At 71.1% G+C, this 57671-nt stretch carries 52 protein-coding genes (2 of these 52 running past the window's edge); 25 read left to right on the top strand and 27 right to left on the bottom strand.

The annotated features are described in order from the left end of the window. From EDF40_RS16915 to EDF40_RS16905, 3 genes are all read right to left on the bottom strand, one after another. A protein-coding gene (locus EDF40_RS16915; RefSeq protein WP_185042163.1) for a WXG100 family type VII secretion target crosses the window boundary here: on the bottom strand, positions 1-949 show its 5' portion. It extends 890 nt beyond the left edge of the window; the window shows 949 of its 1839 coding nt (coding positions 1-949); it begins with the start codon at positions 947-949; its stop codon lies beyond the left edge, outside the window. Positions 950-951: 2 nt separating this feature from the next. Beyond that, positions 952-1281: a DUF6507 family protein gene (locus tag EDF40_RS16910; RefSeq protein ID WP_123936922.1), complete on the bottom strand. Its 330-nt coding sequence runs from the start codon at positions 1279-1281 to the stop codon at positions 952-954. 100 nt (positions 1282-1381) lie between these two features. Next, the gene (locus EDF40_RS16905) at positions 1382-1678 is read right to left on the bottom strand and encodes a WXG100 family type VII secretion target (RefSeq protein ID WP_071404660.1); all 297 of its coding nucleotides are present in this window, start codon (positions 1676-1678) and stop codon (positions 1382-1384) included. Between the two features lie 107 nt (positions 1679-1785). On the opposite strand from EDF40_RS16905, the gene EDF40_RS16900 reads away from it, so the two are divergent. Further along, positions 1786-6207 (top strand): FtsK/SpoIIIE domain-containing protein, encoded by a 4422-nt coding sequence (locus EDF40_RS16900; protein WP_123340964.1) that lies wholly within the window; start codon positions 1786-1788, stop codon positions 6205-6207. A gap of 71 nt (positions 6208-6278) precedes the next feature. Here EDF40_RS16900 and EDF40_RS16895 read toward each other — a convergent pair whose 3' ends face one another. From EDF40_RS16895 to EDF40_RS16870, 6 genes are all read right to left on the bottom strand, one after another. Further along, a complete protein-coding gene (locus EDF40_RS16895) occupies positions 6279-6887 on the bottom strand; it encodes an FHA domain-containing protein (protein WP_123293218.1) in 609 nt (202 codons plus the stop codon). Further along, positions 6887-7495 carry a hypothetical protein gene (locus EDF40_RS16890; RefSeq protein WP_111085350.1) on the bottom strand — a complete coding sequence of 203 codons (609 nt, stop codon included), beginning with the start codon at positions 7493-7495 and terminating at the stop codon, positions 6887-6889. Before EDF40_RS16890 ends, EDF40_RS16895 begins: the two co-directional genes overlap by 1 nt. Before the next feature lie 5 nt (positions 7496-7500). Then, on the bottom strand, positions 7501-8304 hold the full coding sequence (locus EDF40_RS16885) for an oxygenase MpaB family protein (protein ID WP_185003165.1): 804 nt from the start codon (positions 8302-8304) through the stop codon (positions 7501-7503). Positions 8305-8396: 92 nt separating this feature from the next. Continuing rightward, a complete protein-coding gene (locus EDF40_RS16880) occupies positions 8397-8762 on the bottom strand; it encodes a hypothetical protein (RefSeq protein ID WP_123340962.1) in 366 nt (121 codons plus the stop codon). Positions 8763-8825: 63 nt separating this feature from the next. After that, a complete protein-coding gene (locus EDF40_RS16875) occupies positions 8826-9119 on the bottom strand; it encodes a hypothetical protein (protein ID WP_123340961.1) in 294 nt (97 codons plus the stop codon). 43 nt (positions 9120-9162) lie between these two features. Beyond that, positions 9163-9597, bottom strand: coding sequence for an ester cyclase (locus tag EDF40_RS16870; RefSeq protein WP_123340960.1), 435 nt, complete (start codon positions 9595-9597; stop codon positions 9163-9165). 357 nt (positions 9598-9954) lie between these two features. Between EDF40_RS16870 and sucC the strand changes: the two genes are divergently transcribed. The 8 genes from sucC to EDF40_RS16830 all read left to right on the top strand — a co-directional run bounded on the left by sucC (position 9955) and on the right by EDF40_RS16830 (position 21164). Beyond that, positions 9955-11124: an ADP-forming succinate--CoA ligase subunit beta gene (gene sucC / locus EDF40_RS16865; RefSeq protein ID WP_123340959.1), complete on the top strand. Its 1170-nt coding sequence runs from the start codon at positions 9955-9957 to the stop codon at positions 11122-11124. An 11-nt stretch (positions 11125-11135) separates the two neighbouring features. Then, the gene (gene sucD, locus EDF40_RS16860) at positions 11136-12023 is read left to right on the top strand and encodes a succinate--CoA ligase subunit alpha (protein ID WP_123340958.1); all 888 of its coding nucleotides are present in this window, start codon (positions 11136-11138) and stop codon (positions 12021-12023) included. Positions 12024-12127: 104 nt separating this feature from the next. Further along, a complete protein-coding gene (locus tag EDF40_RS16855) occupies positions 12128-14125 on the top strand; it encodes a DUF6350 family protein (protein WP_123340957.1) in 1998 nt (665 codons plus the stop codon). Positions 14126-14166: 41 nt separating this feature from the next. Beyond that, on the top strand, positions 14167-14760 hold the full coding sequence (purN, locus tag EDF40_RS16850; protein WP_111085342.1) for a phosphoribosylglycinamide formyltransferase: 594 nt from the start codon (positions 14167-14169) through the stop codon (positions 14758-14760). Beyond that, positions 14757-16391 (top strand): bifunctional phosphoribosylaminoimidazolecarboxamide formyltransferase/IMP cyclohydrolase, encoded by a 1635-nt coding sequence (purH, locus tag EDF40_RS16845; RefSeq protein WP_123340956.1) that lies wholly within the window; start codon positions 14757-14759, stop codon positions 16389-16391. Before purN ends, purH begins: the two co-directional genes overlap by 4 nt. Before the next feature lie 582 nt (positions 16392-16973). After that, the gene (locus EDF40_RS16840) at positions 16974-18782 is read left to right on the top strand and encodes an ABC transporter ATP-binding protein (protein WP_123340955.1); all 1809 of its coding nucleotides are present in this window, start codon (positions 16974-16976) and stop codon (positions 18780-18782) included. A 110-nt stretch (positions 18783-18892) separates the two neighbouring features. Then, positions 18893-20701, top strand: a complete 1809-nt coding sequence (locus tag EDF40_RS16835; protein ID WP_123341009.1) for an ABC transporter ATP-binding protein — start codon at positions 18893-18895, stop codon at positions 20699-20701. A 37-nt stretch (positions 20702-20738) separates the two neighbouring features. Beyond that, complete coding sequence (locus tag EDF40_RS16830; protein WP_123293233.1) at positions 20739-21164, top strand: DUF805 domain-containing protein; 426 nt, start codon at positions 20739-20741, stop codon at positions 21162-21164. A 39-nt stretch (positions 21165-21203) separates the two neighbouring features. On the opposite strand, the gene EDF40_RS16825 is transcribed toward EDF40_RS16830, so the two are convergent. Both EDF40_RS16825 and EDF40_RS16820 read right to left on the bottom strand, forming a co-directional pair. Continuing rightward, entirely contained in the window at positions 21204-21551 is a 348-nt protein-coding gene (locus tag EDF40_RS16825; protein ID WP_235035781.1) for an MGMT family protein, read from the bottom strand. 14 nt (positions 21552-21565) lie between these two features. Then, complete coding sequence (locus EDF40_RS16820) at positions 21566-22021, bottom strand: GNAT family N-acetyltransferase (RefSeq protein WP_111085338.1); 456 nt, start codon at positions 22019-22021, stop codon at positions 21566-21568. Between the two features lie 85 nt (positions 22022-22106). On the opposite strand from EDF40_RS16820, the gene EDF40_RS16815 reads away from it, so the two are divergent. The 8 genes from EDF40_RS16815 (at position 22107) to EDF40_RS16780 (ending at position 35862) form a co-directional block, all read left to right on the top strand. Then, the gene (locus EDF40_RS16815; RefSeq protein ID WP_123340954.1) at positions 22107-23438 is read left to right on the top strand and encodes an ROK family transcriptional regulator; all 1332 of its coding nucleotides are present in this window, start codon (positions 22107-22109) and stop codon (positions 23436-23438) included. A 116-nt stretch (positions 23439-23554) separates the two neighbouring features. Next, complete coding sequence (locus EDF40_RS19325) at positions 23555-25960, top strand: lamin tail domain-containing protein (protein ID WP_123340953.1); 2406 nt, start codon at positions 23555-23557, stop codon at positions 25958-25960. 119 nt (positions 25961-26079) lie between these two features. After that, on the top strand, positions 26080-26922 hold the full coding sequence (locus EDF40_RS16805) for a PhzF family phenazine biosynthesis protein (protein ID WP_123340952.1): 843 nt from the start codon (positions 26080-26082) through the stop codon (positions 26920-26922). 236 nt (positions 26923-27158) lie between these two features. Continuing rightward, complete coding sequence (locus EDF40_RS16800) at positions 27159-28517, top strand: extracellular solute-binding protein (protein WP_123340951.1); 1359 nt, start codon at positions 27159-27161, stop codon at positions 28515-28517. 107 nt (positions 28518-28624) lie between these two features. Next, entirely contained in the window at positions 28625-29575 is a 951-nt protein-coding gene (locus EDF40_RS16795; protein ID WP_111085332.1) for a carbohydrate ABC transporter permease, read from the top strand. Further along, positions 29575-30474: a carbohydrate ABC transporter permease gene (locus tag EDF40_RS16790; RefSeq protein ID WP_333925055.1), complete on the top strand. Its 900-nt coding sequence runs from the start codon at positions 29575-29577 to the stop codon at positions 30472-30474. Before EDF40_RS16795 ends, EDF40_RS16790 begins: the two co-directional genes overlap by 1 nt. Before the next feature lie 37 nt (positions 30475-30511). Continuing rightward, complete coding sequence (locus tag EDF40_RS16785) at positions 30512-33625, top strand: glycoside hydrolase family 38 C-terminal domain-containing protein (RefSeq protein ID WP_123340950.1); 3114 nt, start codon at positions 30512-30514, stop codon at positions 33623-33625. 131 nt (positions 33626-33756) lie between these two features. Next, complete coding sequence (locus EDF40_RS16780; RefSeq protein WP_123340949.1) at positions 33757-35862, top strand: acyltransferase family protein; 2106 nt, start codon at positions 33757-33759, stop codon at positions 35860-35862. 37 nt (positions 35863-35899) lie between these two features. Here the strand turns inward: EDF40_RS16780 and EDF40_RS16775 are convergent, their stop codons facing one another. Beyond that, positions 35900-36337, bottom strand: coding sequence for a YdeI/OmpD-associated family protein (locus EDF40_RS16775; RefSeq protein ID WP_123340948.1), 438 nt, complete (start codon positions 36335-36337; stop codon positions 35900-35902). Positions 36338-36548: 211 nt separating this feature from the next. Here EDF40_RS16775 and EDF40_RS16770 point away from each other — a divergent pair, with 211 nt between their 5' ends. The 4 genes from EDF40_RS16770 to EDF40_RS16755 are packed head-to-tail and all read left to right on the top strand — an operon-like array spanning position 36549 to position 40649. After that, on the top strand, positions 36549-37691 hold the full coding sequence (locus tag EDF40_RS16770) for an ABC transporter substrate-binding protein (protein ID WP_123340947.1): 1143 nt from the start codon (positions 36549-36551) through the stop codon (positions 37689-37691). Positions 37692-37696: 5 nt separating this feature from the next. After that, positions 37697-38671 (top strand): ABC transporter permease subunit, encoded by a 975-nt coding sequence (locus EDF40_RS16765; RefSeq protein ID WP_123341008.1) that lies wholly within the window; start codon positions 37697-37699, stop codon positions 38669-38671. After that, positions 38668-39582, top strand: coding sequence for an ABC transporter permease (locus tag EDF40_RS16760; RefSeq protein WP_123340946.1), 915 nt, complete (start codon positions 38668-38670; stop codon positions 39580-39582). Before EDF40_RS16765 ends, EDF40_RS16760 begins: the two co-directional genes overlap by 4 nt. Beyond that, positions 39579-40649, top strand: coding sequence for an ABC transporter ATP-binding protein (locus EDF40_RS16755; protein ID WP_123340945.1), 1071 nt, complete (start codon positions 39579-39581; stop codon positions 40647-40649). Before EDF40_RS16760 ends, EDF40_RS16755 begins: the two co-directional genes overlap by 4 nt. A gap of 164 nt (positions 40650-40813) precedes the next feature. Here the strand turns inward: EDF40_RS16755 and EDF40_RS16750 are convergent, their stop codons facing one another. Further along, positions 40814-41293 (bottom strand): NUDIX domain-containing protein, encoded by a 480-nt coding sequence (locus tag EDF40_RS16750; RefSeq protein ID WP_123340944.1) that lies wholly within the window; start codon positions 41291-41293, stop codon positions 40814-40816. A gap of 59 nt (positions 41294-41352) precedes the next feature. Here EDF40_RS16750 and nagB point away from each other — a divergent pair, with 59 nt between their 5' ends. Continuing rightward, positions 41353-42138: a glucosamine-6-phosphate deaminase gene (nagB, locus tag EDF40_RS16745; RefSeq protein ID WP_111085323.1), complete on the top strand. Its 786-nt coding sequence runs from the start codon at positions 41353-41355 to the stop codon at positions 42136-42138. A 9-nt stretch (positions 42139-42147) separates the two neighbouring features. On the opposite strand, the gene EDF40_RS16740 is transcribed toward nagB, so the two are convergent. Continuing rightward, a complete protein-coding gene (locus EDF40_RS16740) occupies positions 42148-43335 on the bottom strand; it encodes a MalY/PatB family protein (RefSeq protein WP_123340943.1) in 1188 nt (395 codons plus the stop codon). A 45-nt stretch (positions 43336-43380) separates the two neighbouring features. Here EDF40_RS16740 and EDF40_RS18980 point away from each other — a divergent pair, with 45 nt between their 5' ends. Then, a complete protein-coding gene (locus EDF40_RS18980; protein WP_148053894.1) occupies positions 43381-43641 on the top strand; it encodes a hypothetical protein in 261 nt (86 codons plus the stop codon). On the opposite strand, the gene EDF40_RS16735 is transcribed toward EDF40_RS18980, so the two are convergent. Then, a complete protein-coding gene (locus tag EDF40_RS16735) occupies positions 43571-44158 on the bottom strand; it encodes a TetR/AcrR family transcriptional regulator (RefSeq protein ID WP_123340942.1) in 588 nt (195 codons plus the stop codon). The two genes, EDF40_RS18980 and EDF40_RS16735, sit on opposite strands and share 71 nt — an antisense overlap. A 77-nt stretch (positions 44159-44235) precedes the next feature. Between EDF40_RS16735 and EDF40_RS16730 the strand changes: the two genes are divergently transcribed. After that, positions 44236-45132 (top strand): SDR family NAD(P)-dependent oxidoreductase, encoded by an 897-nt coding sequence (locus tag EDF40_RS16730; protein WP_123340941.1) that lies wholly within the window; start codon positions 44236-44238, stop codon positions 45130-45132. Positions 45133-45174: 42 nt separating this feature from the next. Next, entirely contained in the window at positions 45175-47631 is a 2457-nt protein-coding gene (locus EDF40_RS16725) for a GH92 family glycosyl hydrolase (RefSeq protein WP_260213521.1), read from the top strand. A gap of 49 nt (positions 47632-47680) precedes the next feature. Here the strand turns inward: EDF40_RS16725 and EDF40_RS18975 are convergent, their stop codons facing one another. The 12 genes from EDF40_RS18975 to EDF40_RS16670 form a co-directional block, all read right to left on the bottom strand. Beyond that, a complete protein-coding gene (locus tag EDF40_RS18975; protein ID WP_148053893.1) occupies positions 47681-48784 on the bottom strand; it encodes a hypothetical protein in 1104 nt (367 codons plus the stop codon). Continuing rightward, positions 48781-49416, bottom strand: coding sequence for an ABC transporter ATP-binding protein (locus tag EDF40_RS16720; protein ID WP_123340939.1), 636 nt, complete (start codon positions 49414-49416; stop codon positions 48781-48783). The genes EDF40_RS18975 and EDF40_RS16720 overlap by 4 nt, the downstream gene beginning before the upstream one ends. Continuing rightward, on the bottom strand, positions 49413-50504 hold the full coding sequence (locus EDF40_RS16715) for a peptidoglycan-binding domain-containing protein (protein ID WP_123340938.1): 1092 nt from the start codon (positions 50502-50504) through the stop codon (positions 49413-49415). The genes EDF40_RS16720 and EDF40_RS16715 overlap by 4 nt, the downstream gene beginning before the upstream one ends. Further along, positions 50477-50890, bottom strand: a complete 414-nt coding sequence (locus EDF40_RS16710; RefSeq protein WP_123340937.1) for a hypothetical protein — start codon at positions 50888-50890, stop codon at positions 50477-50479. Before EDF40_RS16710 ends, EDF40_RS16715 begins: the two co-directional genes overlap by 28 nt. A 116-nt stretch (positions 50891-51006) precedes the next feature. Beyond that, positions 51007-51351 carry a hypothetical protein gene (locus EDF40_RS16705; RefSeq protein WP_123340936.1) on the bottom strand — a complete coding sequence of 115 codons (345 nt, stop codon included), beginning with the start codon at positions 51349-51351 and terminating at the stop codon, positions 51007-51009. A gap of 479 nt (positions 51352-51830) precedes the next feature. Beyond that, positions 51831-52997 (bottom strand): N-acetylglucosamine-6-phosphate deacetylase, encoded by a 1167-nt coding sequence (gene nagA, locus EDF40_RS16700; RefSeq protein ID WP_123340935.1) that lies wholly within the window; start codon positions 52995-52997, stop codon positions 51831-51833. Further along, positions 52994-53401, bottom strand: a complete 408-nt coding sequence (locus EDF40_RS16695) for a YrdB family protein (protein WP_123340934.1) — start codon at positions 53399-53401, stop codon at positions 52994-52996. The genes nagA and EDF40_RS16695 overlap by 4 nt, the downstream gene beginning before the upstream one ends. Before the next feature lie 8 nt (positions 53402-53409). Further along, positions 53410-54315: a formyltetrahydrofolate deformylase gene (gene purU, locus EDF40_RS16690; protein ID WP_395862966.1), complete on the bottom strand. Its 906-nt coding sequence runs from the start codon at positions 54313-54315 to the stop codon at positions 53410-53412. 39 nt (positions 54316-54354) lie between these two features. Continuing rightward, positions 54355-55698: an MFS transporter gene (locus tag EDF40_RS16685; protein WP_221180497.1), complete on the bottom strand. Its 1344-nt coding sequence runs from the start codon at positions 55696-55698 to the stop codon at positions 54355-54357. A gap of 100 nt (positions 55699-55798) precedes the next feature. Then, on the bottom strand, positions 55799-56224 hold the full coding sequence (locus EDF40_RS16680) for a MarR family winged helix-turn-helix transcriptional regulator (protein WP_123340932.1): 426 nt from the start codon (positions 56222-56224) through the stop codon (positions 55799-55801). 76 nt (positions 56225-56300) lie between these two features. Further along, entirely contained in the window at positions 56301-57227 is a 927-nt protein-coding gene (locus tag EDF40_RS16675; protein ID WP_123340931.1) for a GNAT family N-acetyltransferase, read from the bottom strand. Beyond that, positions 57224-57671, bottom strand: partial view of a DUF2017 family protein gene (locus tag EDF40_RS16670; RefSeq protein WP_123340930.1) — the 3' portion only. 29 nt of this gene lie beyond the right edge of the window; 448 of the gene's 477 nt are visible here — the last part of the coding sequence; its start codon lies beyond the right edge, outside the window — the gene reads right to left on this strand; its stop codon occupies positions 57224-57226. The genes EDF40_RS16675 and EDF40_RS16670 overlap by 4 nt, the downstream gene beginning before the upstream one ends.

Here is a 57671-nt window from a genome sequence, read left to right as displayed (position 1 = left end):
GCCGTCCGGCGGTGGTGATCCCCTTCATCCCCGGGATGCAGTCGAGCAACGCGAAGGCGAGGTCCCACCCGTCGGCGGTGCCCTTCGACATCTTGTACAGGGTGTCGGCGAGTACGAGCAGGGCTGCGCCGAGCACGATCCAGGCGAGTGGCCCGCCGATGATCATGACGATGATGCCGCCCACAGCGACGACGACCTTCGCGATGGAGACGATGGTCTCCCACGCCTCGGACCCGAAGATCTTGTCCCACGTGGACTGCTTCCCCAGCCCCGCGTCGGCGGCTTCACCGATCTTCGTCGCGGTCCGCTGCTCCGCGTCCTGCCAGTCACCCTTCGCATCCGCGACGAGCCGCTTCGCTGCGTCGATCCGGGACTGCGCCGCCGCGATGTCGCCCTGCGCGGACGACACGGACCCCTGCGCGACGGCGGCGTTGTCGGACGCGGCCCGCAGCTGCGCCGGCGACGGCACGTCCACCCCGTCCGGCACCTCGGACCCGGCCGGGTACTCGTCCGCGACCTTCGACAGGTCCTTCGACGCCGACTGGTAGTGCGACAGGTTCGACTGCGCATCGGAGAGCCGGTCCTGCGCCGCGGCGAGGTCCCCGGAGGCGTCCTTCGCGTCCGCGAGCGCACCGTCGGCCCGGTACTGGGTGTCATCGACCGTGTCCGCCCACCCCGACAACGCCGTCGCGGCGAGTTCGTACGAGTCGACGAGCTTGGTCAGGTCCGAGGGGGTGTCCTCGATCGCGTCGACGAACACGTCGGCGGCTTCACCCTCCCAGTCGGTCAGCCACCCGGACCCCTTGACCGACTGCAGCCGGGTCGAGGCGTCATCCGCTGCGTCGGAGATGCGCTGGTACTCCCGCGACATCATCCGCAACGTCGACGGATCACCCTTGACCGGATCATCACCCTGATCGACGACATCCCACCCCGACGGCCGCCCCATGACTACTCCGCCCTCGAGGCAGCGGGTCCGCCGCCGCCGTTCTCGTCGTTGACCTGCAGCGCCTGTGCGAGCTGCTCGTCAGTCTCGGTGTAGGTCTCGACGGACGCGCTGAGCATGTCCGCCAGCGCCTTCGTCGAGTCGCTGATCTTGTCGCGCTTGTCGCCCCAGCGGTGGTCGAAGTCGTGCAGGGCGTCCTGCACGGTGCCCGAGCCGATCTCGTCGTCGGACGCATCGACGCGCTTGTGCGCCTGTTCGAGCGTGCTGTGCACGGTCGACAGGTCGGTCTGGAGCTCCCCGAGCCCCATCAGGTCAACGAGCAGTCTCGAAGCCACGGAACAATCCCTCCCCGATCACGAACCGGAAGCCACCGCCACCGGGACCGCGTCGACCCCGTGCCCCACGCGATCGCGGGACACGGGGTCGTCAGCGGTGTCAGCCCTTGAGGCCGGAAGCGAGCGACTCGTCCGTCTCGGACAGGGTCTGCGACGCCTTCGACAGGAACGTCGACAGGCCCTCGAGCCCCTGGACGGTCTGGGTCACGCCACGGTTGAACTCGTCGTAGGACTCGCCGAACGCGACGGACGACTTGTCGGTGACGTAGCCGTCGGAGATGAGCTGCTGGATCTTGCGCTGCAGGGCGGAGAGACGGTCTTCGATGTCCGCCTGACCCGCCTTGAGGTCGGAGGCTGCTGCCTCGAGGTCTGCGTACGAGACGTTGATGTTCGCCACGGTGTGACTCCCTTTCCCCGGAGTTTCGTCATGTCCCCCCAACGGGGCGTGTTGCAGGGGACACTACCATCGTCCTGCGACATGTAGTCAATGCTACGGGGGATGCCATGACCTTCACGTTCACGATGGTCGACCGCGAGAGTGGTCAGACCGCCAACGTCTACGTCGACGGGGACGACACCCGCGCGGTCGGCGAGCTCGTCGCCGAGGCCGAACGCCTCATCGCGACGGACGTCGTGGCCTCCGGACGGACCCCGGCGTACTTCGTCGGCGAGCAGCCGCTCGACCTGGCTGCGACGGTCGCGGAGTCCGGTGTGCGCGAGGGCGTGGTCGTGGCCCGCAGCCTCGAGCAGGTGCCGCCGCAGCCGCTCCGTCCGCTGACCGACGCCGAGATCCGGATCGTCTCGGGCCTGCACGCCGGCACCATCGTGCGGGTGGGCACCGGCACGGTGACGATCGGCACGGCGACGAACGCCACGGTGCGCATCCCGGTGAGCAACACCGCCGAGGTCGAGGCCGAGGCCACCGGGGCCGACACCGTCCCGGAGGTCGCCCTGCTCGTGTCGGTCACGGCCGACGGCGCGAAGGTCCGTCCCGCGAACGGCTTCGCCGGGGCAGTGCTCGACGGTACTGCCGTCACCGAGGAGACCGACTGGCCGGAGACCGCGCAGCTGGCGATCGGCGGGGTCCTGCTCGGCTTCGGTCGGGCGCCGGACCGTGGGGCGCACCTGTCCCTGGCCGACGACGGCATGTCGCTCGAGTACAACCGCCCGCCGCGCATCCTGCCGCCCGACGAGCACACCCGCTACCAGCTGCCGGCCCCGCCGACCGAACCCCCGGCGCGGGCGCTGCCCATCCTGATGGCGCTGGCGCCGATGGGCATGGCCGTGATGTTCGTGTCGACCACCGGTCGCTGGATCTACCTGCTCATCGCCCTTCTGTCGCCGATCCTGATGATCATCACGGGCCTCCAGGGCCGCCGCCAGGGCAAGAAGACGTACCGCCAGCGGATCGTGGAGTACGAGGACACCAAGGCGCGCATCGAGGCGGACGCGACCGAGAGCCTCCAGTCCGAACGGGCACGCTGGATCGCGAGCGCGCCCGACCCGGCTGCCGTCTACGAGACGGCGGTCACGCCGCTGCCGCGCCTGTGGGAGCGGCGCCGCACCGACCCCGACCACCTGCTCGTCCGTGTCGGCACGGCGACGCAGCGGTCCGAGGTGACCATCGAGGACCCGGAACAGCTGTCGCACAAGCGGACCGTCGCGTGGGACGCAACCGACGTGCCGGTCCGGATCCGCCTGGCGGAGCGCGGCGTGATCGGCATCGCCGGTCCGGACGACGACGCCCGACGGCTGGCGAACTGGGTGGTCGCGCAGCTCGCGACGCTGCAGAGCCCGAAGGACGTCACCTTCACGCTGCTCACCGACACCACCCGGACCGCGCTGTGGGAGTGGATGTCCTGGTTGCCGCACGTCCGCCGCGACGGTGCTGACCAGCCGATGACGAGCATCGCCTCGAACGCCGCGACGACCGCGCGGGCCATCGCCGAGCTCGCGGCGATCATCGACGCCCGCAAGGAAGCCGGCATCGGCAAGAAGACCCCGCCGGCCGACGAGATCGTCGTCGTGATGGACGGCGCCAGGCGCCTGCGAGCGATGCCGTCGCTCGTGCAGGTGCTGAAGGAGGGGCCGTCGGTCGGGGTGTTCAGCATCTGCCTCGACCTGGACGAGCGGCTCCTGCCCGAGGAGTGCGACGCCGTGGTCGTCGTCCGCGACGACCGGATCCGGGTCACGCAGCAGCGCAGCGAGCGGATCGACGACGCGCGACCCGACCTGGTCGACCAGGACTGGCTCGAGTGGGTCGCCCGGTCGCTGTCGCCGATCGTCGACGCCAGCCCGGACGTGCAGGACGGCGCCATCCCGTCGTCGGCGCGGCTGCTCGACGTGCTCCAGCTCGAACCGCCGACGTCCGAGGCCGTGCAGGCCCGCTGGCTGCTCGGTGGACGCAGCACGACCGCCGTCATCGGCGCCTCGATCGACGGGCCGTTCGCGATCGACCTGCGGAACGACGGTCCGCACGGACTCGTCGCCGGCACGACCGGCTCCGGCAAGTCCGAGTTGCTGCAGACGATCGTCGCGTCGCTCGCCGTCGCGAACCGGCCGGACGAGATGAACTTCGTGCTCGTCGACTACAAGGGCGGTGCGGCGTTCAAGGACTGCGTCGACCTGCCGCACACGGTCGGCATGGTCACCGACCTCGACACCCACCAGGTGGAGCGGGCGCTCGAGTCGCTCGGCGCAGAACTGCGCACCCGCGAGCACGCCCTGGCCGAGGTCGGCGCGAAGGACCTCGAGGACTACCAGGACCTGCAGGCGAAGCGCGCCGCGTCGGGCGACGCGATCCCGAGCCTGCCGCGGCTGCTCATCGTCATCGACGAGTTCGCCTCGCTCGCCCGCGAGCTGCCCGACTTCGTCAAGGGCCTGGTCAACATCGCCCAGCGCGGTCGGTCGCTCGGCATCCACCTCGTGCTCGCCACGCAGCGCCCCGGCGGTGTCGTGTCGCCCGAGATCCGCGCCAACACGAACCTGCGGATCGCCTTGCGCGTCACCGACCAGTCGGAGAGCCAGGACGTCATCGGCGCGAACGACGCCGCGCGGATCGCGAAGGCCACGCCCGGTCGCGCGTACGTGCGGCTCGGCGCGGCCTCGTTGCTGCCCTTCCAGTCCGGTCGGGTGGGCGGGCGTCGGCCCGGCACGGACGACCAGGAGGCCCGGCCCGCCCTGGTCCGCGAACTCACCTTCGCCTCGTACAGCGAACCAGCCCCCCGCCCGGCAGCCGTCGAGGCCGCCGCCAGCGACGTGGAGGTCACCGACCTGAGCGTCCTCGTCGCGTCGATCGGCGACGCCACCCGCGCCCTCGGCACCCCCGAGCAGCGGAAGCCCTGGCTGCCGCCGCTCGGCGCGGTCGTCGGGCTCGACGACGTCGAAGCCGCAGGTGCTGCCGGAGCCGCCGCGCTGCCGCCGCTCGCCGTGGCCTGGGGCGTCGAGGACCACCCCGCCGACCAGCAGCAGCGCCCCGCGGTGTTCGACCTCGACGCCGACGGCCACCTGTTCGTCATCGGGTCGCCACGCTCCGGCCGCAGCCAGACGCTCCGCACGCTGGCCGGTGCGATGGCCCTGCGCCTCGGCGTCGGCGACGTGCACATGTACGGGATCGACTGCGGCAACGGCGCCCTGCTCGCGCTCGGGGCCCTGCCGCACTGCGGTGCCGTGGTGCAGCGGCACGAGCCCGACCGGGTCTCGCGGCTGCTCGGCATCCTGCTCCGCACCGTGCAGGAGCGCCAGGCCGCCTTCGCGAGCGGCGGGTACTCGTCCATCGCCGAGCAGCGGTCCGACGAGCACACCACCCCGCTGCCGCACGTCGTCGTGTTCCTGGACCAGTGGGAGAGCTTCATGGCGACCCTGGCGGACGCCGAGAACGGTGCGCTGCACGACGCCGTCCAGACGCTGCTGCGCGAGGGCGTCGGCGTCGGCGTGCACCTGATCGTCTCCGGCGACCGCACGCTGACCTCCGGCCGGATGTCGAGCCAGGTGGAGCGGAAGCTGCTGCTCGCCCTGGCCGACCGCGGCGACTACAACTACGAGGGCATCAACGGCAAGAAGCTGCCCGAGTCGATCCCGCCCGGCCGCGGCTTCCGGAACGCCACCGCGACGGAGACCCAGGTCGCCGTGCTGCCCGGCGGCCTCGGCGGACGCGACCAGGCGGCGGCGATCCGCGGCATCGGCGACGAGGTCCGCGCCCACGTCCCCGCGACCGTGCCGAAGCCGTTCCGGATCGACGTGCTGCCGCGGTCCATCACGTTCGAGGAGGCCGTGCGGTACCTGCCCTCGGCGGACGCCTCGGTCGGCCGGGTCGCGCTCGGCGTCGGCGGCGACGAGCTCCGGCTCTTCACCCACGACTTCGTGCAGGACACCCCGGTGTTCATCGTCGCCGGCAGCCCGCGCTCCGGCAAGAGCACCGCGCTCGTCGCGATGGCCCGGCACGTCCTGTCCGCAGGTGGGTCGGTCGTCGCGGTCACGCCGCGGGACTCCCCGCTCCGGGCACTCGAGGGCGCACCGCGCGTGACCGTGGTCACCGACGGCGGGATCGGGGCCGAGGGCCTCTCCGCCGCGATCGACACCGGCTCGGACGGCTTCACGCTCGTGCTCGTCGACGACGCCGAGGCGCTCAAGGAGACCCCGGCCGAACCGGTGTTCCGGGCGATCATGGACTCCGACCGGGGCCGATCGGTCGGGCTCGTCATCGCCGGCGACGTCGAGGGCGTCGCGAGCGGGTTCCGTGGATGGCAGGTCGACGCGAAGAAGGCCCGTCGCGGAATGCTGCTCGCGCCGCTCAGCACCGTCGACGGCGACCTGATCGGCACGAAGCTGTCGAAGAGCCTGGTGACGCAGGACCGCGTGCCGGGTCGGGCGCTGCTCAACGACGCCGACCAGGCGCTGCGGTTGGTGCAGGTGCCCGCCGACTGACGGGGACGGCGCGGCGGCGCGGGGCCGAGTCGCCGCGGCGTCGAGTCGTCGAGCCGCCGCGCCGCTCGGCCTCAGCCGAGTGGGGCTTCGCCGACCAGCGCGGTCTGCGGCTCGGCGCGCAGGGTGTGGCCGCCGAACACGACCACGTCGCCCGGCTGCACCACGGTGCGCTGCGCCGGCGGCACCATCGTCGCCGGGAACCCCGGCCGCTGCAGCTCGACCCCGTTCGCCGACGCCGTGTCGAGCACCCAGAGCGACCCCTCGGCACCGAAGCCGAACTCCAGGTGCGTGCGGCTGAGCAGCTTGTCCGGGTCCTCGAGGGCGATCATGTGCGCGTAGCCGCCGTCCGGGTGGGCGCTCGCCGGGTCACGGCCGATCAGCCCGCCACCGGACACGGTGACCCGCTGGTGGTCGTCGAGCACCAGGACGGCCGCCGCGGTCTGCCGGGCCGGAGCCGCGTCGCGGCGAGCCGTGCCACCGGCGGAGCCCAGGGGACGCCCGGGCAGCTGCGCGACGGTCGCCCGCACCCGGTCGGCGCTGGCGCGGGGAGCCGGCGGCGGCGTGACGACCGCGCGGGCGAGTTCGCCGCGCTGCGCCATCCGCGCGAGGTCGTCGACGGTGACCCGCTCGACGACGGGTTCGACGGGCTTCCGACGCTTCCGGAACGGCCAGATCCGCATCAGTCGACCCCGCCACCGACCGTGGCCGAGTCGATGAGCTCGAACGTGTCGGTCACGGTCTCGAACAGTTCGTACAGCGGCTCGGCCAGGTCGGTCGCGGGCGAGGACACGCTCACCAGCGCGACCTGGTCACCCGCCGGCACGAACGTCTGCATGAGCACGACGTCGAACGAGCCGCGGCCGTCCGGCGCCTGCACGGTCGAGACGCCCCAGACGCGCGGCACCCGACCGACGCGCGGGACCTCGTGCACGTCGACGTGCATGCCGTCGTCGTCACCGCCGAGCGCGGCGACGTGGTCGGTCAGGGCGGCGAGCGGGTCGCCGCCGGCCTCGGGAGCGGGCAGGACCGTGACGGTCAGGGCGCCGGAGACGATGCCGTCCTCGCTCGGCTCGGCGAAGGCCGCGCAGTACCGCGCACCGCTGTCCCATGCCGACCGGGCGAACCGACGGAGGGCCCGGACGATCTCGGTGCGGTGGTCCCAGAGCTCGCGCTGGTCCTCGATGCGCTCCTGCACGAGGGCGCTGATCCGGTCGTCGCGGCGCTCCGGCTCGACGGGCAGCTCGAACCAGGAGCGCGGGACCGTGATGGCGAAGTGGTCGACCGACATGCCCGCTACCGTACCGTGGCGTGTCGCGCGGCCGTCCGGCGCATCGCCCGCAGCAGCAGCGGACCCGGCAGCCGCAGCAGGGTCCCGGGCAGGACCGACCGCACCCCGGTGACCACGGCGACCGTCCGCTGGAACCGACGTTGCTCGCGCGGCCCCCACGCGAACCCGTACGCGGTCCGCAGCCGTTCCGGCAGCATCCCGACCGTGACGATCCGGACGAGCGGCATCGCGGCACGCACCCAGAACGGCGCGAAGCGCGGGTGGAGCAGGTCCCGCACCACGCCGCGGGCGTCGTCGGTGACCTCGAGCCGGTCGAGGGCGTCGGCCCAGTACTCGTCGAAGGCGGCCACCGAGGTCGGCCAGCGCTCGGCGGGCACCCGCAGCGTCGTCGCGATCGGGGCGTACGCGGCGAGGACGTCCTCCGCGCGTTCCGCCGTGACGGGCACACCGAACAGGTCGTGCGCCCGACGAGCCGAGTCGAACAGGGTCGCGGCCACCCACAGCTGCCGGTCGACCTCGTCCGCGCCGGTCACGGGCGCGTGGGCCCGGTTCACGAAACCCGCGGCGATCGCGGCGTCCTGCTCCGTGCCGGAGACGACGGCGTACACGAACATCAGGGTGTGGGACAGCCGCTGCTGGGGTCGACGGGCGAAGTCCGAGTGCCGACGGACGCCTGCCGCGACGACCGGGTCGGCGATCTGCAGCAGGATGGCGCGGCCGCCCGCGGCCACGGGTGTGCTGTCAGCGAGGAACCGGCGCAGGCTGCGGTCGTGGACGCGACCGGACGACGGACGGGAGGCCGGCCCCACCAGCCGGTTCCGGCGCACCGCGCCAGCGGGGTGACGGCCGTGACTGGAGGGACGTGGCGGGCCCGGCACCGGGCCTCCAAGCCGTGGGGTGGTCACGCTCCACCCCGTCGGCGTCGCGCCCGCAGGACTGGGACGAGATCAGCGGCGATCGCCGCGACGAGTGCGGCCGCGCCGGTCACGAGGGCGGTCACCAGGTACGTGCCGTCGGCCCGGACGCCGCCCGTCAGGGCGAGCAGGGTGGCGACGAGCCAGATCGCGGGGAGCGGCCAGAGGCGGCTCGGTGCTCCGGTGACGACGGCTCCGACCACCGCGACCGCGAGGAGCGGGACCCATCGTCCTGCCGGCTCGGACTGCGCGGCGAGGTGTGCAGAGGCCGCGACGAGCAGCATCGCCGCGATCGCCACCAGCCGGGCGGCCGACGGCATGCTGCGGACGCTGGCACGGACACGACGGAACACGGCCCGATGCTACGGGCCGTGTTCCGCGGATCGCTGGGGGAGGCGCTGATCAGGGCATGCTGATCAAAGCGGCTTGGTGCCGAGGTCGCCTCCCAGGTCCGGGCGGTCCTCGTCGGCGTCGTGCTCCCACAGGTCGGGCGACCCCTCGCGCGGGGAGCCGCCGGTCGGGCCGTCGTCGGTACCGTCACCGGGCTGCGGCTCGACGGTCTCGCCGGCGACCGCGTCGTTCGTCACGGTCTCGAGGGACTCCTCGGACTCGTCCACCTCGTACGGGCCGACGTGCTCGCGGTCGATGTCGTCGTCGCGGCGCTGCTGGGCCTCGAAGTCGTCGACGGGGCTGATGCCGGGATCGCTCATGGTGTCCTCCTGGGTGTGGATGGTGCCGGGTGTCGGATGGTGTTCAGGCGCTGACGAAGTGGACGTCGCCGGAGCCGAGCGCGAGCTGCTCCGCCAGACCCTTCTCGTCGGTGGCACCCCAGCGTTCGGCGATCTTGCCGTCACGGAACTTCGAGACCTGGATGCCGCGGACCTCGAAGGTGCGACCCGTCGGCGCGTGGCCCTGGAACGGACCGGTGTGGGTGCCGCGGATCGTGAACACCGCGGTGATGTAGTCGTCCGTGACGACGAGCGGGTCGGGCTCGAGCGTGAGGTCCGGGAACGCGGTGGTGAACTCGGTCCAGAAGTCGACGATCCCCGCGAGGCCGGGCTGCTGGTCGGGCGCGGGGTCGTGGTCCACGACGTCCTCGGCCCACACCTCGGGGAAGCGGTCGAAGGCCCGCGCCTCCAGGATCTCGCCGAGTCGTTCCTGTGCCTGCTGGTTCCGTTCCGCGGTCATGCGCGCTCCTTCGTTCGGGCCTTCCGGTGGTTCGGGCCTTCCGGTGGTTCGGGCCTTCCGGTGTACGCCGGGTCGGTGAGAGCGGCGTCCAGGATGCGCGAGTTCACCTGCGGGACACCTCCCCGTCACGGTGGCCGTGCACACTGCCGGTGCTCGGGGGAGTGGAGCGCGGTCGCCGACGGGTGGTCGAGCGACCGCGCCTTCCCCTGCGTCCCGCGCCGCCCGTTGTCTCGACGTCCATGTCGCCGCGCTAGGCTGCGTGGCGGCCGTTGTCTCGACATCGAGCGACCCTCGATGTCGAGTGCGCGACCGGGAAACCGATGCCGATCGCACGAACCGTGCGGGAAGAAGAACAGCGTGGATCTTTTCGAGTATCAGGCCAGGGACCTCTTCGAGTCCTACGGCGTCCCCGTCCTCCAGGGGATCATCGCCGACACCCCGGAAGAGGCGAAAGCGGCGGCCGAGAAGATCGGTGGCGTCGTGGTCGTGAAGGCCCAGGTGAAGGTCGGCGGGCGCGGCAAGGCTGGCGGCGTCAAGGTCGCGAAGACCCCCGACGAGGCGTTCGAGCACGCCCAGGCGATCCTCGGCCTCGACATCAAGGGCCACACCGTGCAGCGCGTCATGATCGCCCAGGGCGCGGACATCGCCGAGGAGTTCTACTTCTCCGTGCTGCTCGACCGGGCCAACCGCTCCTACCTCTCGCTCACCAGCGTCGAGGGCGGCATGGAGATCGAGCAGCTCGCAGTCGAGAAGCCCGAGGCGCTCGCCCGCGTCGAGGTCGACCCGCTCACCGGGATCGACGCGGCCGCCGGTCGCGCGATCGCCGAGCAGGCCGGGTTCCCGGCGGAGCTCGTCGACCAGGTGGCCGACGTCTTCTCGAAGCTCTACGACGTCTACAAGGGCGAGGACGCCACGCTCGTCGAGGTGAACCCCCTCGTCCGCACCGGCGACGGCCAGATCCTGGCGCTCGACGGCAAGGTCTCGCTCGACGAGAACGCCGACTTCCGCCACCCCGCGCACAAGGACCTCGAGGACTCCGCCAGCGAGGACCCGCTCGAGGCCAAGGCGAAGGCCCACGGCCTGAACTACGTCAAGCTCGACGGCCAGGTCGGCGTCATCGGCAACGGTGCTGGCCTCGTCATGTCGACGCTCGACGTCGTCGCCTACGCCGGTGAGCGCCACGGCGGCGTGAAGCCCGCGAACTTCCTCGACATCGGCGGCGGCGCCTCGGCCGAGGTCATGGCCAACGGCCTCGACGTCATCCTCGGCGACCCGCAGGTGAAGAGCGTCTTCGTGAACGTCTTCGGCGGCATCACCGCCTGCGACGCCGTCGCGAACGGCATCGTCGCCGCCCTCGGGATCCTCGGCGACGCGGCCACCAAGCCGCTCGTCGTGCGCCTCGACGGCAACAACGTGGAAGAGGGCCGACGGATCCTGGCGGAGGCAGCGCACCCGCTCGTCACCGTCGCCGCGACCATGGACGACGCGGCCGAGCAGGCCGCCGAACTCGCCGCTGCCGCGGCCTGAAGGGACTGACCATGTCGATCTTCCTCAACAAGGACTCCAAGGTCATCGTCCAGGGCATCACCGGCGGCGAGGGCACCAAGCACACCGCCCTCATGCTCAAGGCCGGCACCCAGGTCGTCGGTGGCGTCAACGCCCGCAAGGCCGGCACCACCGTCACCCACGGTGACGTGTCGCTGCCCGTCTTCGGCACCGTGCGCGAGGCCATCGACACCACCGGTGCCGACGTCTCCATCGTCTTCGTGCCGCCGGCCTTCGCCAAGGACGCCGTGCTCGAGGCCATCGATGCCGCGATCCCGCTCGTCGTCGTCATCACCGAGGGCATCCCGGTGCAGGACGCCGCCGAGTTCTGGGCACACGCCAAGGCGCTCGGCGGGACGACCCGCATCATCGGCCCGAACTGCCCCGGCATCATCACCCCGGGGGAGTCGCTCGTCGGCATCACCCCGGCGACGATCACCGGCAAGGGCCCGATCGGCCTCGTCTCGAAGTCGGGCACCCTGACCTACCAGATGATGTACGAGCTGCGGGACCTGGGCTTCTCGACCGCCATCGGCATCGGCGGCGACCCGGTCATCGGGACGACGCACATCGACGCGCTCGCCGCGTTCGAGGCCGACCCCGAGACCGAGGCCATCGTGATGATCGGTGAGATCGGTGGCGACGCCGAGGAGCGCGCAGCCGAGTTCATCAAGGCGCACGTCACGAAGCCGGTCGTCGGGTACGTCGCGGGCTTCACCGCCCCCGAGGGCAAGACGATGGGCCACGCCGGAGCGATCGTGTCCGGTTCCGCCGGCACCGCCGAGGCGAAGAAGCAGGCGCTCGAGGCTGCCGGCGTGAAGGTCGGCAAGACGCCGTCCGAGACCGCTGCGCTGCTGCGTGAGGTCGTCGCCGCCCGCTAGCGACCATCGCCCGGCACACGGTCGGGACGAAGCCGGGAGGCTCGGTGCGGGTTCCGCGCCGAGCCTCCCGTCGTTCGGGGGTCGGCTCACGTATCCTCGCTGCGATGAACCGCCTGGGAACCGCTCTGCTCGCCGCGATCGAGGCGGTCGTGACGGTCGGCGTCGGCATCGGGATCGCACTGGTCCCGCTCACGCTGCTGTGGGGCTTCGAGTACGGCCTGCAGATCGACTGGGACGTGTTCTGGAAGGCCACCGGCAGCGTCTGGCTCGTCGGCCACGGCGTCGACGTCTCGTTCCTGCTCGGGTCCGCGCTGGCGAAGAGCTCCGGGGTCAGCGGTGCCGCCGACCCCATCCACGTGACGCTCGCGGCGCTCGGCTTCGCGGTCGTGACCGCCTGGCTCGGCGCCCGTGCCGGTCGACGCTTCGCGGAGACCGAGCACCGCACCACCGGCCTGCTGGTCGGGACGGCGGTCGTCGCGGCGCTCGGCCTGGGCGTCGCGCTGTCGTCGACCTCCGCCGCCACGCAGCCGACGGTCTGGCAGGCGGTGGTCCTGCCCGCACTGTGGTTCGGGATCCCGGCGCTCATCAGCTCGGAGGTCTGCCGACGACGGCGCGACCTGCCGGCGGACCCCGCCACCCTGCGTGTGCTCGACCTGCTCGACCGCGTGCCCGCGCTCTGGCGTGCGATCGCCGGGTTCGGTCTCCGTGCCGGGACCGCCGCCACCGGAGTCGTCGTCGCGTTCGCCGGGGTCGTCGTCGCGTTCCTGCTCTTCACCTCGTTCGCCGAGGTCATCACCCTGTACGAGCAGTCCCACGCCGGCGTGATCGGTGGCATCGCCCTCACCGTCGGGCAGCTCGCGTTCCTGCCGGACTTCGTCGGGTGGGCGACGTCGTGGCTGATCGGCCCCGGGTTCGCCATCGGCACCGGTTCGAGCGTGTCCCCGATCGCCACGACCCTCGGACCGATCCCCGGACTGCCGGTGTTCGGCGCACTGCCGACCTCGGGCCACACCTTCGGCCTGGTCTGGATCCTGGTACCGGTGATCGCCGGCTTCGCGATCGGCGGCTCGATGCGCCCGCGACTCGTCCGTGCGCTGGGGAACGCCGACTCCGCACTCCACCGAGCGCTCGCCGGTGTCGCGACGGGCATCGTCGCCGGCGCCCTGACCGGGTTGATCGCCTGGGTGTCGTCGGGTTCGTTCGGCCCCGGACGACTGGCCGACGTCGGCCCGCACGCCCTGGTGGTGGGTGGGTTCGCCGCGCTCGAGATCGGCCTGCCGGCGGTCATCGCCCTCGCCGCGGGCAGCGACCTCGTCCGACTGCCGGACCGGGGCTGGACGCGGGAGCGCTGGACCGAGGCGGACGACGACGACGCGGACCGGAACGGAGCCGATGTCGGGACGGGATCCCTGCTCGCCGCGCTCGACCAGGCCGGCGCGGGACGGACGACCGACGTGCACCGGTTCGTGGTCGAGGAGTCGCACGAAGGGTCGACCGCTGCCGGCTCGCGCGCCGCTGTGGCCAGCCCGACGGAACCGATCGCCGACGAACCGGTCGCGCCTGCGCCCATCGCAACGCCTCGGACGCCCCCGCGCGACCCGGACCACGACGTGGAACTGCCGGCCTGGGCCAAGACCGACGCCGTCGCTTCGGAGCGCCTGGCCGACGAGGGCCCGAGCGAGCCCCGCTCGTCGGGACGTGCCGCGATGGGTGCCCTGCGCGATCGACTGCACGGTGCCGCCGACGGTGTGCGCGAACGGGCTGGTGGACTCCGCGAGCGGGCCGGTGGGCTCCGCGACCGCGCCGGCGGACTCCGCGACCGCGTGACCGGTGCCGACGCCGAGCAGCAGCGCCCTGCGCCCGCTCCCGAACGGCCCGCCACGTCGACGCCCGCACCCGACCACACCGACGCGCAGCCGGCGTTCCCGTGGAGCACCGAGGAGTTCGTCGCCGGACGGGACGACGTCGACGACGAACCGGCCGCGCCCGAGGCTCCCGCCGCCGCTCCCGCCCAGGCGGCCCGTCCGACGAACTGGGACGTCACCGACCAGATCCCCGACGAGGAGCTGCCCTGGTGGCGCCGTCCGAAGGACGATCGCTAGCGCCGACGTCACGACGCGCGGGTCCCGGTAGGGTTGGTGCCGTGCTCGAACTGGTCGTCCTGATCTCCGGTACCGGGTCGAACCTCCGAGCCCTGCTCGAAGCGACCTTCGACGCCGAGTACCCCGCCCGTGTCGTCGCCATCGGTGCCGACCGCGATGCCGAGGGTCTCGGTCTGGGCGAGGAGTTCTCGATCCCGACCTTCACGGTGCCGTTCTCGCGCTACGAGACCCGCGCCGAGTGGGGACAGTCCCTCGCTGAGCAGATCCGACCGTGGTCGCCCGACCTGCTCGTGCTCTCCGGCCTGATGCGCCTGCTGCCCCCGGCCGTGGTGTCCGAGTTCGCCCCGGGCATCATCAACACCCACCCGGCGTACCTGCCCGAGTTCCCCGGCGCCCACGGCGTGCGGGACGCCCTGGCAGCCGGCGTCACCGAGACCGGCGCGAGCGTCATCGCGGTCGACGACGGCGTCGACACCGGCCCGATCCTGGCCCAGGAGCGCGTCCCCGTGCTGCCGGGCGACTCCGAGTCGACGCTGCACGACCGCATCAAGCCGGTCGAGCGCCGCCTGCTCATCCAGACCATCCTCGACATCGCCAACGGCACCACCGACCTGAAGGGCACCCCGAGCGCATGAGCGTGCACGCAGCCGACCCCAGCCTCTACCGCGACCGTGACGTGGTGCCGGTCCGCCGCGCACTCATCTCGGTGAGCGACAAGTCCGGCCTGCTCGAGCTGGCCGGCGCCCTCGCCGAGTCGGGTGTCGAGATCGTGTCGACGGGGTCCACCGCCCAGACGATCCGTGACGCCGGGTACTCCGTCACCGACGTCGCGAGCGTCACCGGGTTCCCGGAGTCGCTCGACGGCCGGGTCAAGACGCTGCACCCCTCGGTGCACGCCGGCCTGCTCGCCGACCTGCGCCTCGAGTCGCACGAGCAGCAGCTCGCCGACCTCGGGATCGCGGCGTTCGAGCTCGTCGTCGTGAACCTGTACCCGTTCGTCGAGACGGTGGCCTCTGGTGCCGACACCGCGACCGTGGTCGAGAACGTCGACATCGGCGGCCCCGCGATGGTCCGTGCGTCGGCGAAGAACCACCCGAACGTCGCGATCGTCGTCTCGCCGTCGTCCTACGCCGAGGTCGTCGAGGCGGTCCGCGCCGGCGGGACCTCGCTCGAACTCCGCAAGCGTCTGGCGGCCCAGGCGTTCGCGCACACCGCGGCGTACGACACCGCGGTGGCGTCCTACTTCGCCAGCGACGTCGTGGCGGCCGCTGCGGCGCCGATGACCAGCGGCGACATCCAGACGCCCGGCGCCTTCGACGAGCACCTCGGCTTCACCGCCGACCTGTCGGCCACGCTCCGCTACGGCGAGAACGCGCACCAGGCAGCCGCGCTGTACACGAGCACCGACGGCGCCGGCATCGCGCAGGCGACGCAGCTGCACGGCAAGGAGATGTCGTACAACAACTACGTCGACGCCGACGCGGCCGTCCGTGCGGCGTTCGACTTCGACACCCCCGCCGTCGCGATCATCAAGCACGCCAACCCGTGCGGCATCGCGATCGCCCCGGCGGACGCCGCCGACCCGATCGCCTCGGCCCACGCCGCCGCGCACGCCTGCGACCCGCTGTCGGCGTTCGGTGGGGTCATCGCCGCGAACCGTCCGGTCACCGTGGCGATGGCCGAGACCGTGAAGGACATCTTCACCGAGGTCGTCGTCGCCCCGGGTTTCGACCCCGAGGCGCTCGAGATCCTGTCGCGCAAGAAGAACATCCGCCTGCTCACGCTGCCGGCCGACTTCGCCCTGGCACCGCGCGAGGTCAAGCAGATCTCCGGCGGCTTCCTGGTGCAGGACGCCGACCGCTTCACGGCGTTCGACCAGTCCACGTGGACCCTGGTCGCCGGCGAGCCCGCCGACGACCAGACCCTCGCCGACCTGGCCTTCGCGTGGAAGGCGAGCCGTTCGGTCAAGTCGAACGCCATCCTGCTGGCGAACCAGGGTGCGAGCGTCGGGGTCGGCATGGGCCAGGTCAACCGGGTGGACTCGTGCCACCTCGCGGTGAACCGTGCCGGTGACCGCGCGACCGGCAGTGTCGCGGCGTCCGATGCGTTCTTCCCGTTCGCCGACGGCCTGCAGGTGCTGCTCGACGCCGGTGTGCGCGCGGTGGCCCAGCCCGGTGGCAGCGTCCGCGACGACGAGGTCATCGCCGCGGCGACGGCCGCGGGCGTCACGATGTACTTCACGGGCGAGCGCCACTTCTTCCACTGATGCGAGCACTGAGGCGAGCACCACTTCGTCCACTGAAGTGAACAAATCGCGGCACCCTATTGCGCGCTGAGAGTCACTGTGAATAGTCTGTAAGGCTCCGCGACAGGCAGCCGACGGTCCCTCGGGACCGGTGGCACCGCGGACACAACGGTGACGAAGACGACGACTGGAGTGACGATGGACAACATGACCGGAACCGTGGCGACGGCCGCCCGTGCAGGTCTCGTGTCCGTCGTGGGGACCACTCCCGCACGGCGATCCCTGATCGCACCGCGACCGCGCGTCGCGGCCGCCGTCTAGCCAGGCCGTTCCCACGGCCTCGCGGCGCCGCACGACCAGCGTCCGCGAACCACCCGCCTGAACCCGGGGGACGAGTGTCTCCCGGTGCCCTCCGGCCCGACCGACGTCACGCGAGTGACGGCGGAGGCGCGACCACGCGCCCGGCCGATGATCACCACGCAACGCCACACCGAGCCTCCAGGTCGAGGCCGCGCACGCACCGCACGCCAGCAGCACGCAAGCAGCAGGCGGCCAGGGCGCAGCGCGACCCGGGGACCCGGCAGACGCATGAGGACGCAACGCATGTCCAAGTCGCCCACCACGGCGCGCCCGTCCACCTTCCGCGCGATCGCGCGGATCTACCCCTACGTGAAGCCCTACCAGGGGCGCCTCATCGGCGGCATGGCCGCAGCGATGGGAGCCTCTTTGGTGGCGCTCGCAATCCCCTACGTCCTGCAGTGGCTCGTCGACGGCCCGCTGTCATCGAAGGACGGCGCACAGATCTGGCCCGCCGGCCTCGGCGTGCTCGCCCTCGGTGTGCTCGAGGCGTTCTTCATCGCCTCGCGCCGCCGGATGGTGATGCGCCCCTCGACGCGGATCGAGGCCAGCATGCGGAACTCGCTGTACGCGAAGCTGCAGGACCTGCCCGTCGCGTTCCACGACCGGTGGGAGTCGGGGCAGCTGCTGTCCCGTTCCGTGTCGGACCTGTCGTTGATCCGCCGCTGGCTGGCCTTCGGTGTCGTCCTGCTCGTCGTGAACGTCGTGACGATCGTCGTCGGCTTCGTCGTGCTGTTCACCTTCGGGTGGCTGCTCGGGCTGATCTTCCTGATCGCGTCGATCCCGCTGTGGATCAACGGGCTGCTGTTCGAGCGTCGGTACTCCGTCGTCGCGCGCCGCAGCCAGGACCAGGTCGGTGACCTCGCGACGAGCGTCGAGCAGTCGGTCCACGGCATCCGCGTGCTCAAGGCGTTCGGCCGCGGCGGGTCGAAGCTCGAGGAGTTCAGCGAGCAGGCCGAAGCCCTGCGCGGCACGGAGATCAAGAAGGCGAAGGCCATCGCGAGCATCTGGCTGTGGCTGCTGCTCGTGCCGGACGTCGCGTTCGCGCTGTGCCTGCTCGCCGGCATCTGGCTGGCGTCGCAGGGTGAGATGACCGTCGGTCAGCTGTTCGCGTTCTTCGCGACGGCGACCGTGCTGCGGTTCCCGATCGAGTCGATCGGCTTCCTGCTCTCGATGACGTTCGACACCCGCACGGCGGTCGACCGCTTCTTCGAGGTCATGGACTCCGAGAACACCATCACGGACCCGAAGGACCCGAAGACGATCGCGGAGCCGCACGGTGCACTGTCGTTCAACGGCGTGCACTTCCGGTACCAGGACTCCGCGCCGCAGTACCCGGACCTGATCAACGGCGTCGAGCTGCAGCTGCAGCCGGGCGAGACCATGGCGCTCGTCGGGCTCACGGGCTGCGGCAAGACGACGCTGCTCTCGCTGGTGCCGCGCCTGTACGACGTGACCGGCGGATCGGTGACGATCGACGGGGTCGACATCCGCGACCTCACCCGCGAGGAACTGCGCCGGCACGTCGGCGTCGCCTTCGAGGACGCCACCCTGTTCTCGTCGACCGTGCGTGAGAACGTGCTGCTCGGTCGACCGGACGTGCAGGGTGCCGAGGCCGAGGCACTCATGCGCGAGGCACTCGACATCGCGCAGGCGTCCTTCGTGGACGACCTGCCCGACGGCGTGGACACCCGGGTGGGCGAAGAGGGGCTGTCGCTGTCCGGTGGACAACGCCAGCGCCTGGCGCTCGCTCGCGCGATCGCCGCGCGGCCGTCGGTGCTCGTGCTCGACGACCCGCTGTCGGCGCTCGACGTCGACACCGAGGCGCGGGTCGAGGCCGGCCTCCGCCGCGTCCTCGCCGAGACGACGTCGCTCATCGTGGCGCACCGTCCGTCGACGGTGACGCTGGCCGACCGGGTCGCCCTGATGGAGAACGGCGTCGTCACCGCCGTCGGGACCCACCACGACCTGATGGCCACCAACGAGCACTACCGCTACGTCATCTCGTCGCTCGACGACGACGAAGCGACCGCACGACAGGAGGCGATGGCATGAGCCAGCAAGAGAAGAACCTTCCGCTCGACACGTCGGCCGGGCCGGGAGGCGCGGATCCCGTCGTTGACGACATCGCCGACGCGCAGTCTGCCGCGCCCGTCACCGCCTCGATCACCACCCTGGGCGTGCGCGGCGAGGAGCGCGAGGACTTCACCAAGGCGGAGAGCAAGCGCCTGCGGCGTCGCTCCCTCGCCCTGCTCGGTTCCCTCGCGGCCCCGCTGAAGCTCCGCCTGGTGCTGCTCGGGATCGTCGTCGTGGTCTCCACGGCGGGCACCGTCGCGGGCCCGGCGCTCATCGCGTGGGGCATCGACAACGCCCTGCCCGCCGTGATGGACCAGAACGACTGGGTGCCGGCGTTCGGCGTCGTCGCGACGTACATCGTCGTGGCCGTCCTCGGCGCGGTGCTCACCGCCTGGTACACCGTGCTCGCCGCACGGATCAGCCAGGCGATCCTGTTCGACCTGCGCAAGCGGGTGTTCCTGCACACGCAGCGGCTGTCGCTCGAGTTCCACGAGACCTACACGTCCGGCCGGATCATCTCCCGCCAGACGAGTGACCTCGACTCGATCCGCGAGCTGCTCGACTCCGGCCTGAACCAGCTCATCCAGGGCGTGCTCTACATGGTGTTCACCGCCGTGGCCCTGGTGCTGCTCGACCCGACGTCCGGGCTCGTGCTCGCGGTGTCGCTCGTGCCGCTCTGGTTCCTGATCCGCTGGTTCCAGAAGAACTCGCAGACGCTGTTCCGCGCCACCCGCGTCACCTCGGCGCGCGTGATCGTGCACTTCGTCGAGACGATGACGGGCATCCGTGCCGTGCAGGCGTTCCGCAAGGAGTCCCGCAACAAGGACGAGTACGGCGGCTTCGTCGAGGACTACCGGCTGGCGAACACGAAGGTGTTCAACCTGTTCGGGACCTTCGACCCGGTGCTCGTGCTCATCGGCAACGCCACGCTCGCCGCGGTCGTCGTCGTCGGCGGCTTCCGGATCGTCGGCGGGACGCTCGAGGTCGGTGCGCTGCTCGCGGTCGCGCTGTACGCCAAGCGCTTCTTCGACCCGGCGCAGGAGCTCGCGATGTTCTACAACGGGTACCAGTCGGCCTCGGCGGCGATGGAGAAGATCTCCGGCGTCCTCGAGGAACGACCGAGCGTGCCGGACCCCGTGAAGCCGACCAAGCTGGCCGACGCCACGGGCAAGATGGACTTCGACGAGGTCGTGTTCGCGTACAACGCGGGCAAGGTCGTCCTGCCGGAGTTCGACCTGCACATCCCGTCCGGGCAGACCATCGCGCTCGTCGGGTCCACCGGCGCCGGCAAGTCGACGCTCGCCAAGCTGATGGCGCGCTTCTACGACCCGTCGCACGGTTCCGTGCGGCTCGACGGCGTGGACCTGCGCGACCTCGACACGAAGGACATGCGCCGCGCGATCGTCATGGTCACGCAGGAGGCGTACCTGTTCTCCGGCACGGTCGCGGACAACATCGCGCTCGGCAAGCCGGGGGCCTCCCGCGCCGAGATCGAGGCGTCTGCCAAGGCGGTCGGCGCGCACGAGTTCATCATGGCGCTCCCCGACGGGTACGACACCGACGTGAACAAGCGCGGTGGTCGTGTCTCGGCGGGACAGCGACAGCTGCTCTCGTTCGCGCGGGCGTTCATCGCGGACCCGAAGGTGCTCATCCTCGACGAGGCCACGGCGTCGCTCGACATCCCCTCGGAGCGGCTGGTGCAGGAAGGGCTCGAGACCCTGCTCGCCGACCGCACCGCGGTGATCATCGCGCACCGCCTGTCCACGGTCGCGATCGCCCACCGCGTGCTCGTGATGGAACACGGGAAGATCGTCGAGGACGGCACCCCCGCCGACCTCATCTCGGGTACCGGGCGGTTCGCCCAGCTGCACGCGGCCTGGCGCGACTCGCTCGTGTAGGACGCAGCCGGGCTGCACCACGTGGTTGGCTTGCTCCATGAGCAACGACAGCGTGCAGCCCGGCGGCGTCGCCCTGCGCGACCCCTTCTACGGCGCACCCTTCACCGAGGCCGTCCGGCGGTTCTGGCGGAAGTACACCGTGTTCACCGGACGGGCCTCGCGTGCCGAGTTCTGGTGGTGGTGGATCACGTCGCTCGCGATCGGACTCGTGCTGCAGCTCGTCCCGCAGGCGTTCACGCCGGACACCGCGCTGTTCGAGAACCCCGTCGGGTCCTACCTGTTCGTCCTCTGGGGCCTCGCAACCCTGATCGGGTCGCTCGCCCTCGGCGCCCGACGGCTGCACGACGCCGGCCTGTCCGGCTTCTGGCAGTTCCTGCACGTCGTGCCCGGCATCGGCTCGCTCGTCGTGTACGTGCTGTGCCTGATCCCGACCAGCCCGAAGGGCGAGCGCTTCGACCGCTGACCGGCGGCGGACGGACGGCCGACGTGCGCGGGCCGGGCGTCAGAACGGGTCGTCCGCATCCGTGGACGGCGACCAGCGGGCACGACGCATGTCGAGCCTCCAGGCCGCCGTCCCCTGCACGAGCGGCGTCCCCTCCGCGCGGTAGTGCTGGAGCGCACGGGCCTCGTGGTGCAGCGGCGGGTGTCCACCCGCGCGCACCACGCGCCACCAGGGCAGGTCGGCGCCCTCGTGCGCCATCACCTTGCCGACCGCACGCGACGCGCGTGAGCCGAGCGCTGCGGCGACGTCGCCGTACGTCATGACGTGACCCGGCGGGATCATCCGGACCACCTCGGCCACCGCCGCCCCGAAGTCCTGCTCCGGCGCGGGGGCGTCGTCCTCGGGCACGTCGTTGGAGAACGCTAGAGCGTCAGGACCGCGAAGTGGTCGCCGTACTGGGTCTCGCGGACGACCTCGAAGCCCACGGCGCGGAAGAACGCCTCGGGGCTGTCGTCGCCACCGGGCTCGTACACGACCGTCAGGCGTTCCTGCCCGCGGCTGCGCGCTTCGTCGGCCAGGCCGTGCACGGCGAAGCGGCCGACGCCGCGACCCTGCGCCGTGCCGGCGACGTTGACCCGCCAGATGGCGCTGCGCAGCTCTTCCTGCGCGTTGTCCGCGTCGAACGAACCGATGATGAGGCCCAGGACCTCGTCGCCGTCCAGGACCACACGGGTCCACGCGGAGCTCGGCTTGACGTCGGACTCGGCGACCCCGTAGGTGGTCGGCTGCACGAACTGTTCCTGACCCGGCTTGAGCGTCAGGGAGTTCGCCGCGGCAGCGGTCTTCGCGGAGAGTTCTTCGAGACGCAGGTCGGCCATGCGGCCAGGGTAACGGTGCGACCCGTGTGGGGGCCAGCGCGGACGGCAGACCGAGACCGCACCGTTGCCGCGGTATGGTCGCGGAATGGCAGAACATCGGCGTGGAGCGAACCTCCCGTCGATCGGCGGGTTCAACCGCACGGTCGTGCTCGATGCCGTCCGACGCTCGCCGGACGGCCTGAGCCGTGTCGAACTCGCCTCGCGAACCGGCCTCAGCGCGCAGACGGTGTCGAACGTCACCCGGTTCCTGATCGAGGCCGGCATGATCGTCGAGTCCGGCACCGTCGTCGCCGGTCGGGGCAAGCCGCGCACCATCCTGCGGCTCGAACCCGGCAGCCGGTACGCCGTCGGCGTGCACGTCGACCCGGCCGTCGTCACCTACGTGCTCCTCGACCTGGCCGGTACCGTCGTCGCCTCGTCCACCACCTCGACCCCGACCGCCGACGACCCGTCCGAGGTCGTCCGCACCATCGGCTCCGCCGTCGACGGCCTGATCGCCGACGCGGGCGTGGACGTCGACGGAGTGCTCGGTGTCGGGATCGCAAGCCCGGGCCCCATCGACGTCGACGCCGGCATCGTCGTCGACCCGCCGTTCCTGCCCCGGTGGCGGGACGTGCCCCTGCGCGACGCGCTCGCCGAGGCCACGGGCTACCCCGTCCTGCTCGAGAAGGACGTCACGGCCGCCGCGGTCGGCGAGATGTTCCTGGCGGGGGAGTCGTCGGCACGGAACTTCGCGTTCGTGTACTTCGGCACCGGGTTCGGCGTCGGGCTCGTCGTCGACCACGAACCCGTGCGGGGCGTCGGGTCGAACGCCGGGGACGCCGGGCACATCATGGTCGACCAGCGATCGCTCGCCGGCACCCCGGACGGGTCCGGCACCCGCGGCGAGGTGGGTGCGGCCGTGGCGCCGGACCGGCTCGTGCGGATCGCGCGGGAGCGGGGGGTGGCGTTGTCCGGCGGCGGCGGCGACGCTGCTGCCGGTGCGGTCTCGTCCGGTCGTGCGGCCGTGCCCGGTGGTGCGGCCGCGTCCGACGGGTCGGTCCCGTCCGACGGGTCGGTCGACGCGGTGAACCGTGCCTGGGACGAACTCGCCGAGGCCATCGCTGCCGGCGACGAGGCCGCGATCACGCTCGCCGCCGAGGCCGGCACCGTCATGGGCGACGCCGCCGTCGTCATCGTGAACCTGCTCGACATCGACCGGGTCGTGTTCGGCGGACCGTTCTGGTCCCGCATCGCGAGTGCCGCACTGCCGGCCGCCCGCGCGGCGATCGTCGGGTCGCCGTTGCTCGTGCCGAAGCACGCGGTCGACGTGGTCGAGAGCGACCGCGGTGCCGACGTCGCCGCGGTGGGGGCCGCGTGCCTGGTGCTCGACGCCGCGTTGTCCCCGCGGGCGAGCGGGCTGCTCATCCGCCGCTGACGTCGAGCGTTGCGGCGTCGAGCGCGACACCTGTCGTTCACCGGGCGGCCACCGGTCGGACGCCCGGGTGCTGAACAGTCGTGCAGGTCTCCCCTCCCCTCCCGAGAAGGACCTGCATGCGCACTCCTGCCCTGCGCCCCCGCTCCGTGCGGCTCGGCGCTGTCATCGTCACCGCGCTGGCCCTCGGCGCCGGCGTCGTCACGGCCAGCCCGGCACTCGCCGCCGTCGGTGACGACGACCCGAGCGTCGGCGCTGCCGCTCGGAACGGCCTCGTCGTCAACGAGGTCGAGTCGAACGGTGACGACACCGACTGGGTCGAGCTGAAGAACACGTCGTCGGCGTCGATCGACCTGACCGGTTACGCGTTCCTCGACGACGACAGCACCCACGATCCCTACGTCCTGCCCGCCGGCTCGACGATCGCCCCCGGCGGGTACTTCGTCATCGACCAGCTCTCGGCGACCGCGCCCGGGTTCGACTTGGGGCTCGGCGGCGCCGACACCGCGCGGGTGTACGACTCCGCCGGCGACCTGGTGCTCCGGTACTCGTGGACGAGCCACGCGGTCGTCACGTACGGCCGGTGCGCCGACGGGACCGGTGCGCTGGTCGACACCACCGCGTCGACGAAGGGCGCCGCCAACGACTGCTCCTCGCCCGTGCGCATCAACGAGGTCGAGTCGCAGGACGGCACCCCCGGCGACTGGGTGGAGCTGACCAACGTCGGCAGCACCACGGTCGACCTGGGCGGGTACGTCCTGCGGGACAGCGAGGACGACCACGCGTACACGATCCCCGCCGGCACGACGATCGCGGCCGGGGGCTTCACCGTCCTCGACGAGATGGACTTCGGCTTCGGGCTCGGCAAGGCCGACTCCGCCCGGGTCTTCGATCCGCGGGGTGCGCTGGTCGACTCGTACTCGTGGACGGCCCACGCTGCCGCCACGTACGGCCGCAACCCGGACGGCACCGGCGACTTCGCCGACACCGCCGAGCCGACGAAGGGCACGGCGAACCGGTTCGCCGGAGTCGTCACCGCCGAGCCCTGGCCCGGCGGCCAGGACGAGACCGTGCTCGACGACGAGGACACCTTCACCGGTGACCTGAGCGGCATCGACTGGACCACCTCCAGCACGTCCGAGGACGGCCAGCTGTGGGCCGTGCAGAACGGCGACGGCCTGCTCTACCACCTGACCTCGGACGGTCAGGGCGGCTGGGCGCCGTCGAACGCCGCGGGCACGGACCTGCGGTACGCCGACGGCACGGGGACCCCGGACGCCGAGGGCGTCACCGTCACGAGCGACGACCCGGGCGCCGTGTACGTGTCGACCGAGCGGGACAACGACGTGTCGAAGACCAGCCGTCCGTCGGTCCTGCGGTACGCCACCACCGACGGATCCGAGTCGACCCTGCGCGCCACCGACGAGTGGAACCTCGCAGCCGACTTCCCGGGGCTCGGTGCGAACGCCGGCCTCGAGGGCGTCACCTGGATCCCGGACTCGTGGCTCACTGAGCACGACTTCGTCGACGAGCGCACCGGCGCGGCCTACGCACCGTCGACGTACGCCGGACACGGCGAGGGGCTCTTCTTCGTCGGCGTCGAGGGCACCGCGAGCGTCTACGCCTACGCCCTGATGGCGGACGGCTCGTTCCAGCGTGTGGCCACCATCGGTTCGCCGTTCGCGGTCGTCGCCGACGTGCAGTTCGACCCGACCCTCGACGCGCTCTGGGTGGTGTGCGACGACGCCTGCGCCGGACGCACCGCGCTGTACGAGCTGACCGACGGTGCCTTCACCGCCGCGAAGGTCTTCGAGGCACCGTCGAACGCGGACCGGACGCTCGCCAACGAGGGCTTCGCGATCTCCGGCGTCTGCACCGACGGGGGGCGCGCAACGTTCACCGCCGACGACAACGACACGGACGGGTTCTCGCTCCGCACTGGGACGTACCCGTGCGAGAGCGGCGGCACGGACCCGGGCACCGACCCGACGCCGACGCCCACGCCTGCTCCGGGTGACGGCGGATCGACGCCTGCGCCGACCCCCGGGACCGGTGGATCGACGCCGACGCCGACGCCGACCCCGTCGCCGACCGCTCCGATCGCCCCGGTGGCTCCCTCGGAGACCGGCCTGACGGACACGAACCGTGGGAGCGTCTCGGCCGCGTCGTCCGCCCGCGCGGGAGAGACCATCACGGTCACGGTGGGCACGCAGTACGCGGGTGACGTCGTGAACGTGTGGCTGTACTCGACCCCGACGCTGCTCGGCACGGTGACGGTCGCCGCTGATGGCACGGTGCGCGTCACGATCCCGGCCGATGCTCCGGCCGGCGAGCACCGCATCGTCGTGACCGCTGCGGACGGCACGGTGCTGGGCTGGACCCCGATCACGATCACCGCTGACGGGCAGCTCGCGTTCACGGGTGCCGAGGGCCTCGGTGCCGGGGCACTCATCGCGTTCCTGCTGCTCGCGGCGGGCGCGGGCGTCCTGATCGTCCGCCGTCGCAAGGCGGCGGACGCGGCGTAGCCCCACGCGCCACGGGCGCACTTCGTGAGCAGGAATGGTCGGGTTCGCTCAGCGGACCCGACCATTCCTGCTCACCATGCGTGATCAGCAGTCCTCGCTGCCCGCAGTAGCGTCGGAGCATGAGCATCGACGTCCTCCGGTACACCGCCTTCGCCGCCGAGCCCGGGGGTGGTAACCCCGCCGGCCTGGTCCTCGACGCAGCGGCACTGACCGACGACGAGATGCTCGCCGTCGCCCGCGAGGTCGGCTACCCCGAGACCGCGTTCGTCGTCGGCGCCACGGCGACCGGCCCGCACGTCCGCTACTTCTCGCCCGCCGCCGAGGTGCCGTTCTGCGGGCACGCGACGGTCGCGCTCGCGGTGGCGCTCGCTGAACGGCAGGGGCTCGGCCGCCGAGTGTTCACGACGGCCGCCGGCGAGGTCGCCCTCGACGCCACCACCGGCCCGGACGGGGTGGTCCGGGTCGCGATGACGAGCGTCGAACCGGCGACGCGGGACATCGACCCGGCGCTCCTCGCCCGGTTGTTCGACCTGCTCGGGCTCACGGCCGACGACATCGCGCCGGGCTTCCCGGTGCTCGAGTCCTTCGCCGGCAACTGGCACCCGGTGCTCGTGCTGAACGACCGGGAGCTCTTCCACCAGTTCCGGTTCGCACCCGGCCCGCTCGCCGACCTCAAGCGCGAGGCCGGCTGGCAGGGGACGGTCACGGTGCTGCTCCGTACCGGGGAGCGCGAGTACGAGGCACGGAACCTGTTCCCCGCCGGCCGCATCACCGAGGACCCGGCGACGGGGTCGGCTGCGGCGTCGACCGGGGCGTACCTGCGCGAGGTCGGTGCCGTCGAGCCGGAGGACCGCGTCGTCATCCGGCAGGGTCGCCACGTCGGTCGTCCGAGCCTGCTGCTCGTCGACGTCCCGTCCACTGGCGGAATCACCGTGACGGGGAGCGCGACCCCGATCGACTGACGGACGTTCCTTCCCAGAGCGCGTGGGATGGGAAGCGGAATCGGGCGTACCTGGTCGAAAGTTCCGACCAGGTACGCCCGGTTCGACCAGGTACGCCCACCAGCCCCGCCCGCCCGCACCACCCACCCGACGCGCGCGGCGCGAAAAACTCCTTGACACGGTTAAGTCAATACGGTGGACTAATCCTGCGCGCGGGCGATGGTGCCCGCGGACATCACCCGTGCAAAGGAGCACCGATGAAACGCACCCGCATCATCGCCGGACTCGCAGCTGTGGCCGTGGCCGCAGTCGGTCTGGCTGGCTGCTCGAGCTCGGGGTCCGCCTCGAGCGACACGATCAAGATCGCGTACCAGAAGTTCGGCGCCTTCCAGCAGCTCGACGCCCAGATGAAGGTCGTCAAGAAGCAGTACGAGAAGGACAACCCCGGCAAGAAGGTCACCCTCGTCCCCATCCAGGCACAGGGCAACGACTACTACACGAAGCTCGCGCTCATGAACAAGGCGCCGGCCACCGCCCCGGACGTCATGTACGAGGACACGTTCCTCGTCAAGGCCGATGCCGAGGCGGGCTACCTGCTGCCACTCGACAAGTACACGGACAAGTGGGACGAGTGGGACCAGTTCTTCGACAACGCCAAGCAGGCCGGGCAGGGTGACGACGGCAAGATCTACGGCGTCCCGATGGGCACCGACACCCGAGCCCTCTGGTACAACAAGGACATCTTCAAGAAGGCCGGGCTCGAGGTCCCGTGGAAGCCGAAGACGTGGGACGACGTGCTCTCGGCGGCGAAGACCATCAAGGACAAGCAGCCCGACGTCATCCCGTTCAACATCTACTCGGGCAAGGCGCAGGGCGAGGCCTCGACCATGCAGGGCTTCGAGATGCTCCTGTACGGCGCCGACGGCTCCGGCAACACCCTGTACAAGGACAAGAAGTGGGTCACCGGCTCGAAGCAGTTCGAGGACTCGCTCAAGTTCGTGAAGGACGTCTACCAGGGCGGCCTCGGCCCGACACCGCAGCAGGCGCTCGACACGAACGTCGGCACGACCATCGCCCAGACGTGGCTGCCGAAGGGCAAGCTCGCGATCGACCTGGACGGTTCGTGGCAGTCCGGCACGTGGCTCAAGTCCGGCACCGCGCCGTGGCCCGAGTGGAACGACGTGATGGGCCAGGCACCCATGCCGACCCAGAACGGGCAGGCTCCCGGCTACAACTCGATGTCCGGCGGCTGGACCCTGGCGGTCGGCGCGAAGTCGAAGAACCCGCAGGCGGCGTTCGACTTCATCACGAGCTTCCTCGACAAGGACGGCTCGCTGAAGTACGACACCGAGAACAGCCAGATCGCCGTCCGCAAGGACGTCGCGGACGACACCGCCTACACCGACGCCAACCCGACGTTCAAGTTCTTCTCCGGACTGGTGGAGAACACGAACTTCCGCCCGGCGACGAGTGACTACTCGCAGGTGTCCAACGCGATCCAGGTCGCGATGGAGTCGGTCATGACCGGGCAGCAGACACCGAAGCAGGCGGCTGCCGTGTACGACAAGGCCGTCACGCAGGTGGTCGGCAAGGAGAACACCGTCTCGGCTGGTTGACGGACGTCACCCACTGACGGACGGGAGGCGCGGGGCGGCCCCGCACCGCGCCTCCCGTCCGTCCTTCCCCACCTTCGGAACCCCTCCGCACCCGGAAGGCACCCATCGTGTCCAGCACCCCCCTCGCGCCGACGCTGTCGGCGCCCGGTGCGCCGAAGCGCACCGATCCACCCGTGCCGCGCAAGCGGCGACCACTGCGGAACGTCGGTCGAGCGGTCCCGCTCCTGCCCGCCCTCGTCCTGCTCGTCATCTTCCTGCTCGGCCCCGTCATCTCGTCGTTCTACGGGTCGTTCACGAACTCCGCGCTCACCGGCGCCGGCGCTGCCGACCAGCAGTTCGTCGGCTTCCAGAACTACGTCGAACTGTTCCAGGACCCGGACTTCCCGAAGTCCGTCATCCTGACGGTCGTGTTCCTGCTCGCCTCGGCGGTCGTGGGACAGAACGTGCTGGGGCTCGGCCTCGCACTCCTGATGCGCTCCGCCAACAAGGCCGTCCGCGCGATCGTCGGCACCTTCGTCGTCGCCGCCTGGGTCCTGCCGGAGATCGTCGCCTCGTTCGCCGCGTACGCGTTCTTCAACGACGAGGGCACGCTCAACGAGTTCCTGAAGTCCATCGGCATCAGCGGACCGAACTGGCTCTACACGTTCCCGATGTTCGCCGTGATCCTGGCGAACATCTGGCGCGGCACGGCCTTCTCGATGCTCGTCTACTCCGCCGCCGTGCAGGAGGTCCCCGAGGAGATCACCGAGTCCGCCGAGGTCGACGGTGCCACCGGGTGGCAGCGCCTCGTCTACATCACGCTGCCGGTGATCCGACGGAGCATCTCGACGAACCTCATGCTGACGACGCTGCAGACGCTGTCGGTCTTCACCCTCATCTTCGTGATGACCGGGGGTGGGCCGGGCACGAACTCGTCGACCCTGCCGATCCTCGCCTACCAAGAGGCGTTCAAGTTCTCGCAGCTCGGCTTCGGGACCGCGATCGCGACCATCCTGCTCGTGGTGGGGGCGGTCTTCTCGATCATCTACATCCGAGCCCTCAAGCCGGAGGTGGACTGATGGCCATCACTGCCCCGTCCCTCGACCCGACCACCACTCGTTCGGTGACCGCTCCCGGTTCGCTGCACATGACGTCGCCCCGCGGCCGCACCATGCGATGGGTGGCGAACACCGTGCTGCTCGTCATCGCGGTGTGCTTCGCGGTCCCGCTGCTCTGGCTCGTCCTCGCCTCGGTCGACACCCAGGCGTCGCTGTCCGTGAAGCTGCCGACGCAGTTCACGCTCGACAACTTCACCAAGGTGCTCACGCCCGAGCTATCGTTCATCCCACTCGCGAACAGCCTGCTGCTCTCCGGCGGCACGGCGGTCGTCACCGTGGTCTTCGCACTGCTCGCCGCGTACCCGCTGTCCCGCTACAAGATGCGGGTCAACAAGCCGTTCCTGTACAGCATCCTGTTCGGGACCGGCCTGCCGATCACCGCCATGATGGTGCCCGTCTACGCGCTGTTCGTGTCGCTCAACCTGATCGACAACGTGTGGGGCTGCATCTTCTTCCTCGCCGCGACGTCGCTGCCGATGGCGATCTGGATGGCGAAGAACTTCATGGACTCCGTGCCGATCTCGCTCGAAGAAGCAGCGTGGACCGACGGGGCGTCGATGATGACCACCCTGACGCGCATCGTCGTCCCGCTCATGCGTCCGGGCATCGCCGTCGTGTTCATCTTCGTGTTCATCCAGGCGTGGGGGAACTTCTTCGTCCCGTTCGTCCTGCTGCTCTCGCCCGACAAGGTGCCCGCCGCGGTGAGCATCTTCAACTTCTTCGGGCAGAACGGGGCGGTCGCGTACGGACAGCTCGCCGCGTTCTCCATCGTCTACTCCGTGCCCGTCATCGCCCTCTACGTGATCGTGTCCCGAGGCCTCGGCGGCGGCAACGCCCTCGCCGGCGGCATCAAGGGCTGATCCGCTGGCTCCGGCCGGCTCTCTCGAAAGGAACCACATGCACCAGGACGAACCGCTCGTCGAGGCCCGGATCGCCCGCCTCGTCCGCGACCGTGTCGACCCCGCCGTCCACCGCCGCTCGGCGCCGGTGACGATCGAGGCGTGGGAGGTGCCGGACGAGCCGGTGCCGTTCGACTCCGCCGTCCGGCAGGCGTACACACCGTTCACGGTGGGCAGCGCCTGGGGCGGCCGACCGTGGGGGACCACCTGGTTCCGGATAACCGGCACCGTCCCCGCCGACTTCGGCACGGCGCCGGGGACCACTGCGGAACTGCTCGTCGACCTCGGGTTCACGAAGCGGCACCCGGGGTTCCAGGCCGAGGGACTGGCGTACCGGCCCGACGGCTCCACGATCAAGGGCGTCGAGCCGCGCAACGACACCGTGCCGGTCGAGGTCGGCGCTGGGGAGTCGTTCGAGCTGTACGTCGAGGCCGGCGCGAACCCGGACATCGGCGGCGACTCGTTCCAGGGCGCGACGCCCCTCGGGTCGCGTTCCACGGCGGGTGACAAGCCGATCTACCGCGTGCGCGCCCTCGAACTCGTCGAGCGCGACGACACCGTGTGGGAGCTGCAGCAGGACTTCTGGGTCCTGCGTGGCCTGATGGCGGAACTCCCCACGGACGGCACCCGCGGCGCCGACATCCTGCACGCCCTCGAGCTCGCAGCCGACGCGCTCGACCCCGACGACGTCGCCGGCACCGCAGCCGATGCTCGTCAGGTGCTCGCACCCGTCCTGGCCGTGCCGGCCAGTGCCGCCGCACACCGGGCGATCGCCGTCGGCCACGCCCACATCGACTCCGCCTGGCTCTGGCCGGTGCGCGAGACGATCCGCAAGTGCGCCCGCACCTTCTCGAACGTCCTCGACCTGATGGACCGCGACCCGGACTTCACCTTCGCCTGCTCGTCGGCGCAGCAGTACGCGTGGATCCGCGACGGCTACCCGTCGATCTGGGCCCGCATCAAGGAGCGCGTCGCCGAGGGCCGGTGGATCCCGGTCGGTGGCATGTGGGTCGAGTCGGACACGAACCTGCCCGGTGGTGAAGCGCTCGCCCGACAGTTCGTCGCCGGCAAGCGCTTCTTCCTCGAGGAGTTCGGCATCGACACCCCCGAGGCCTGGCTGCCCGACTCGTTCGGCTACTCCGGCGCCCTGCCCCAGATCGTCCGCGCCGCCGGCTCGAAGTGGTTCGTCACCCAGAAGCCGTCGTGGAACGAGACGAACGTCATCCCGCACACCTCCTTCCACTGGGAGGGCATCGACGGCTCGCGCGTCCTGACGCACCTGCCGCCGGCCGACACCTACAACTCCGACGTCTCTGCCGCCGACCTGCACCGCGGCGAACGGAACAACAAGGAGCGTGGCGTCGCGAACACCTCGATGCTGCTCTACGGCTTCGGTGACGGCGGCGGCGGACCCACCCGCGAGATGGTCGCGGCCGCCCGACGCCAGCACGACCTGGACGGCTCGCCCCGCGTGCAGCTCGGTACCCCCGCCCAGGTCTTCGAGGAGCTCGAACGGGTGCTGCCGACCCCCGGCGTGTGGTCCGGCGAGATGTACCTCGAGTTCCACCGCGGCACCTACACGTCGCAGATCCGCACGAAGCAGGGCAACCGCCGCTCCGAGCACCTGCTCCGCGAAGCCGAGCTGTGGGCGTCGACCGCGGCCGTGCGCCTCGGGCTGGACTACCCCTACGAAGAGCTCGAGCGCGCCTGGCACACCGTCCTGCTGCAGCAGTTCCACGACATCCTGCCGGGGTCCTCGATCGCCTGGGTCTACGAGAACGCCGAGGAGAACTACGCGCAGATCGCCCAGGTGCTCGAGGGGCTGATCGGCAACGCGACGACCGCACTCGCGAACGGGGGCGCTGCGGCGCTCGCCGGGGTCGGGGCCTCGTCGTCGGCCGCCGCCGGCGGCAGCAGTGCGCTGCTCGACGCGCCGTCCGGTGCCGACGCCGTCGGCGGCAGTGGCTCGTCCGGGAACGTCGTGCGCTTCAACGCCTCGCCGGTCGCGGCGGGAGACGCGGCCGCCCTGGGTGGTTCGCTCGGCTCGGAACCGCGACCCGTGCCTCCCGTCCGCTCCGGCGACCACTTCGTGTTCGACACCGGCGTCGTCACGGCGACCATCGACGGCGCCGGCCACGTCGTGTCGCTCGTCGACCGCGCCAGCGGACGCGACGCGATCGCACCGGGTGCGGCCGCTGCCGAGTACACCGTCTTCCGCGACACCCCGAACCAGTGGGAGGCGTGGGACATCGACCGTGCGTACCAGCGCAACGGCACCGTCCTGTCGGCGTCGTCGGTCGCGATCGACGGCTCCTCGCTCGTGGTGGAACGGTCCTTCGGGTCGTCGACGCTCACGACCCGGTACTCCGCCGTCGAGGGCGAGCCGGAACTGACCATCGAGACCGAGGTCGACTGGCACGAGCACCAGAAGCTGCTGAAGCTCGCGTTCCCGGTGGACGTCCGTGCGTCGTCCGCGTCGAGCGAGATCCAGTTCGGCCACATCGACCGGCCGACCCACCAGAACACCTCGTGGGACCACGCCCGCTTCGAGACGTCGGCGCACCGCTGGGTGCACGTCGCCGAGCCCGGGTTCGGCGTCGCGGTGGCGAACGACTCCACGTACGGACACGACATCACGCGCTCCACACGGCCCGACGGGGGCACCACGACGCTCGTGCGCGAGTCGTTGCTGCGCGGGCCGACGTTCCCGGACCCGAACGCCGACCAGGGGCACCACGTGTTCCGGACGGTGCTGCGGGTGGGGGCCTCGGTGCTCGACGCCGCCGACTCCGGCTACCGGTTGAACCTGCCGGTGCGCGCTGTCGCCGGTTCGACCGGGGTTCCGCCGCTGGTCTCGCTGTCGTCGCCGCAGGTGCTCGTCGAGGCCGTGAAGCTCGCCGAGGACCGCTCTGGTGACGTGGTCGTGCGACTGTACGAGGCCTCCGGCGGTCGGGCGACCGACGTCGGGGTGTCGTTCGGGTTCGACGTCGCTTCGGTGGCGACGGTGGACCTGCTGGAACGCCCGCTGGGGGACTCGTGGGACTCGGGGGAGCCGGTCGTGCTCACGCTCCGGCCCTTCGAGATCGTGACCCTGCGGGTACGTCGGGCCTGAGGCAGCGGGGCCGGCGGAAGACCGCGGCGCCGGACGGGACACGGGTGCGTTCCGTCCGGCGCCGCCTTCTGTGTGTATAGCAGATGTGATATTCTCGTTTGGTGACAGCGCCTTCGACCCGACCCGATCGCATGCGGTTCCGTCCTGACCTCGAGGGCCTGCGCGGCTGGGCGGTCATCGTCGTCGTGCTCGACCATCTCTGGCGCGTGCCGCTCGGCGGTCCGCTCCGCCCCGATCTGTTCTTCGTGCTGTCCGGCTTCCTCATCACCCGCCTGCTCGTGCTCGAGATGCGCCGGACCGGTCGCATCGCGCTCACCGCCTACTTCCTGCGCCGGGCCCGTCGGATTGTCCCCGTCGCCGTCGTCGTGGTGGTCGTCACGGTCGGGGTCGCCGCGCTCATCTGGTACCCGCCACGAGCGATCGCCGTCGGGCAGGACGCCGTCGCAGCGCTCGGCTTCGTGACGAACTGGCACGAGATCGTGGCAGGCAGCTCCTACCTCACCGACGACACCGTCTCGTCGCCGCTCCTGCACTTCTGGTCGCTCGCCATCGAGGAGCAGTTCTACGTCGTCTGGCCGCTCGTCGTGGGCGGCGCGCTGCTGGTCGGTCGGCGGTGGTTCCGCGGTGACGGCACCGTGTTCCTGACCGTCGTCGTGAGCGTCCTGCTCGTGGCGCTCTGCGTCGCGTCCGCGGTCCGCACAGCGACGGACGGCGATGCCGCGTACTTCGACACCCTCGCCCGCGCGTGGGTGTTCCTGCCCGGAGCACTCGCGGCGATCGCGGTCGACCACGTGCGGATCGCGAGCCGGGCGCTCCGGAGCGGACTCGTCATCGGGGGCGTGCTGCTCGTCGCCGGAGCCCTGTTGTTCGTCGACCCGCACACCGGGTACCCGTGGCCGAAGGGGTGGATCGTCGTCGGCGGCACGGTGCTCATCGTGCTGATCGGCACCGGTGACGACTCGGTCGCCTCGCGGTTCCTGTCCTTCCCGCCGGCGCGGTGGCTCGGGCGGATCTCGTACTCGCTCTACCTCTGGCACCTGCCGGTCATCGTGCTCGTGCTCGCGGTGACGGGGCGTTCGGTCGTCGCGGAGTGGTCCGTCCTCGTGGGCAGCGTCGTCGTCGGGTGGGTCTCCTACCGGTGCATCGAGCGGCCGATCATGACCTCCGCGCGGTTGTCCGAGTACATCCGACGGTCAGCGGCCCCGCGGGAGCGCTCCTCCCGGCCGCTCCGGGACGTCTCTGTCGTTGCCGTCATCTCCTGTGTGCTCGCCGGCGGGACCGTGGCGCAGTACGTCGCGCCGTCCTGGCTGTCGACCTCCGACCGCATCGTCGCGGCCCTCGGCAGCGACACCGCGGCGGCAGACACCGCCGATGCGCTCGGTGAACGCAGCGCCGCGGTCGCGCAGGCGGTCCGGTCGCACGAGTGGCCGCAGACTGCCTCGGAGCAACTCGCGCGGCTGTCGAGCGCCGACGCCGCCCCCGCCATGCTCGACGGCAGCTGCATCGTGTTCGTCGGTGCCCCGGTCGGATCGCTCGACGGGTGCACCCTGCAGCCGGGGACCCCGGCCACCGGCGCCGTCCGGCACGCGGTCGTCATCGGGGACTCGACCGCCGCGTCGTGGACACCGGGACTCCTCAAGGCGCTCGGCCCCGAGTGGCGTGTCACCGTCCTCACCGCGACCGGGTGCAGCGCCGTCGGTGTCGACGGCTGGCCGCAGTCGCAGCAGTGGCGGACGGGATGCGACCGTGCCCGCGCCGCGATGCTCCGACTGGTCGATCGCACCCGGCCGGACGTGGTCGTCCTCGGTGCCGCCTCGGGGCCGTTCGCCGACGCCGCCGAGCACGACGCAACACCGCTCCCCGAGGCTGGCGAGGCGTGGCGAGCCTCGGCAGATCGAGTCCTGGCGCGATTCGTGGCTGCCGCTGACGACGTCGTCGTGCTGCAGGCACCGCCGTCGCTGCCTGACCCGCGGGCCTGCGCATCACGGGTCCGATCGGCCACGGACTGCGTCGGACCGCCGCCGTCCGCCGGATCGCCCGCCTGGGTCGCGGACGCGGCACTCCAGGACGCAGCCGAGACCACAGGCGCCCGGTTCGTCCGGACGACGGAGTGGTTCTGCGCCGACGGCGGCTGCCCCGCCCAGGTCGGTGGGGTCGTCCAGCGGTTCGACACCGTCCACCTGACCGAGGGCGGCTCGCAGTCCGTCGCACCCGAGCTCCGAGCTGCCCTGCGCTGACGCAGTCCGCTCCGCCGGTCGGCTGCGGGCCCGGCCGTCAGGAGCGGAGCGCCTCCACGGCCTTCGCGATCCGCCGTGCTCGGGTCTCCGGCGCCTTCGCCTGCGACACCGGGTCGGCGAGCGCTCGCTGCCGCGAGTTCGACAGCGTGTCGAACGCTGCACGCACCCCAGCGTCCTGCAGTGCCGCCGCCAGGTCGTCGGGCAGGTCGATGACCCGGGGCTGCGTGTCGACGACGAGCGTGACCTCGACGGTGTCCCCGGCAGCGACCCCGGCGGACTCGCGGTGCTCGGCGGACAGCGGCACCAGGAACTGCTCGTCCATGACCCCGACGGTGGACCGGTAGGTGTAGCCGCCGTTGATCGTGACCACCACCGGCGGGCGCTTCCCCGAGCCGAGCGCATCGATCACGGACGGCGGGACCGGGAGCCCTGTCGCCGTCTTCCTCGCCAGCAGGACCGTCGTCGTGAACTGCATCCGTGCCTCCAGTGCGATGTGGACGCGACCATGCGTCCGAGGTGGGAAACCAGCAGAACGGTACAGGCGTACCCGCTGTTCCGCCACCGTTCACCGCCGCAGCACGGGCCGGAAACCGGCCGCCTCCACGATCGTCCCGGGCCGTGAACCGCGGCCCCACCCGCAGCACCCACCTGAAGCACCCGCAGCACCCACCCGAAAGGCACCTCCCGTGCAGCACAAGCGCACCATCGCCGGCATCGCCCTCGCCGCCGCAGCGATCGTCACCCTCGCCGGATGCTCGGCCACGAGCTCGGCCAGCACGACGAAGGACGACACGAACTGGAAGACCGCCACGAGCGCCGAGGCCTCCGGCGGCATGGACGCCCTGGTGAAGGCGGCGAAGGCCGAGGGACAGCTCAACGTCATCGCGCTGCCGCCGTCGTGGGCCAACTACGGCAAGATCATCGACGGCTTCACGAAGAAGTACGACATCAAGATCAACTCCGCGAACCCGAACGGCTCCAGCGCCGACGAGGTCGCCGCGGTGAAGTCGCAGAAGGGGCAGTCCACCGCTCCCGACGTGCTCGACCTCGGCAACGCCGTGCTGCAGGAGAACCTCGACCTGCTGACGGACTACAAGGTCGCGAACTGGAGCGACATCCCGGACACGCTCAAGGAGCAGGACGGCGCCTGGACCCGCGACTACACGGGCCTGATGTCGATCGGCTACGACTCGTCGAAGATCACCGACGCACCGAAGGACCTGACGGACCTGCTCGGCTCCGAGTACAAGGGCAAGGTCTCCATCGCGGGCGACCCGACGCAGGCGAACCAGGCCGCATCAGCCGTGTACCTGGCAGCGCTCGAGAACGGCGGCTCGGCCGACGACATCACCAAGGGCGTCGACTACTTCGGCAAGCTCAAGCAGGCCGGCAACTTCCAGAACGTGCTGCCCACGCAGGCCACGGTCGCCTCGGGTGAGACCCCCGTGGTCATCCAGTGGTCGTACAACAACCTCGCGTGGGGCCCCGCCGCCGGTGCGAGTGGCAACAAGGACTGGAAGACCGTCGTGCCCGAGGGGCAGGCGCTCGGCTCGTACTACTCGCAGGCGATCAACAAGGACGCCCCGCACCCCGCCGCTGCTCGCCTGTGGCAGGAGTACATCGCCAGCCCCGAGGCGCAGAACCTGTACCTGCAGGCCGGTGCGTTCCCGTCGACCCTCGCCGCCCTGGAGGAGTCCGGCAAGGTCGACCAGGACGCCCTCGACGCCGCCGGTGGCGCGCCGAAGGACTACGTCGAGCTGACCGACGCACAGGTGGCAGACGCCGCGAAGGTGCTGTCGGCCAAGTGGTCCTCGACCATGGGGTCCTGACCAGCATGACCACCGCATCGGCGGGCGCGCCCGCGGCGAGCGCACCGGCGACGAGCGTGACGAGCCCCGTGCTCCCGCCGTCCGCACGAGCGTCCGCCGATGCCGTCCGTCACGGCGCCGGACCCCGTGTCCGGCGCCGTGTCGGCCTGGCCTGGCTCGGCCTCACCCCGTTCGCCGCGTACGTCCTGCTCTTCCTCGCTGTCCCGGCGGTGATCGCGGTCGGCAGCGGGTTCTTCACCGACGACGGCGCGTTCACCCTCGCGAACCTCGCAGCGTTCGCCGAGCCCTCCGTCCTGCGGGCCTTCGGCGGCTCGTTCGGCCTGTCCGCCGTGTCCGCCGTGATCGGCGCCGTCATCGGAGCGCTCGTCTGCTGGGCACTGTCGGCACTGCGGCCCGACGGGCTCGTCCGGTCGATGATCGACTCGGCCGCGAGCGTCCTCGCCCAGTTCGGCGGCGTCATGCTCGCGTTCGCGTTCATCGCCACGATCGGCGTACAGGGCCTCGTCACGACGTGGCTGGTGTCCCTCGTCGACGTCGACCGCAACGCGACCGGCGCCTTCCTCTACACGGTGCCCGGTCTCGTGATCCCCTACGTCTACTTCCAGGTGCCGCTGATGGTCCTCACGTTCATGCCCGCGCTCGAGGGCGTGAAGACGCAGTGGGGCGAGGCCGCCGCCACCCTCGGCGCCTCCCGTGCCACGTACTGGCGCCGGATCGCCCTGCCCGTGCTCGCACCGGCGTTCTGGGGCTCGTTGCTCCTGCTCTTCGCGAACGGGTTCTCGTCGTTCGCCACCGCCGCGGCACTCATCTCGCAGGGTGGCATCGTGCCGCTCACGATCCGCACGCAGCTCACCAGCGAGACGCTCATCGGCCTGCAGAACGTCGCCGGGGTGCTCGCCTTCGGCATGGTCGTCGTGATGGCGGTCGTGATGGGCGCGTACTCGTTGCTGCAGCGCCGGGCCGCAAGGTGGCAGCGATGAGCGCGGCTACGCCGGTGGGGCCGTCGCGTCCAACGTCGGTCGCGTCCGGTCGGACGGGAGGCGCGGCGCGCGTCGGCCGCTTCGGCACGGCCCCGTCACGGGGCACCGCCACGGCCGTGCTCACGGTCGTCGGGATCGTCTTCGCCGTCCCGCTGGCCGCGCTGGTGCAGTTCACCTTCCGCCAGGGCACCGACGACGGTCTGACCTTCGCGCACTGGGCGGCCATCGTCGACCCGGTCAACGCGTTCACCTACCAGCCGGTGTTCGACGGCCTCGGGGCATCGCTGCTCATCGCGGTCATCACCGTCGGCATCGTGCTGTTCGTCCTGCTGCCCGCCCAGATCATCACGGCGCTGCGCTACCCGAAGCTCCGCCGCGTGCTCGAGTTCGTCTGCATCGTCCCGATCACGGTCCCCGTCGTCGTGCTCGTCGTCGGCTTCATCCCCGTGTACCAGGTGGTGTCGCGGGTCTTCGGGTCCGGCGCGTGGACGCTGGCCTTCGCGATCGGCATCGTCACGCTGCCGTTCGCGTTCCGCCCGATCGCCGCCGCCATCACCGCGACGGACATGACGGTGCTGTCCGAGGCCGCCCGGTCGCTCGGCGCCTCGTGGTGGACGGTGACGTGGCGGGTGCTCCTGCCGAACCTCCGCCGGGGCATCACCGCCGCGTGCTTCCTCACCATCACGGTGGTCCTCGGCGAGTACACGCTCGCCGCGTTCCTGTCCCGCACCACCTTCCAGACCGCCCTCGTGCTCGTGCAGCAGACCGACCCGTACGTCGCTGCGATCTTCTCGGTCGCGGCCCTCGTGTTCGGCTTCGTCCTGCTCGTCGTCATCGGCCGCATCGGGACGGGCCGTCGTGCCGGCCGTGCCCGCACCGTCCGCACCACCCGCGTCAAGGAGTCCGCATGACCGTCACCGCACCCGCAGCCCCGGCGTCCCTCGCCTCCACCGGCGCCGTCGTCGAGCTCGAGGCCGTCGAGAAGCACTACGGCACGCACCGGGCCCTGGCCGGACTGTCGCTCCGCGTCGAACCGGGCGAGTTCGTGTCCCTGCTCGGCCCGTCCGGCTGCGGCAAGACGACGGCGCTCCGAGCGCTCGCCGGCCTCGAGGCCATCGACGCCGGCGCCATCCGCATCGACGGCCAGGACGTCGCCACCACCCCGGTGAACAAGCGCGACATCGGGATGGTGTTCCAGCAGTACTCGTTGTTCCCGCACATGACGGTGCGGCAGAACGTCGCGTTCGGCCTCGAGATGCGCCGAGTCCCCGCCGCCGAGCGCAGGAGCCGCGTCGTCGAGGCACTCGACATGGTGCACCTGGGCGAGTTCGCCGAGCGCTACCCGCACCAACTGTCGGGTGGCCAGCAGCAGCGCGTCGCCCTCGCCCGAGCCCTGGTCACGCGGCCCCGCGTCCTCCTGCTCGACGAGCCGCTGTCCGCCCTCGACGCCAAGGTGCGCGTCTCGCTCCGCGAGGAGATCCGCCGCATCCAGAGCGACCTCGGCATCACCACGGTGTTCGTCACCCACGACCAGGAGGAGGCGCTCGCCGTCTCCGACCGCATCGCCGTGATGAACGCCGGCGACATCGAGCAGATCGGCACGCCGGAGGAGCTCTACCGCTCCCCGTCGTCGGCGTTCACGGCGGACTTCGTCGGCCAGTCGAACCGTCTGCAGGGCGACCTGCGCGGCGGCGACGTGTTCGTGTACGGGTTCCGCGTGCCCGCACTCGACGCCTCGGTCGCCGACGGGCCGGTGCTCGCCTACGTCCGACCGGAGGACGTCGCCTTCGCCCCGGAGGGCATCACCGGCACCGTCGTGTCGTCGAGCTTCCTCGGCTCGATCCGCCGCACCACGGTCCGGCTCGACGACGACACCGTCGTGACCGTGCAGCACGAGGTCGGCGACCGTCGCGCCGCCGGCGGGTCCGTCGCCGTCCGCCTGCTCGGCGCTCCCGTCGCGGTCGCCCCGCTCACCTGACCGGCGAAGCGACAGGCCTCGCCGGGCCGGGCCCGTCCCCTCCGCGAAAGCGACAGTTTCCCGCGGAAGGTCGGCGGCACACTGTCGCTTTCGCGGGGTGGGCGCGACCACGGGCGGACTGGAGACGCGGGGCGGGGCCGCCCCGCGCCTCCAGGCCGGTTGGGTCAGCGCTGGAAGCGCGCCTCGCGCTCGTCGGACAGGGCGGCCGCAACGCGGGCCCGCATGTTCGCGGGCATGTCGGGCAGGTCGTCGAGCCGGGCCCAGAACGCCTCGGTGTTCTCGCCGTCGGCGGGGTTCGGCGTGCCCGAGACGTACCGGCAGGCGAACACCAGGTCGAGGTACTGCGCCTGGTCGCCGTTCGGGTACGTCATCTCCGGCAGCACCTGCACCCACGCCAGCCGTTCGGCCACGGCGACGACGTCGGCCTCTTCCAGGACCTCGCGCTCGGCAGCGACGGCGGGTTCCTCGCCCGGGTCGACGATGCCGGTCACCGGGGTGAAGGCACCGTTGTCCGCACGACGGACCACGAGGAGCTCCTGGTCGGCACCGGAGCCCCGCGTGACCACGGCGGTGACGCCCGTCAGCCACAGCGGATCGGTGCCGATCCTCGAGCGGAGGGACAGGACGAAGTCGGGGGTGGGCATGTCCCCACGCTACCGATCCCGCCCTGTCGGAGACTGGTCATGACCAGTAGCATGGGCGTGTGGAGATCATCATCCTGCCCACGCCGGCTGAGGTCGGTCGCGTCGCCGCGGCCAAGATCGCGTCCGTCGTCGCCAAGAAGCCGTCCGCCGTCATCGGTCTCGCCACCGGATCCAGCCCGCAGGGCATCTACACCGACCTGCAGCGTCGGGTCGGTGCGGGCGAGATCTCGTTCGCCGAGGCTCGTGGGTTCGCCCTCGACGAGTACGTCGGCATCCCGCTCGAGCACCCGGAGTCGTACGCCAGCGTCATCGCGCGCGACGTCGTGGCGCCGCTCGGGTTCGACCCCTCGCGGGTGCGGGTGCCCGACGGTCGTGCCGACGACCTCGAGTTCGCGGCGAAGGAGTACGACGCCGCGATCCGTGCCGCCGGCGGGATCGACGTGCAGATCCTGGGGATCGGCGCGAACGGGCACATCGGGTTCAACGAGCCGACGTCCTCGTTCGCCTCGCGCACCCGGATCAAGACCCTGGCGCCGTCGACCCGTGACGCCAACGCGCGGTTCTTCGACTCGCCCGAGCAGGTCCCGACGCACTGCATGACGCAGGGGCTCGGCACCATCCTCGACGCCCAGCAGCTCGTCCTCGTCGCGCAGGGCTCCGCCAAGGCCGACGCGGTCGCCGCCGCGGTCGAGGGACCGCTCAGCTCGTTCGTCCCCGGTTCTGCGCTGCAACTGCACGAGCACGCGACGGTCGTCGTCGACGAGGAAGCCGCGGCCGGCCTGCAGCTCGCCGACTACTACCGCTACACGTACGCGAACAAGCCGGCGTGGCAGGTGTTCGAGTAGGACCGACGATCAGCCGTCTGCACGCTGCCGGAACGCGGTGTGCAGGCGGCTGAGGCCGTCATCGAGGGTCTCGGCCGAGCACCCGAAGTTCAGCCGCGCGAAGCCCTGACCCTGGCGTCCGAACGCCGGTCCGGAGGCGAGCGCCACCTTCGCCTCGTCGACCAGCAGCGCCGCGGGGTCGTCGCCCCACGGCAGGGCGCGCAGGTCCAGCCACGCCAGGTAGGACGCCTGCGGCTGCCGGTACTCCGCCCCGGGCAGGACGTCACCGATCCGCTCGGCCAGGGTGCGGCGGTTCGCGGCGAGTTCGGTGAGCAGGGACGCGAGCCACGGTCCGCCTTCGCTGAACGCGGCGACGCTCGCGGTGTACCCGAGGATCCCGGTGCGCTCGACGACCTCGGTCGGCAGGGCGTCGAACCACGCACGGGCCCGCTCCGAGGCGCCGACGATCAACGCGCACTTCGTGCCCGCGAGGTTCCAGGCCTTGCTCGCGCTCGTCAACGAGACCCCGAGCGCGGCGGCCTCGGGGCAGGACTCCAGGAACGGCGTGAAGACCGCGTCGGCGTGCACGAGCGGCGCGTGGATCTCGTCCGAGACGACCACGGCGTCCCACTCGGCGGCGAGCTTCGCGAGTGCAACGAGCGACGAGCGGTCGTGCACCAGGCCGAGGGGGTTGTGCGGGTTGCAGAGCAGCACGGTACGCGCGCCGTCGGCGAACGCCTGCGCGAGGCCGTCCAGGTCCATCCGCCAACCGGCCGTGGTGTCGAACGGGTCCGCGGGGCCGTCGGGTGCGAGCAACGGGACCTCGGTCACGGTGCCGCCGGCCTCGGACACGTACTCCCAGAACGGCGGGTACACGGGCGGCATGATGACGACCTGGTCGCCTGGCTCGATGATCCGGCGGAGCATCTCCACCGCAGCGACCGACACGTCGGTGGTGGTGCGGACGAGGTCGGGGTCGACGCGCCAGGCCCACCGGCTCTCGGCGAAGTCCGCGAACGCCTCGGGCAGCGCACGACCGTGGCCGACGTACCCGGTGTCACCGTTGGTGACCGCGGCGACGAGGGCGTCGCGCACCGGCTCCGCGAGCATCGAGTCCATCTCGGCGACGAACATCGGCAGGACGTCCGGCGGGTACGCGGTGTACTTCTCGCTCGTACGGCTGCGGTGCGCATCGAACACGGAGACCATGACGCTCATGCGCCCATCCTGACAGTGCCCGCCGCCGCCCGGCAGGATGAACCCGTGGAACACCGCTCGCGCACCGTGCTCCGGGCCGCCCGTGATGCGGTGCCGGTGGTGGCCGGCAGCGTCGCGATCGGCCTGGTGATCGTGATCGCCGGACTGGGATGGCTCGACGACATGGCCTACATCGCGGTCGCGGTGGCGGCGGTGGCCGTCTGCGGGTTCGGGGCGCTCGTCGGTCTCGCCGTGATCAGGGCGTCGGTCGGCTCGTCGGACGGAGCCCGGCGAGCAGGATCTCGACGTAGCGCTCCGGATCGCTGACCCGGGTGCCGCCGGCGACGGCCGCTTCGCGCAGCCCGCACAGCAGCCGGCGGAGGTCGTCGGCGTCGACGTCCGTCCGGACGATCCCCTCGCTGCGTCCCCGCGCGAGCAGCGCGTCGACGGACACCACCAGGTCGCCGGCGAGGGCTGCGGTGTCCGCACAGGAGAACCCGCCGTTCGTCAGCAGGTCACCGAGTGCCGCGTCGTCCACCATGCTCCGGAACGCGGCCGTGACGACCCCGCGCAGCGCATCGGCTGCGTCCGGCAGCACGACGGCGTCGCGGACCTGGTCGAGCATGTCCTCGAGTGCGTCGATCGCGAGCGCTTCGAGCAGGTGCTGCTGGCTCGGGAAGTGCCGGTAGGCCGTCCCGACCCCCACTCCGGCCTCGTGCGCGACGGCGTTCAGCAGGGCTGGTTCGCCCCGGTCGAGGGAGGCGCGGGCGACGTCGAGCAGCGCCGTCCGGTTGCGCTGGGCATCGGAGCGCAGCGCCTCGGGTCGGGCCATCGCGATCATCATGTGGACACTCTATCCGGTTGTGCTAGCGTTCCGGATGGATCATCCGATTCGACACGGAGCGCGGACAGGAGACGACGATGGAACCCTTCACGTGGGAGCCCGGACAGATGGCGGACCAGCACGGGCGGACGGTCGTGGTCACCGGTGCGACCGGCGGACTCGGTCTGGTGGTCGCGACCCGACTGGCCGCCGCCGGAGCGCGCGTCATCGCGGCGGTCCGCAACCCGGACAAGGCGGCTCGCGTCCTGCCCGCCGGTCTGGAGGCACGGGTCGTCGACACCGCGTCGGTCGCCTCGGTCACGGCGGGCGCCCGGCAGCTCGCCGCGGACGGCATCGTCGTGGACGCCCTCGTCAACAACGCCGGCGCGACGCTCGGCGCGTTTGGGCTGACCGACGAGGGCATCGAACGCACCTGGGCCACCAACGTCGTCGGCCCGGCCGTGCTCGCCGACGCGATGCTCCCGGTGCTCGGTGGACCGTCACCCCGGGTCGTGCTCGTCGGGTCGAACCTGTCACAGCGCACCCGCCGCGTGCCTGCACCGGGCGGGGTCGACGATGCGAGCGGCTACTCCCAGTTCGCCGTGTACACCGACTCGAAGACGGCGGCGACGGCGCTCGCGGTCGACCTCGGCGAGCGGCTCCGCGCGGCCGGCTCGGACGTCCGCTCGGTCATCGCACACCCCGGCATCGCAGCGACGGGGATGAACGACCAGGCCGAGACCCTCACGCAGCGCCTCGGTGGCCTGGTCGCCCGCAGCATGGCCCGGACCGCGGAGGACGGCGCTCGCTCGACCCTCTGGGCAGCCACCGCCCCGGACGTCACCGAGGGGGTGTTCGTCGGACCGGCCCTCCGTCGTGGCGACCGGCGACTGCACGTCGTGCCGGTGAAGGGCCCGGCGGCGGACCCGGCGTTCCGCGCTCGCGTCCGGGCCTTCGTCGAGGGGCGACGTGAACAGCAGGAGAGGGCTCGGTGACGGATCGCGCGTCCCCCGTCCGAGGGGGCTAGCGTCGCCGACGTGAACCGTTCTCGCGTGCACCGTCGCCCGCTCGTCCGCCCGCTCCCGCTCGCCGCGGTGGCCACGATCGCCGCGCTGCTGGGGACGGGGGTCGTCGCCGCGCCGGCCGTCGCTTCGCCCTCGGGGCAGGCAGCGCAGGCGGGGAGGACCGTCTCCGACCCGGCTCGGTACGTCGACCCGTTCATCGGCACGAGCGGCGACGGCAACACTTGGCCCGGCGCGACCGCACCGTTCGGCATGCTCCAGTGGAGCCCCACCGGCACCGCGGGCGACCAGACCTCGACGCCGGTCGCGAACGGGTACTCGTACGACGTGAACCGGCTGCGCGGGTTCAGCCTGACGCACCTGAACGGCGCCGGCTGCGCGCCGGGAGCCGCCGGTGACGTGCCGATCATGCCGGTCACGACCCCGATCACGACCTCGCCGTCGGCCGACAGCACCGACGCGGTCTACGCCGCCGGCTACTCGCACGACGACGAGTCCGCGAGCCCCGGGCGCTACGGCGTCGCGCTCGACAACGGCGTCCGCACCGACCTCGCCGTCACCACCCGGGCCGGCATCGGCGAGTTCGCGTTCCCGGCCGGCGGGGCCGCGAACCTGCTCTTCCGGACCTCGAACTCGATCAACGGCAGCGAGGCCGCGACCACCCGCGTCGACGCCCGCACCCGCACGGTGAGCGGCAGCGTCCTGACCGGCGGCTTCTGCAGCCGCCGCGCGAACGGCGGCGGTGCCACCAACCCCGACCGGCGCAGCTACTACCGGCTGTTCTTCACGGCCACCTTCGACAAGGCGTTCACGAGCACCGGCACCTGGCAGGACGGCACGGTCCGACCGGGAGGCACGTCCTCCTCCGGTGGAGAGGGTTACCTGACCGGCGCCGACCGTGCCGGACGCGGCTCCGGCGCGTGGGTCGGGTTCGACGCGCGTCGCGGTGCGACGGTGCACGCGAAGATCGGCATCTCGTACGTGAGCGCCGCAGGAGCGATCGCGAACCGCGACGGCGAGGTGACCCAGCGCTCGACCGTCGCCAGCGTGGCGGCCGGCACACGGGCCTCCTGGAACCGCGAACTGTCGCGTCTGCGCGTCGGAGGCGGCACCGCGGACCGCACCACCCAGCTGTACACGTCCGTGTACCACGCGCTCATGCAGCCGAACACGCTGAACGACCGCGACGGCCGCTACCTTGGGCCGGACCAGCGGGTGCACCGCATGGACCGAGGGCACCGCGCCGTCTACGGCACGTACTCCGGGTGGGACCAGTACCGGGCGCAGATCCAACTGCTCGCGCTGCTGCGGCCGGACGTCGCCGGGGACATGGCGCAGTCGATGCTGCGGTTCGCCCAGCAGAACGGTGGGGTGTGGGACCGCTGGCTCCACCTCGGGGCGCCGACGCACGTGATGACGGGTGACCCCTCGGCCGCGACCCTCGCCACCTGGTACGCGATGGGGGTCCGGAACTTCGACGTGCGAGCCGCCTACGCCTCGCTGAAGCACCAGGCGACCGTCGAGAACGCCGACGCCGAGAGCGACATCGGGTGCCCGGGCCAGTGCCTGGCCCAACGCCCGGCGCTCGACGAGTACCTGCAGCGCCAGTACGCCGCGAACGACGACTGCTCGTGCTGGGGTGGCGCTGCCGAGACGCTCGAGGACTCGATCTCCGACAGTGCGCTCGGGTACTGGGCGGGTTCCCTCGGGCTGCGCTCGGACGCCCGGATGTTCGCGGAGCGCGGGACCTACTGGAAGAACACCTTCAACGCGGCCGTCGGTTACCAGGCCGCTCGTCAGGCCGACGGATCGTGGACGCCCGACTGGTCGCCCTCGACCGGCACCGGGTTCGCGCAGGGGACGAGTGCGCAGTACACCTGGCTCGTGCCGCAGGACGTACAGGGGCTGTCGACGGCCTTGGGTGGCGACGACGCGGCGGTCGCGCGGCTCGATGCGTTCTTCCACGACAGCACTGGTGCGTTCGCGGTGACCGGCGGCGACGCCACGAAGTTCGACCCGACCAACGAGCCCGACATCCACACGCCGTGGATGTACAACGCGTTCGGCAAGCCGTGGAAGACGCAGGAGACCGTGCGCCGGGTCGTCGACGACGCCTACACGACCGGTCCGAGCGGGCTGCCGGGCAACGACGACCTGGGCACGATGAGCGCCTGGTACGTCTTCGCGTCGATCGGGTTGTTCCCGCAGACACCGGGGCGTGCGGAGATGCTCATCGGCAGCCCGACGTTCAGCACCGTCGACATCCGGCGGTCGAGCGGGGAGCGGATCGTCGTCCGGTCCTCCGGCACCGCGCCGTACGTGCACGGCGCTCGGTTGGACGGGCGCACCCTCGAGAAGTCGTGGGTCCCGGCGTCCTTCGTCACCCGCGGCGGCACCCTGTCGCTCCGGGTCGGCGACACGGCGGACACGACGTGGGCGAGTGGCGAGCGGGGGCGCCCGATCGACCGCTGAGGCGGGGCCGCACGGTGAGCGGTCTCGCCTGAGGGTGATCTCGTCGTATCTACGGTGATCGCATCTCCGACGCGGGATCGAGTCTGGAGGCAACTGCTGCGGGGACCAGTGCGAGTCCAACGGTGACGGTCACCAAGATGGCTGCGAACGCCATGGCGAGTGCCCCGGGCGGAGCGGGGAGTCCTGAAAAGCGCAGTCCGATGATGGTCGCGATGCCTCCAAGGGCTGCTCCGGTTGCGGACGCGGCCAGAGTGTGTCCGGCGATGAGCGCAATGATCATCGGTCGGGACGCGCCGAGGGCGCGTCTCCTGCCGAAGTCTTTCCGCTGCAGGAGCACGAGTCCGGCCTGAACGATCGCCACCAGCATTCCCGAGCCGACAATCGCGGTCAAGATCAGGCTTCGGCTGAAGGAATCGAGTTGAAGTCCGATGGGGCCCGAGAGTCGCGCGACGGCGTCGCTGGTGCGGATCCTTACCGTTGGTGATGGATTATCAGGAAGGGCGGCGCGCATGACGCGTGCCAGAGGCGCCACGCGTTCGGCCGAGCGGGCGACTATGACGATTCGCGTGACGTCTCCTGGTCTCGAATCAGGAGTCGGGACAACCAGTCCGGTTAGCCCGCTGGCGGCCGCTCGGGACGAGTCGAGGTGGCCTACGACGGCGTTGGTGGAGCCAGATGCGTTCACGACCGTGGCGGGGAGCGACCCAATTCCGAGCAGGGCGATCGCATTCTTGGTGGCGAACGCGGAGGTATCCGCGTCACCGCGCGGAGGCTCGGGAAGGCCGAGCTGCGACCAATTGTGCGCCCAGATGCGGCGGCTCGGGACTGCCACTCCACCTGGTATGGCTCGGTTCCTCATGTCTGTGGCGGGTCCCGACGCGATCGCTGACTCGACCCCGTCCACGCCGTCGAGGACCGCCAACGTGCTTGAGCGAAGATGATCAGCGGGCGCGCCCTGAACCGTGAGGGTTCGTGCTTCAACGCTGGCGAGCTCGGCGAGTACCGAGTCGGCAAGGCTCGAGCTCTGCGCTGTCGCGATCATCGTCAGCCCGAGCCCTGCTCCGGTTATCAGAGCAATGATGCTCGAAAGGAGCCACTTCGTCCGAGCTATGACAGCGACCTCTGAGCAGGTCAGAGCCCAGGTCAGGATCACAATCGGACCTCGCGATCGCTCGCTCGAATCACACGCTGGTCATGGGTGGCTACGACTACTGTGTTACCCGCCCGGCCGTACGCGCTCAGCGTGTCGACGACTGCCGCAGCGCTGTCGCTGTCGAGACTCGCTGTGGGTTCGTCCGCGACGACGATCGGTGGGCGCAGAATCAGGGCACGAGCGAGTGCGATCCGTTGTGCCTGGCCTCCCGAAATCTGCCTTGGGAGCGCGTCGGCGCGCTGATCGACGCCGAGGGACCCGAGGAGGTCCAACGCGTCCCCGCGCAGATACTTGCGGTGCGTCGCTTGCGCGTAGAGGGCCGGCTCCGTGACGTTCGCAAGGACGGTCCGACTCGGGTCGAGCGCGGCGTCTTGGAACAGGTAGCCGAATGCTTCTGCTCGGAGCATCGAACGTCGTCTGTCCGAGATCCGTGCGGTATCTAGGCCAGCAATCGAAACCGTGCCGGCCGTCGGCTTCAGGAGCAGGCCGATGATGAACAGCAATGTCGATTTGCCCCGACCCGAGGGGCCTGTGAGTGCGACCATTTCTCCGATGTCGAAAGTGGTCGAGACCTGGTTGATGATCGGATGGCGGCGGTCGTAGGAATGCGAGACAGCGTCCACACGAATCATTCGGACGCATCCGAACTGATCCGCACCCGCATGCTGGGCTCGATCCCGTCGACGACAGCTCGTCCCGATGCGGACGCGAGGATGGTCACGAGGTGACGATGCCCTGTCGCATCGACAACGTACATATCGGTGCCGGCGGAACGTATGGCGGCAATGGGTACGACAGTGCCCTCAGTGCGGGGGACTAGGACGACTTCTCCCCGGACCTGCACAGAGTCCTCCGATCCGGGTACGAACGGGCAGTCTTCGCCACACGACGAGCCATCGCTCTGACCGAGAACGGCCTTGCCGGTGCCGTCCTCACCGACTTCAGTGGAGCGGATCACACCGGACCAGGTCGATCCCTGCGCGGCGAGCGTCGACGTTGCGCCGTCTCGAACGCTGGCAAGAAGGTCCGCTGAGAGCGCTGCTTCAATCCGTGGATCGGAAGCGAGCTCGACTACCGCTGGCTCGTTGCCGGCGAGTAGCGCGCCCACGCTGACATTTTGCGTGTCCAGCGACAGCCGTGCGGGGAGAGTGGACACGAAGAGCACGCGGCCTCTGGCGACGGCGCCAGTTGCCTCTTCGCCTTCGGACAGTTGCCAACCCTTCAAAGCCGATTTCGTTGAGGGGCCGAAGATCCCGTCGGGAGAGGAGCGCAGCCAACCCTGGACGGCGAGCATTGCCTGCAGTTGCCGGACGTCCGGTCCGGTCATCCCTTCTTCGAGGTCCCGGAAGGCCGGTGTCGAGCCGGCCGCCACGTGAACCGGACGGAGGTCGACTGAATAGAGTTCCTGCCCGGTGTGCGCCATCGCGGTGTCTTCGAGTGCAACGGAGGTCACCGTTCCGGTCAGGAGGTTGCGGGCGACCGGAGTCCGGCCCCAACGCACCTCAGCTCGGATCGCGGCAGACTGGCCAACGACCCCAGCACGTGCCGTGGCGACGGCGTAGGGCTGCGCCGTTGGGGGTGGAGCAACGTCGGTCTGGATACGCCACAACGACAAGAGCGCGATTCCGAGCGTCACGAAGGTGGCAATAATCATCAACACCATCGGCCACTTCGGAGCCGCACGTCCACCGACTAGTAGGTCGGTTCCGGCGTCGGGCATGATCTTGCCGCCTCAGCGAAGTCCTCATCTGGAACCTCGGCCCACGGATACCACGGGTCGGAGTCGTAGTGGTCCTCGAAGGTGTCGAAGGTCGGCGCAGTCGAGATCGTCCAACCAGCTTCGCGGAGACAGGCTGCACCCTGCACCGATGCCTCGTACGCCTGCCTGAGCTGCGTCCGTGACGGAGACGCGTCAGGATCGATGCCGAGGCGCTTCAGGCACTGGTCATCGTCATGGCGGTAGTCGGCCTCGGTGCCCGGTTTGAGGTCGACACTGATCGATGCGTCTTCCTGGACCGACACCGCCCACCCTGCTTTGGTCAGACACTTCGCTCGCGCCTCCGCAAGATCGACGGGTTCCGGGTATTTGCTGCGGACGCTGCTCACCGCTGAGGAGGTATCGGCAGACGGTGCGGACGTGGTCGTTGTGCACCCGCCCAACATGGCGGCGGCGCAGAGCGCAAGCAACCCGGCGGAGCTTCGACACACCCGCCCGACCACGCTCATCGGCATCGAACCGATGCCGACTTCATGGCGGAGCCGAACACCTTGCCTCCATCGGAGTAGTACTCCCAGACGTGGTGCGAGTCCCAGCTTGCGTACGTCGAGGAGTACCCCATCGTGACGGAGTTCGTGTGGGCCCACGGTGTTGAGTGACCCTTCGCACCGTAGATGTCGTGTCGCACATTGCCCCGCGAGTTCGACACGGTGTGCACCTCTTTGCCGCTGGGCTGACAGTTGAGCTTTCCGGTGCCAGCCTGCGCGGCATTCGCGGGCGTCGGCGTAGCAAGCAGGCCTACCGTCAGGGCGGCCGTGGCAGCCACGCTGAACATCATCTTCGTGATCATTACTCCCTCTCATATCCGGCCTCAGTGCCGAGCTTCCGACATCATCCATCTAGCGCGTAATATGTGCAAGATCAGTGCATCACAGGCGTGTCGTGCGATGGAGGGAGGTGTGTTCCGCAAGTGGGCTATGACCCCGTCGAGGGAACGAGGGAACGAGGGAACGAGGGAACGAGGGAACGAGGGAACGAGGGAACGAGCGACGTTGCGGAATGTGCTGACGCATGTGCGCGGCCGCCCCCTATGATTGCCCGACAGGGGCACCGGGTCTGAACGCGCCGACTGGGAGACCGAGGGCGCCAAGAGCCCGGCCTGCGACACCGAACCAGCGCGCCCGAGTACCGGCCGCGCTCCGCGCAACGACCTGGATCAGGGTGCTGCTGCTCATCGCTGCGGTGTTCGTGTCGCCGTCCGATTCGTGATCGTCGACGCCATCGGGGTCGTCGCCTCCGTGGTCGGTGTGGTCGCCCTGCTGCTCCGGCTCAGCGCAGCTCGCGCCCGCCGCCCCACACCCGCTGCACCTCGAGCGCCGGTGACAGCGCCACGAGGTCGGCCGCGTACCCCGGCGCGAGCCGCCCCAGCCGGTCGCCGAGCCCCAGCGCCGCGGCCGGCACGCTCGTCAGGGCCGCAACGGCCTCGGGCAGCGTCCGTCCGGCGAGCGAGACCGCGTTCTGCAACGCCACGTCCTGCGTCAACGTCGACCCCGCGATGGTGTCGGTCCCGGCGACGTGCGCGACGCCGTCGGTCACGGTGACGTCGAGCGATCCCAGCCGGTACGAGCCGTCGGCAGCGCCCGCAGCACCCATGGCGTCGGTGATGAGCGCCAACCGGCCCGGGGCGGCGCGGAGCAGGGTGTCCGCGACGACCGGGTGCACGTGCACGGCGTCGAGGATGAGCTCGAGCGTCACGCGGTCGTCGGCCACCGCGGCACCGATCGGCCCCGGGGCGCGGTGGTGCAGCCCCGGCATCGCGTTGAACGCGTGGGTCAGCAGCGTCGCACCGGCGTCGAACGCGGCACGGGCCTGGTCGTAGGTGCCGACGGTGTGCCCGACGGCGACGGTGACCCCGGCGGCGACGAACCGGCGGACGGCGTCGAGCGCGCCCGGCAGTTCCGGCGCGATGGTGACCTGGCGGATGACGCCCTCGCCGGCCTCGAGCAGTGCGTCGACCGCTGCGGGCGACGGGTCGATGAGGAACGACTCGTTGTGGGCGCCCTTGTTGTGCGGGGACAGGAACGGCCCCTCCAGGTGCACGCCGAGCACGAGCGGGTCTGCCGCCATCACGGCACGGATCCGTGCAAGCGAGTCCGCGAGGGCGGAGACCGGGTTCGCGACGAGGGACAGGACCGACCGGGTCGTGCCGTGCGCCCGGTGGACGGCCAGCGATCGGGCGAAGGAGTCGTCCTCGTACGACTCGGTCGCCCCGCCGTGCCCGTGCAGGTCGATGAACCCGGGCGTCAGGACCGCGTCGCCCAGGTCGACGACCTGGTCCGCCGCGGGGGCTTCGGGGCCGGAGCCGATCGCGTGCACCACGTCGCCGGCGAGCAGGACCCAGCCGTCCGCAGTGGACCCGGCCGCGTCGACGACGCGGGATGCGCGCACCAGGGTGTGCTGGGCCTCCCGGCCGGCCTGGAGGCCCGTGGCGGTCATGCGGTCTCCCTGCGGAACGCGATCACGCCGCTCAGGGCGGCGATCACGATGAAGACGAAGCCCACGACCGGGTGGCCGATGGAGATCCAGGTCGCGCCTGCGGCGATGACCAGGGCGACCTCGACGATCGTCTTGCCGACGATGTCGGTCTCGATCGGCGACGCCGGCGAGCGGAAGAAGCACCAGACGACGGCCGCGAACAGTGGGGCGCCGACCATGAACAGGTAGCCGGGCAGGGGGAGTTGCCACGACCAGTAGCCCCAGAACGCCAGGGAGAGCAGACCGAACGTGCAGACCAGGACGCGGAGCACGCGCCAGACGTCGAACGGCCGTCGCCGCTTGCCGGCGGGCGCCGGGCCGGGGACTGCTTCCCAGTCGACGGGGGACTGCGGGGCGTTCGTCATGGTGCTGCCTACTTGAAGATGATGGTGCGGGCGCCGTCGAGCAGGACGCGGTCCTCGGCGATCCAGCGCACTGCCTGGGTGAGGGTGCGGGACTCTTCGTCCTGGCCGATGGAGACCAGCTCGGCGGGGTCCTTCGTGTGGTCCACACGCACGACGTTCTGCTCGATGATCGGGCCCTCGTCGAGGTCGCTCGTGACGAAGTGGGCCGTCGCACCGATGAGCTTCACGCCGCGGGCGTGCGCCTGGCGGTAGGGGTTCGCGCCCTTGAAGCCGGGCAGGAACGAGTGGTGGATGTTGACCGCGCGGCCCTCGAGCGCCGCGCAGAGCTCCGGCGACAGGATCTGCATGTAGCGGGCGAGGACGACGAGTTCGATGTCGTGCTCCTCGACCGCGTCGAGGACACGGCGCTCCATGGCCGCCTTGCTGTCCGCGTCGGTGACCGGACGGTGCTCGAACGGCACCGAGTAGAACGACGCGAGCTCGGACAGGTCCGGGTGGTTGGACAGCACGAGGGGGACCTCGATCGGCAGCTGCCCACCGCGCTGGCGGTAGAGCAGGTCGTTGAGGCAGTGGCCGGCTTTCGACACGAGGACGAGGCTGCGCAGCGGGCGACCGACGACGTCGAGCTGGACGCGGGCGTCGTACCGGGCGGCGACGGGGGCGAGGGCAGCCTCGAAGGTCGCACGGTCCACCGGCGCCATGACCTGCAGGCGCATGAAGAACGTGTTCGTGTCGACGCTCGAGAACTGCTGCGACTCGGTGATGTTGCCGTTGGCGGCGACGACCGCTCCGGAGACGGCGTGCACGATCCCGGGCTGGTCGTCGCAGACGAGCGTCAGGGTCCAGTGCGTGGGGGTCGGGTCGGTCACCGGATCAGGGTACCGGGCGCGGCGAGCGCGGTGCTTCGTGCGCAGAAATGGTCGAGTGCCGTCACCCGACCCGACCATTTCTGCTCACGAAGCGGGCGCGGGACGTGAGCGGTCGGCGCGGAGGCGGCGGTCGGCCAGGGTCAGGACCGTCAGGAGCACCGCGACGCCGAGGATCACCCACGCCAGCACGTGCAGGTCCGGTGTGGTCGGGGCCTGGCCGAACACGCCACCGATGAGGGACGAGGCCCCGATCGCCCCGATGTACACCGCCGTGCGGGACAGCCCGGCCGCGGTGCCGATGTACGACGCGGGCACGAGCCGGTACAGCGCCGCCTGGTTCGACACCGACGCCAGGGCCTGCGGGACGCCGAACAGCGCCGGCGCCAGGGCGAGCAGCACGACCGGCGACCCGGTGTGCAGGAAGAGCAGGAGTGCCCCGCCGACGATCGGCACGACGGCCGCGACGATCAGGGGTCCGCGCACGGCGGTCTTCCGGGCGACGACGAACGACGCGATCCCGGCCACGATCGCGGCCGGGAGCTGGATGTACCCGGCGACGTCGCTCGAGTACCCGGCGACGTCCTGCACCCACTGCGAGAACCCGTAGGTCATCGTGTACGCGAGCAGGTAGGTCAGGAACAGCCGCACGTAGGTGCGGGACAGCGCCCCGTTCCGCGCGAGCATCCGGACGTCCACGAACGGCCGGACCGCGCGCAGCTCCCACAGCACGAGAGCGACGAGCAGCACGATCGCCACCGCGAGCAGCCACCACAGCCCGGCGGACAGGTCGAGCAGGAACACGAGCAGCGCCGAGACGGTGCCCGTCATGAGCAGCATGCCGAACGGGTCGAGCGCCTGCCGGACGGGCAGGGCCTCGTCGTCACGCGGACGGAGACGGTCGGACGGCAGCCACATCGACGCCACGACGATGCCGAACGCCGCCAGGGGGACGTTCACCAGGAAGATCGCGTGCCAGCCGAACGCGGCGATCAGCGCGCCGCCGAGCGGAGGCCCGGCCGCCGCCGACACGAGCGAGGTGATGGACAGCGCTCCGAGCACGAGCGGCGGGGTCGGCTTCCCGATCCGTGCCGAGTGCTGTCGGAGGGTGGTGAGGGCCGCCGGGTACGCCGACGAGGTGCCGATGCCGATGAGGACACGGGCGAACACCGCGCCGCCGAAGCCGGTCAGGAACTCGGGCACGACCCCGGCGACACCGACGATCACGAGCCCGGTCAGGAACACCTTCTTCGGGCCGAAGCGGTCGGCGAGCTTGCCCATCGTCGGCTGCGCGATCGCACTCGCCAGGTACAGTGCGGCGACGAGCCAGATCGCCTGCGCCGCACCGATCCCCAGGTCGCGGGAGATCGGCGTGAGCGCGACGGACACCATCGTGGTGTTGATCGGGTTGAGCAGCGGCCCGACGAGCACCGGGATGAGGAGCTTCGGACCGAAGCCACTGCCGGTGCTGTCCGGGGCGACGACGGGGGTGGGAGTGGTCGAGGTGGACGTGGGAGTGCTTCTTCCGGGGTCAGCGTTCGGTGAGCGGGGCGAGGATCGCGATCGCTCGGGCGACGGTGTCGCGGTCGGCGTCGGGCAGCGCGGCGAGCCGGTCGGTCAGGACGCGGGTGCGGGTGGTCCAGGCGTCCTCGCGGGCACGGGCGCCCTGGTCGGTCGCGCGGACGAGCGCACGGCGGCCGTCGGCGGGGTCAGGACGTCGTTCGACGAGGCCGAGGTCCTCGAGCGCCTGGACGGTCGCGCCCATCGACTGCGGTCGGACGCCCTCAGCGCGGGCGAGCTCGGCGACCGTGCTCTCGCCGTACCGCAGCAGGCGGCCGAGCGCGGCGGTCTGGGACGCCGTGACCTCGTCGGCCTTGCCGGTCAGCAGCGTGCGACGGATCCGGCCGTACAGCGTCAGCAGGTCACCGGCGAGCGCGGTCGGATCGGGTGATTCCATACCGGCACGGTACTACTTCGACAGCACAACTTGCAAGGCTGCCTTGCGAGTTCGACGCTCGCCGCTCCGGGTCGACTCAGCGCTCGAGCACGATGCGGCGCCTCGTCACCACGAAGCCGGCCCGTTCGAACGCCCGGCGCATCGGGGTGTTCGCCGCGTCCGTCGTGCCGACCACCTTCGGCTCGCCGGCCTCGGCGTGCACGCGCAGCCCCTCGGCGAGCAGCCCGTCGACCACACCGCGCCCACGGTGCTGCGGCAGCACGCCGATGAAGCTGATCGCCGCGTCGTACGCCGTCCGCGTCGCCAGGACGAACCCGACCACCAGGTCGTCGGGGTCGAGCGCGATCCGCCAACCGGCACGCGACCCCGGCAGCGAGCGGTAGAACTCGAGGTCGTCGGCGGCGGCGCCCCGCGGGCCGAGCTCCTCGACGGACGCCCGGGTGTGGGCGTCGAGGGTTCCGACGGAGACACGGGCGAACAGGTCCACGAACTCGTCGTCGTCACCGGCCCGGAAGCGCAGCGAGGACGGCATCGGCACTCCGCGGTCCGGCGTCCACGCCACACTCACCCGCTCCGTCGACCGTCCGAGCCCCGCCGACCGAGCGGCCGCCGTGCGCCACGACACCGCGTCGACGGCGTCGGGGTCGTCGTGCCAGTCCACCGCGACGTCGACGATCCACTCCGGTCGCGCCCCGAACGCAGCGGTCGCCGCCGTGATCAGCCCGGCGGCGATCGCCACCCGCTCGTCCTCGGGCACGTCCGGAGCCACCAGCAGGTCGTCGAGCGTCGACGGCACCTCGGCGTCCGCGCCACCCCACCAGAGCGCCCGTGCCACCGGGCGTCCGTCACGCACGGCCAGCCACGACCACCCCGGGCGGTAGTTGTCCGTGCCGGACTCGGCGCGGTACCGGTCCGGACCGATCCACGCGACCGGTTCCGACGTCGAGAACGCGAGCAGGGCCTCCCGGTCGTCCTCGGTGGTCGCGCGGAAGGTGACCGTCACCGCGGGTCGGTCATCGTCGTGATCAGGTGCTCCTGCACGTAGCCGAGCCAGTCGTAGACGTCGCGCAGGCCGACGCCCGCGTCGGCCTCGACCGAACGCTCCTCGTCGTCGGCGTCGACGATCCCGAGGCGGTCGGCGATCGTCAGCCGCAGGTCGGTCAGGGTGCGGAGCCAGGCCTGCTCGTCCTCGGGGTCGAGGGCGCCGTCGCGGGTCCCCGTCAGCCACTCGTGCACGGTCGTCGCGTTCGAGGTCTTCTGCGCCAGCAGGTCGGACTGCGTGTACTTGCGGAACTCCGCGCTGGCGTCGTCGTCGTCCGGGTAGGCGTCCGGGAACATCCGAGTCGCCACCGGGTCCGCCGTCAGGTCGCCGTCGAGCACCTGGCGCAGCTGCTCGGTCAGGGACGTCAGCAACCCGCGCTCGCCGGAGGACATGCCGAGGTGGACG

Source organism: Curtobacterium sp. PhB170 (assembly GCF_003752345.1).
Taxonomy (GTDB): domain Bacteria; phylum Actinomycetota; class Actinomycetes; order Actinomycetales; family Microbacteriaceae; genus Curtobacterium.
The sequence above is the reverse complement of the archived record's forward strand: the minus strand, read 5'-3'. Positions and strand labels throughout refer to the sequence as shown.

Coding starts and splice junctions, on each gene's coding strand:
- EDF40_RS16735 (WP_123340942.1), bottom strand. CDS start 44,158: ATGATGATCGCGATGGCCCGACCCGAGGCGCTGCGCTCCGATGCCCAG.
- EDF40_RS16820 (WP_111085338.1), bottom strand. CDS start 22,021: ATGGCCGACCTGCGTCTCGAAGAACTCTCCGCGAAGACCGCTGCCGCG.
- EDF40_RS19325 (WP_123340953.1), top strand. CDS start 23,555: ATGCGCACTCCTGCCCTGCGCCCCCGCTCCGTGCGGCTCGGCGCTGTC.
- EDF40_RS16805 (WP_123340952.1), top strand. CDS start 26,080: ATGAGCATCGACGTCCTCCGGTACACCGCCTTCGCCGCCGAGCCCGGG.
- EDF40_RS16870 (WP_123340960.1), bottom strand. CDS start 9,597: ATGACCGCGGAACGGAACCAGCAGGCACAGGAACGACTCGGCGAGATC.
- EDF40_RS16840 (WP_123340955.1), top strand. CDS start 16,974: ATGTCCAAGTCGCCCACCACGGCGCGCCCGTCCACCTTCCGCGCGATC.
- sucD (WP_123340958.1), top strand. CDS start 11,136: ATGTCGATCTTCCTCAACAAGGACTCCAAGGTCATCGTCCAGGGCATC.
- EDF40_RS16705 (WP_123340936.1), bottom strand. CDS start 51,351: ATGATCACGAAGATGATGTTCAGCGTGGCTGCCACGGCCGCCCTGACG.
- EDF40_RS16815 (WP_123340954.1), top strand. CDS start 22,107: ATGGCAGAACATCGGCGTGGAGCGAACCTCCCGTCGATCGGCGGGTTC.
- purH (WP_123340956.1), top strand. CDS start 14,757: ATGAGCGTGCACGCAGCCGACCCCAGCCTCTACCGCGACCGTGACGTG.
- EDF40_RS16785 (WP_123340950.1), top strand. CDS start 30,512: ATGCACCAGGACGAACCGCTCGTCGAGGCCCGGATCGCCCGCCTCGTC.
- EDF40_RS16780 (WP_123340949.1), top strand. CDS start 33,757: ATGCGGTTCCGTCCTGACCTCGAGGGCCTGCGCGGCTGGGCGGTCATC.
- EDF40_RS16775 (WP_123340948.1), bottom strand. CDS start 36,337: ATGCAGTTCACGACGACGGTCCTGCTGGCGAGGAAGACGGCGACAGGG.
- EDF40_RS16760 (WP_123340946.1), top strand. CDS start 38,668: ATGAGCGCGGCTACGCCGGTGGGGCCGTCGCGTCCAACGTCGGTCGCG.
- EDF40_RS16875 (WP_123340961.1), bottom strand. CDS start 9,119: ATGAGCGATCCCGGCATCAGCCCCGTCGACGACTTCGAGGCCCAGCAG.
- EDF40_RS16900 (WP_123340964.1), top strand. CDS start 1,786: ATGACCTTCACGTTCACGATGGTCGACCGCGAGAGTGGTCAGACCGCC.
- EDF40_RS16695 (WP_123340934.1), bottom strand. CDS start 53,401: ATGACGAACGCCCCGCAGTCCCCCGTCGACTGGGAAGCAGTCCCCGGC.
- EDF40_RS16740 (WP_123340943.1), bottom strand. CDS start 43,335: ATGAGCGTCATGGTCTCCGTGTTCGATGCGCACCGCAGCCGTACGAGC.
- EDF40_RS16765 (WP_123341008.1), top strand. CDS start 37,697: ATGACCACCGCATCGGCGGGCGCGCCCGCGGCGAGCGCACCGGCGACG.
- EDF40_RS16830 (WP_123293233.1), top strand. CDS start 20,739: ATGAGCAACGACAGCGTGCAGCCCGGCGGCGTCGCCCTGCGCGACCCC.
- EDF40_RS16715 (WP_123340938.1), bottom strand. CDS start 50,504: ATGCCCGACGCCGGAACCGACCTACTAGTCGGTGGACGTGCGGCTCCG.
- EDF40_RS16680 (WP_123340932.1), bottom strand. CDS start 56,224: ATGGAATCACCCGATCCGACCGCGCTCGCCGGTGACCTGCTGACGCTG.
- nagA (WP_123340935.1), bottom strand. CDS start 52,997: ATGACCGCCACGGGCCTCCAGGCCGGCCGGGAGGCCCAGCACACCCTG.
- EDF40_RS16890 (WP_111085350.1), bottom strand. CDS start 7,495: ATGTCGGTCGACCACTTCGCCATCACGGTCCCGCGCTCCTGGTTCGAG.
- EDF40_RS16730 (WP_123340941.1), top strand. CDS start 44,236: ATGGAACCCTTCACGTGGGAGCCCGGACAGATGGCGGACCAGCACGGG.
- EDF40_RS16750 (WP_123340944.1), bottom strand. CDS start 41,293: ATGCCCACCCCCGACTTCGTCCTGTCCCTCCGCTCGAGGATCGGCACC.
- EDF40_RS16790 (WP_333925055.1), top strand. CDS start 29,575: ATGGCCATCACTGCCCCGTCCCTCGACCCGACCACCACTCGTTCGGTG.
- EDF40_RS16720 (WP_123340939.1), bottom strand. CDS start 49,416: ATGATTCGTGTGGACGCTGTCTCGCATTCCTACGACCGCCGCCATCCG.
- EDF40_RS16855 (WP_123340957.1), top strand. CDS start 12,128: ATGAACCGCCTGGGAACCGCTCTGCTCGCCGCGATCGAGGCGGTCGTG.
- EDF40_RS16895 (WP_123293218.1), bottom strand. CDS start 6,887: ATGCGGATCTGGCCGTTCCGGAAGCGTCGGAAGCCCGTCGAACCCGTC.
- EDF40_RS16755 (WP_123340945.1), top strand. CDS start 39,579: ATGACCGTCACCGCACCCGCAGCCCCGGCGTCCCTCGCCTCCACCGGC.
- EDF40_RS16800 (WP_123340951.1), top strand. CDS start 27,159: ATGAAACGCACCCGCATCATCGCCGGACTCGCAGCTGTGGCCGTGGCC.